At 61.1% G+C, this 45512-nt stretch carries 53 protein-coding genes; 34 read left to right on the top strand and 19 right to left on the bottom strand.

All coding sequences use genetic code 11. The features are described from left to right. From MPJ51_RS06660 to MPJ51_RS06685, 6 genes are all read left to right on the top strand, one after another. The coding region (locus MPJ51_RS06660) for a hypothetical protein (protein ID WP_298383599.1) at nt 1-1107 on the top strand (1107 nt) is incomplete at its 5' end. A 75-nt stretch (nt 1108-1182) separates the two neighbouring features. Next, a complete protein-coding gene (locus tag MPJ51_RS06665; RefSeq protein ID WP_298383602.1) occupies nt 1183-3114 on the top strand; it encodes an ATP-binding protein in 1932 nt (643 codons plus the stop codon). Next, on the top strand, nt 3111-3905 hold the full coding sequence (locus tag MPJ51_RS06670) for a hypothetical protein (protein ID WP_298383608.1): 795 nt from the start codon (nt 3111-3113) through the stop codon (nt 3903-3905). Before MPJ51_RS06665 ends, MPJ51_RS06670 begins: the two co-directional genes overlap by 4 nt. A gap of 124 nt (nt 3906-4029) precedes the next feature. Then, nucleotides 4030-5367 (top strand): DUF6638 family protein, encoded by a 1338-nt coding sequence (locus MPJ51_RS06675; protein WP_298383611.1) that lies wholly within the window; start codon nt 4030-4032, stop codon nt 5365-5367. After that, the gene (locus MPJ51_RS06680; protein WP_298383614.1) at nt 5368-5634 is read left to right on the top strand and encodes a hypothetical protein; all 267 of its coding nucleotides are present in this window, start codon (nt 5368-5370) and stop codon (nt 5632-5634) included. Between the two features lie 11 nt (nt 5635-5645). Next, the gene (locus MPJ51_RS06685) at nt 5646-6293 is read left to right on the top strand and encodes a DUF1523 family protein (RefSeq protein WP_298383618.1); all 648 of its coding nucleotides are present in this window, start codon (nt 5646-5648) and stop codon (nt 6291-6293) included. A gap of 11 nt (nt 6294-6304) precedes the next feature. Here the strand turns inward: MPJ51_RS06685 and MPJ51_RS06690 are convergent, their stop codons facing one another. The 6 genes from MPJ51_RS06690 to MPJ51_RS06715 all read right to left on the bottom strand — a co-directional run bounded on the left by MPJ51_RS06690 (nt 6305) and on the right by MPJ51_RS06715 (nt 13549). Beyond that, on the bottom strand, nt 6305-7399 hold the full coding sequence (locus MPJ51_RS06690) for a flagellar basal body P-ring protein FlgI (RefSeq protein WP_298383621.1): 1095 nt from the start codon (nt 7397-7399) through the stop codon (nt 6305-6307). Continuing rightward, nucleotides 7399-8403, bottom strand: a complete 1005-nt coding sequence (locus MPJ51_RS06695; RefSeq protein WP_298383623.1) for a flagellin — start codon at nt 8401-8403, stop codon at nt 7399-7401. The genes MPJ51_RS06690 and MPJ51_RS06695 overlap by 1 nt, the downstream gene beginning before the upstream one ends. Nucleotides 8404-8405: 2 nt before the next feature. Beyond that, nucleotides 8406-9857, bottom strand: a complete 1452-nt coding sequence (flgK, locus tag MPJ51_RS06700; RefSeq protein WP_298383626.1) for a flagellar hook-associated protein FlgK — start codon at nt 9855-9857, stop codon at nt 8406-8408. A 34-nt stretch (nt 9858-9891) separates the two neighbouring features. After that, nucleotides 9892-11187 (bottom strand): flagellar hook-basal body complex protein, encoded by a 1296-nt coding sequence (locus MPJ51_RS06705; protein WP_298383629.1) that lies wholly within the window; start codon nt 11185-11187, stop codon nt 9892-9894. Nucleotides 11188-11284: 97 nt separating this feature from the next. Continuing rightward, a complete protein-coding gene (locus MPJ51_RS06710) occupies nt 11285-12124 on the bottom strand; it encodes a flagellar motor protein MotB (RefSeq protein ID WP_298383632.1) in 840 nt (279 codons plus the stop codon). Nucleotides 12125-12211: 87 nt separating this feature from the next. Then, nucleotides 12212-13549, bottom strand: a complete 1338-nt coding sequence (locus MPJ51_RS06715; RefSeq protein WP_298383634.1) for a FliI/YscN family ATPase — start codon at nt 13547-13549, stop codon at nt 12212-12214. Between the two features lie 88 nt (nt 13550-13637). On the opposite strand from MPJ51_RS06715, the gene MPJ51_RS06720 reads away from it, so the two are divergent. Genes MPJ51_RS06720 through MPJ51_RS06760 form a run of 9 tightly spaced genes read left to right on the top strand, consistent with a single transcriptional unit; the run spans nt 13638 to nt 18180 of the window. Beyond that, a complete protein-coding gene (locus MPJ51_RS06720; RefSeq protein WP_298383637.1) occupies nt 13638-14027 on the top strand; it encodes a FlgB family protein in 390 nt (129 codons plus the stop codon). Between the two features lie 12 nt (nt 14028-14039). After that, on the top strand, nt 14040-14426 hold the full coding sequence (gene flgC / locus MPJ51_RS06725; RefSeq protein ID WP_298383640.1) for a flagellar basal body rod protein FlgC: 387 nt from the start codon (nt 14040-14042) through the stop codon (nt 14424-14426). A 12-nt stretch (nt 14427-14438) separates the two neighbouring features. After that, nucleotides 14439-14729, top strand: a complete 291-nt coding sequence (gene fliE, locus MPJ51_RS06730; protein ID WP_298383643.1) for a flagellar hook-basal body complex protein FliE — start codon at nt 14439-14441, stop codon at nt 14727-14729. A 4-nt stretch (nt 14730-14733) separates the two neighbouring features. Continuing rightward, entirely contained in the window at nt 14734-15006 is a 273-nt protein-coding gene (locus MPJ51_RS06735; protein WP_298383646.1) for a flagellar biosynthetic protein FliQ, read from the top strand. Next, complete coding sequence (locus MPJ51_RS06740; RefSeq protein ID WP_298383649.1) at nt 15006-15716, top strand: flagellar hook-basal body complex protein; 711 nt, start codon at nt 15006-15008, stop codon at nt 15714-15716. Before MPJ51_RS06735 ends, MPJ51_RS06740 begins: the two co-directional genes overlap by 1 nt. A gap of 21 nt (nt 15717-15737) precedes the next feature. Next, on the top strand, nt 15738-16523 hold the full coding sequence (gene flgG, locus MPJ51_RS06745) for a flagellar basal-body rod protein FlgG (RefSeq protein WP_298383652.1): 786 nt from the start codon (nt 15738-15740) through the stop codon (nt 16521-16523). After that, nucleotides 16523-16936, top strand: coding sequence for a flagellar basal body P-ring formation chaperone FlgA (gene flgA, locus MPJ51_RS06750; protein WP_298383654.1), 414 nt, complete (start codon nt 16523-16525; stop codon nt 16934-16936). Before flgG ends, flgA begins: the two co-directional genes overlap by 1 nt. Then, a complete protein-coding gene (gene flgH, locus MPJ51_RS06755) occupies nt 16936-17667 on the top strand; it encodes a flagellar basal body L-ring protein FlgH (protein ID WP_298383656.1) in 732 nt (243 codons plus the stop codon). Before flgA ends, flgH begins: the two co-directional genes overlap by 1 nt. 9 nt (nt 17668-17676) lie before the next feature. Then, complete coding sequence (locus MPJ51_RS06760) at nt 17677-18180, top strand: flagellar basal body-associated protein FliL (RefSeq protein ID WP_298383659.1); 504 nt, start codon at nt 17677-17679, stop codon at nt 18178-18180. A 33-nt stretch (nt 18181-18213) separates the two neighbouring features. On the opposite strand, the gene MPJ51_RS06765 is transcribed toward MPJ51_RS06760, so the two are convergent. From MPJ51_RS06765 to MPJ51_RS06795, 7 genes are all read right to left on the bottom strand, one after another. Then, nucleotides 18214-18609, bottom strand: a complete 396-nt coding sequence (locus MPJ51_RS06765; protein WP_298383662.1) for a hypothetical protein — start codon at nt 18607-18609, stop codon at nt 18214-18216. Beyond that, complete coding sequence (locus tag MPJ51_RS06770) at nt 18609-19694, bottom strand: flagellar type III secretion system protein FlhB (RefSeq protein ID WP_298383666.1); 1086 nt, start codon at nt 19692-19694, stop codon at nt 18609-18611. Before MPJ51_RS06770 ends, MPJ51_RS06765 begins: the two co-directional genes overlap by 1 nt. Then, nucleotides 19691-20464, bottom strand: a complete 774-nt coding sequence (locus tag MPJ51_RS06775; RefSeq protein ID WP_298383669.1) for a flagellar biosynthetic protein FliR — start codon at nt 20462-20464, stop codon at nt 19691-19693. Before MPJ51_RS06775 ends, MPJ51_RS06770 begins: the two co-directional genes overlap by 4 nt. Continuing rightward, nucleotides 20461-22548, bottom strand: coding sequence for a flagellar biosynthesis protein FlhA (flhA, locus tag MPJ51_RS06780; protein ID WP_298383671.1), 2088 nt, complete (start codon nt 22546-22548; stop codon nt 20461-20463). Before flhA ends, MPJ51_RS06775 begins: the two co-directional genes overlap by 4 nt. Nucleotides 22549-22558: 10 nt before the next feature. Further along, the gene (locus MPJ51_RS06785; RefSeq protein WP_298383674.1) at nt 22559-23233 is read right to left on the bottom strand and encodes a lytic transglycosylase domain-containing protein; all 675 of its coding nucleotides are present in this window, start codon (nt 23231-23233) and stop codon (nt 22559-22561) included. A 73-nt stretch (nt 23234-23306) separates the two neighbouring features. Next, nucleotides 23307-23735, bottom strand: coding sequence for an Lrp/AsnC family transcriptional regulator (locus tag MPJ51_RS06790; protein ID WP_298383677.1), 429 nt, complete (start codon nt 23733-23735; stop codon nt 23307-23309). After that, nucleotides 23722-25059 (bottom strand): MFS transporter, encoded by a 1338-nt coding sequence (locus MPJ51_RS06795; RefSeq protein WP_298383680.1) that lies wholly within the window; start codon nt 25057-25059, stop codon nt 23722-23724. Before MPJ51_RS06795 ends, MPJ51_RS06790 begins: the two co-directional genes overlap by 14 nt. Before the next feature lie 151 nt (nt 25060-25210). Here MPJ51_RS06795 and MPJ51_RS06800 point away from each other — a divergent pair, with 151 nt between their 5' ends. From MPJ51_RS06800 to MPJ51_RS06830, 7 genes are all read left to right on the top strand, one after another. After that, entirely contained in the window at nt 25211-25825 is a 615-nt protein-coding gene (locus tag MPJ51_RS06800) for a ribonuclease D (protein WP_298383683.1), read from the top strand. After that, nucleotides 25822-26790 carry a KpsF/GutQ family sugar-phosphate isomerase gene (locus tag MPJ51_RS06805; protein WP_298383686.1) on the top strand — a complete coding sequence of 323 codons (969 nt, stop codon included), beginning with the start codon at nt 25822-25824 and terminating at the stop codon, nt 26788-26790. The genes MPJ51_RS06800 and MPJ51_RS06805 overlap by 4 nt, the downstream gene beginning before the upstream one ends. Nucleotides 26791-26803: 13 nt before the next feature. Then, nucleotides 26804-27403, top strand: a complete 600-nt coding sequence (gene lptC, locus MPJ51_RS06810; RefSeq protein WP_298383689.1) for an LPS export ABC transporter periplasmic protein LptC — start codon at nt 26804-26806, stop codon at nt 27401-27403. Nucleotides 27404-27406: 3 nt separating this feature from the next. Beyond that, the gene (locus tag MPJ51_RS06815; RefSeq protein ID WP_298383692.1) at nt 27407-27898 is read left to right on the top strand and encodes an LptA/OstA family protein; all 492 of its coding nucleotides are present in this window, start codon (nt 27407-27409) and stop codon (nt 27896-27898) included. Further along, nucleotides 27898-28656 (top strand): LPS export ABC transporter ATP-binding protein, encoded by a 759-nt coding sequence (lptB, locus tag MPJ51_RS06820; RefSeq protein WP_298383695.1) that lies wholly within the window; start codon nt 27898-27900, stop codon nt 28654-28656. The genes MPJ51_RS06815 and lptB overlap by 1 nt, the downstream gene beginning before the upstream one ends. A 252-nt stretch (nt 28657-28908) precedes the next feature. Beyond that, nucleotides 28909-29472, top strand: coding sequence for a ribosome-associated translation inhibitor RaiA (gene raiA, locus MPJ51_RS06825; protein WP_298383700.1), 564 nt, complete (start codon nt 28909-28911; stop codon nt 29470-29472). A 62-nt stretch (nt 29473-29534) separates the two neighbouring features. Further along, nucleotides 29535-29999 carry a PTS sugar transporter subunit IIA gene (locus tag MPJ51_RS06830; protein WP_298383703.1) on the top strand — a complete coding sequence of 155 codons (465 nt, stop codon included), beginning with the start codon at nt 29535-29537 and terminating at the stop codon, nt 29997-29999. A 121-nt stretch (nt 30000-30120) separates the two neighbouring features. On the opposite strand, the gene MPJ51_RS06835 is transcribed toward MPJ51_RS06830, so the two are convergent. After that, nucleotides 30121-30642: a 2'-5' RNA ligase family protein gene (locus MPJ51_RS06835; protein WP_298383706.1), complete on the bottom strand. Its 522-nt coding sequence runs from the start codon at nt 30640-30642 to the stop codon at nt 30121-30123. A gap of 132 nt (nt 30643-30774) precedes the next feature. Further along, nucleotides 30775-31290, bottom strand: coding sequence for a CAP domain-containing protein (locus MPJ51_RS06840; protein WP_298383707.1), 516 nt, complete (start codon nt 31288-31290; stop codon nt 30775-30777). 169 nt (nt 31291-31459) lie between these two features. Between MPJ51_RS06840 and MPJ51_RS06845 the strand changes: the two genes are divergently transcribed. Continuing rightward, entirely contained in the window at nt 31460-32059 is a 600-nt protein-coding gene (locus MPJ51_RS06845; protein ID WP_298383710.1) for a L,D-transpeptidase, read from the top strand. A gap of 138 nt (nt 32060-32197) precedes the next feature. Beyond that, a complete protein-coding gene (locus MPJ51_RS06850) occupies nt 32198-32380 on the top strand; it encodes a hypothetical protein (protein ID WP_117870963.1) in 183 nt (60 codons plus the stop codon). Between the two features lie 80 nt (nt 32381-32460). On the opposite strand, the gene hemH is transcribed toward MPJ51_RS06850, so the two are convergent. Both hemH and MPJ51_RS06860 read right to left on the bottom strand, forming a co-directional pair. Further along, nucleotides 32461-33510 (bottom strand): ferrochelatase, encoded by a 1050-nt coding sequence (hemH, locus tag MPJ51_RS06855; protein ID WP_298383721.1) that lies wholly within the window; start codon nt 33508-33510, stop codon nt 32461-32463. 55 nt (nt 33511-33565) lie between these two features. Beyond that, nucleotides 33566-34396, bottom strand: coding sequence for a methyltransferase domain-containing protein (locus tag MPJ51_RS06860; protein WP_298383761.1), 831 nt, complete (start codon nt 34394-34396; stop codon nt 33566-33568). A 37-nt stretch (nt 34397-34433) separates the two neighbouring features. Between MPJ51_RS06860 and MPJ51_RS06865 the strand changes: the two genes are divergently transcribed. The 4 genes from MPJ51_RS06865 to MPJ51_RS06880 are packed head-to-tail and all read left to right on the top strand — an operon-like array spanning nt 34434 to nt 36721. Then, nucleotides 34434-35141, top strand: coding sequence for a ComF family protein (locus MPJ51_RS06865; protein WP_298383723.1), 708 nt, complete (start codon nt 34434-34436; stop codon nt 35139-35141). 37 nt (nt 35142-35178) lie between these two features. Continuing rightward, nucleotides 35179-35436: a glutaredoxin 3 gene (grxC, locus tag MPJ51_RS06870; protein ID WP_298383726.1), complete on the top strand. Its 258-nt coding sequence runs from the start codon at nt 35179-35181 to the stop codon at nt 35434-35436. Then, nucleotides 35436-36266: a carbon-nitrogen hydrolase family protein gene (locus MPJ51_RS06875; protein ID WP_298383729.1), complete on the top strand. Its 831-nt coding sequence runs from the start codon at nt 35436-35438 to the stop codon at nt 36264-36266. Before grxC ends, MPJ51_RS06875 begins: the two co-directional genes overlap by 1 nt. 14 nt (nt 36267-36280) lie before the next feature. After that, nucleotides 36281-36721: a MarR family transcriptional regulator gene (locus MPJ51_RS06880; RefSeq protein WP_298383732.1), complete on the top strand. Its 441-nt coding sequence runs from the start codon at nt 36281-36283 to the stop codon at nt 36719-36721. Nucleotides 36722-36913: 192 nt separating this feature from the next. Here the strand turns inward: MPJ51_RS06880 and MPJ51_RS06885 are convergent, their stop codons facing one another. Together MPJ51_RS06885 and ubiG are read right to left on the bottom strand one after the other, a co-directional pair. Next, complete coding sequence (locus tag MPJ51_RS06885; protein ID WP_298383734.1) at nt 36914-37510, bottom strand: hypothetical protein; 597 nt, start codon at nt 37508-37510, stop codon at nt 36914-36916. 10 nt (nt 37511-37520) lie between these two features. Then, nucleotides 37521-38267: a bifunctional 2-polyprenyl-6-hydroxyphenol methylase/3-demethylubiquinol 3-O-methyltransferase UbiG gene (gene ubiG / locus MPJ51_RS06890; protein WP_298383737.1), complete on the bottom strand. Its 747-nt coding sequence runs from the start codon at nt 38265-38267 to the stop codon at nt 37521-37523. 48 nt (nt 38268-38315) lie between these two features. Between ubiG and pip the strand changes: the two genes are divergently transcribed. The 6 genes from pip to infB all read left to right on the top strand — a co-directional run. After that, entirely contained in the window at nt 38316-39293 is a 978-nt protein-coding gene (gene pip / locus MPJ51_RS06895; RefSeq protein ID WP_298383740.1) for a prolyl aminopeptidase, read from the top strand. Beyond that, nucleotides 39290-40111, top strand: a complete 822-nt coding sequence (locus tag MPJ51_RS06900) for an ABC transporter substrate-binding protein (RefSeq protein ID WP_298383743.1) — start codon at nt 39290-39292, stop codon at nt 40109-40111. The genes pip and MPJ51_RS06900 overlap by 4 nt, the downstream gene beginning before the upstream one ends. Nucleotides 40112-40282: 171 nt before the next feature. Continuing rightward, a complete protein-coding gene (gene rimP, locus MPJ51_RS06905) occupies nt 40283-40873 on the top strand; it encodes a ribosome maturation factor RimP (RefSeq protein ID WP_298383746.1) in 591 nt (196 codons plus the stop codon). Beyond that, nucleotides 40873-42486 (top strand): transcription termination factor NusA, encoded by a 1614-nt coding sequence (gene nusA, locus MPJ51_RS06910; protein WP_298383749.1) that lies wholly within the window; start codon nt 40873-40875, stop codon nt 42484-42486. Before rimP ends, nusA begins: the two co-directional genes overlap by 1 nt. Before the next feature lie 22 nt (nt 42487-42508). Beyond that, nucleotides 42509-43132 carry an RNA-binding protein gene (locus tag MPJ51_RS06915; protein ID WP_298383752.1) on the top strand — a complete coding sequence of 208 codons (624 nt, stop codon included), beginning with the start codon at nt 42509-42511 and terminating at the stop codon, nt 43130-43132. Nucleotides 43133-43140: 8 nt separating this feature from the next. After that, on the top strand, nt 43141-45512 hold a 2372-nt coding region (infB, locus tag MPJ51_RS06920; RefSeq protein WP_298383756.1), incomplete at its 3' end, for a translation initiation factor IF-2.

The following is a 45512-nucleotide window of genomic DNA, read 5'->3' on the forward strand; positions in this document are numbered from 1 at the left end:
ACCCAAGACCATGTCGGCCTGACCGACACCTTCGCCTCGCGCCGCTATTTCCGCAAATTCGAGGTGATCACCGTCCACCTCCTGCGCGTGGCCGCGACGATGGAGGCGGAGGGCGCGATCTCGAAACAAGAGGTGCGGATCGTGTCGCGCTACCTCTCGGGGCTGCTCTACACCTTCCGCGCGCTTTCCATGAAGTACCTGCTGGTCGGGCGCGACACCGGGCGGTTCTTTGGCAGCCTCGCCATGGACAAGCGCGACAGCGGGTTCCCGGTCGCGGCCGAATTGCTGACCATGGCCAATGACGCGCAGCAGGCGCAGGTGCATCTGGCGAATATGCCCTCGGAAGATGATCTGAAAACCGATATGGTCCGCACCATCATCGGCGACCGGGAGATTCCGACCAAGTTGCAATTCGCACTGTCCCAAAGGCTCTATTACGAGGAATTGCTGAAGGGAGAGCTGTTCTGGGCCCGCAATGATCCCGAATGCCACTGGATCGGGAACGAGGGTGAGCGGCGGAAATTCCTGATTCACTGGGCGGTCTATGACAGCGAGATCAATCTGCCGGTCATCTACCTCATGCAGTTGGAGGACAGCGGCAAAACCGCTTTGCCCAAGGACCAGCGCCGCTGGCCCGAGGTACAGGCGCATCTGATGGCACAGTCGCTTGGCGGGTTGAAACTGGTGACCATTGCCAAGGGCTTTGATCAGGATTTCGACGATCTGCATCCCAAACACCTGCGGCGCATCCATGTGGGGCCGATGTACTCCTCGGCCTATACCGAACAATCCGGTCCCCTGCGGCAGGTGCTGGAGGATGCGCAAGCGCCCGAGGGTCAGGATTGGGCACTGGCCTGGACCACCGAAGAACTGCAAAGCGAGAATGTGATCGAAGAACGCGCCGGGTGGTTCACGACCGTCGAGCGCGAGGTCTTCGCACTGGACCCGTTTGGCGGACAGGGGGCTGAGACCGGGGCAACACGCACCCAGCGGTCGATCATCCTGCCTCAGCGCCCCTTTCAGGTTCTGGCCGAGCGCAATCCGCCGGGCTTTGCCGACGTGCGCAAGTTTGTCGTCAGCAAGGCGGGGCAGGTGTTGAAGTATTGAGACCAGTGGCGGGCTGAAGCCCGCCCTACAGAATTTGAGTAGGCCGGGCTTCAGCCCGGCATTGCGAGGATAAAGATGAGTTTGACGTCAGACCAGATGGAATTGCGCGAGGCGGATATTCGCAAGCATTATCCTGCCGCTACGACCTTGCTGAATGGGTTCGAACATGCGCCGCGCATTGCAAAGGCGGTTGAGGCGACGGGCGAGCGGTCTCCGGGCGTATCGACGGGGCGACGGTTTCGGTCGACGACTCCGGGGCTGGTGACGCGCCGTGTGGCGCGGGCGGATGGGGTGCATCTGGTTGAACGGATCGAGGCCTCGGATGACGGGGATACGCTTGTGTCTCCGCCTCAGGCGACCGTGCAGCAGGCCATTCGGCGGGCCATTGCGATTGCTCTGGCCGTGGCTGAGGCTTACGCCGAGCAAACTCCGCTGGCCGACCTGAAGCGCGCCAATCTGGCGGGGGATTTGCCTGCGGCGCGTAAAGCCGAGTTTTCAGAGTTGCTGACGGCCGAGGCTCTGATCACGTCACATGTGCTTGGCAACGCGCTGGCCTATCTGATGTCTTCACATCTGGGCGAAACCACAGTTGATCTCGGCGAGGTCGAAGAGGTTCTGACCGACAATGGCCAACTCGCCCTGCATGGCGCGTTGTGGGAACTGGACCAGACGCTGGCCAAACACGCCCCCGACGATGCCCATCTGATCGCCGCCACCAGTGCCTATGCCGAGCAACTGATGGATAAGGCCGCCCTGCGCGCCCAATCCGCAGGTCATCTGGCCCCGTTCCAGAGCGCCGCCTGGCATATCGAGGCGGATGATCTGACGATCCGGGGTTTTGAGCCGGCCTCCAAGGCTAAATCCACCACCCTGATCATGACGTTCAAGAAACCGAACGAGGTGGTGGGCAACCATATCGCCAAATATCAGGCGATGAAGCTGGCCAAGATGGTGATGGCCTATGATTTCGACCGCCGCCTGAACCCGTTCGCGGAACTCGGCGGGTTCATCTTTACCTTCATGGGTGACGGCAAACCGGGCACGGGCAAGACGACTCTGATCCAGATGATGGCCGGGCTGATCAACGACTATTGCCAGAACGCGGGCTATCCGTTCCGCTATCAGAACCTGAGCACCGACAATATCGACAGCTATCAGGGCAAATCCGGCCAGAACGCCAAGGCCTTTATCAACACGATCATCGACCCCTCGGTCATCGGTTTCGGCACCATCGACGATATCGACCAACTGGCAGGTAAACGTGGCGACCGGCAGTCCAGCGCGGGTCAACTGGAAATCACCGCCGTGCTGATGGAGAGCTTTGCGGGCGCCAACACCGTCGTGCGCGGCAACTGCACCTTTGGCATGTTCTCGAACTACCCCGAGAATGTGGACGACGCCCTGCGCCAACGTGCGGGCGCGCGGTTTCTGGTGGACGGGCCGCAAACGCGCGAGGACTACATCGACATCCTGCACCTGCTGATGGGCCGCAACCACGACATCCCGCTGGGCGAACACGAAGCCTATGCCGCGCAGGAGATCAAGAAGGCCGTCGCCGCCAGTTTCGAAAGCCACGCCCGCCCGCATGAGGATGCGCTGCTGCAGGTCTATGACCGGGTCTCTGGCGAGATCGGCCAGATGGACACGATCGCCAAGCTGGGCACCTACCTCAAGGCGATCCAACAGGCGGATGAGCGGTTCACGGGTCGCGCGATCAAGAACATCACCGACGCAGTCAAGGTCCGCGCGATGGATTTCGAACTGCCCGACGAATGGATGGAGAACCCCGACCTGTTCCTGTTCCGCGACTACGACACCAAGAAGGCGATGATCGAGGACCTGCGCCAGCCGATCACGGTGGACATGGTGATGCAGGAAATCAACCGCTACGCCGACAGCGAATTCCGTTATGCCGACAAGAGCGATGAGGTTGCCATCGAGAACGCCGTCCGCGAGATGGGCCGGATGGAAGAGGCCAAACGGCGGTATCTGGAGGGGAAGGGGTGAGCGAGCTAAAGGCAATTGAGCACATTACGGAGTATCGCCTTTCTAGGGAGGAGTTTAACCAGATTCCGGAAGATCAACGAGCAGCTCTGTGCGTAACTAGCTACGCAATAAGTGAGATCAACACCCTCGCGCGGCTATATATGCTTTCTTGGCACGATCTCGAGGATAACGACGTAGTAGATCATATGATCTTCGCCCAATCAAATGTTCTACTGCGTTTGTTTTCCGCAAAAATATTTGAGTTCAGCCAATTGATGAACTTGAAAGACAAAGATAACAAAACTGACGACCCCGTAGTTCGCGGACTTTTTGAAGCTGCAAACACGAAATTCGAAAATTTAAAAGCGCGCAAAGGATATAAACTGGCGCTTTTTGTTCGACACGAAGCCTCCAACCACTACCGACTGAAGCCTGCTAGAGAAAACCTCGGCGGCGTTTCTGAGAATGCAAGGCTTTCATTGTATGTCCATAAGCACAACGCCAATACAATTCATCCATTGGGTGAGGAAAGCATGTTTATTGCTAGGCTCAATCGCGCTAACAGGACTGCCTCTTCGAAAGAAGAGAAGATTGAGTTGCACAACGAATGGTTCCAATGGAACCTGGATGCGACCGATTGGGTGAATGAAACTTTCGAACAGTTAGTTCGTAAAGTGGTACTTTCTCGGTTCCCAAAGAAAACCGCGAGACGGACTCCTCATTGGGTAGATCCCCAGCTTGTTGGGGAATTGGAAGAAATAAGGCTTCCGGTATTTTTGAGAGTTAACAATGGGAATAAGGGGACGCGATGATACCGTATGGTTCTGTACACGCGGCGCAGCCGCGACGCGCCCGACCCGCCCCCCAAGGCGGGCGCGTTCCGCACCCACCCTCGGGCCGGGCGCATCGCTACCGTTGTGCGGGAAGGCAAATGTCATGATCCGCCTCATCGAAAAAGGCCTGATGTTTGGCAACCTTGTCCACATCTCCAGCCCGGCTCTGGTCGAGCGGTATAACCGCGCACTGCAGCATCTGGCGGGCAAGACCACGGCTCTGACGGATTTCCATGTCGATATCTCGGGCTATTCGCCGGAGGTGGGGATTGAGCTGGAGGATGAGCTTTACCTCAATCCTAACGGGGTCAACCGGCAGTTCATCTTGCTGACGACCGAGCAGAAACGCGCGCCTCTGCTGAACGTCAAATTCTCGACCTCGCGCGATATCCTGCGCGAATTCATCGAGATGAACGAGGCGCAGCTGTTTGCCCTGACCGCCACCGATGCGGTGGCCGGAGAGCTGGTGAACTCGGTCTTCAAACTCACCACGCCCCGCGACCTGCTGAACCTGCGCAAGATCGAGATCGAAGCCGACACCGCAGGCGGCACCCTGCGCAAGGCCGAGCAACTGGCGGGCATGGTCGAGCGGTTCAAGACCGAAGAGGACGCCTGGTTCGATGATGTGCTGATCGCCAAAATGATCGAGACGGCCAAGGAAACTGGCGATGTCACCCGCAACCCCGTCCGCCTGCGCCACACCGCGTTCGAACAGCGCAACTTCTGGACGGCGCATTTTGGCGGGCTCTACCTGTTCCCGGATGTGGATCATCCGGCGGCGATTTGCATGGGTGAAAAACCCGATGGCCTGCCGATCGAATACGTCTTTGACCCGACGCGGCGGAACCAGATTGCCAAATTCCTCGACATGAACGATCTGGTCGAACCCATCGTCAAGGCGCGCGGCGTGGATGCCGCTGCGATCCTGCAGCAGAAGATGGATTTCTTGGCCATTGATGCCGCCGCGGATGCCGATGTCGACCTGACCGGGCTGGATCGCAGCGATATGCGGCGTCTCGCCCGCAACCACGCGGACCGCCTGCCCGAGGCGTATCATGGGCTGGCGCAACTGTTGCGCTGGGCAACGGATGGGGGGCCGTGGCCACGCATCGCCTCGGATCACCCGGCGTATTTCTATACGCTGCGCGCGGCGGACACGCCGAACCGCGATCTGGTGAACATGCTGCTGGCCGAGCTTGCCCCTCTGGACCCGCGCCAGATGTTCATTTGCCATAAACAGCTGTTCTACTCGACCTACGCGACCTGGCCCGAGGCCAAGAAAGCCTTTGTTGCCGACTTCCTCGCGCGCGAGTATCAGGTGGACAAAGCCGGTGCCCGCGCCGCGCTGTTCGGCCACGAACCGGATATGAGCGGTGAGGATCGTGTCAGCGATGCGCTCATTGCGCGGGTCGGGCCGTGGGGCGCTGTTGGGAGGACCTGAATGATCGTCGCTATCCGCTTCCTTATTCCATTGCTGATCATTCTGACGGTGGTCTATGTCGGCCTGTCGCTCTATTCCCGTCTGATGCGGCGGCGCAAGCTGATTGCGCATTGGGAGAAGAAGGGGATGACCGGTGACCGGGACGCCTTTATTGCGCGGGGGTTGAAGAAATACGACAGTTCTTTTCGCAAGAAACTGTTGCTGGGGGTCTATGTTGTTCCGCTTGGGGCCATCGCCCTGCTGATCTATATTACCAATTTCAAATGAGGGCCGAATAAATGGTCTATATCAAATGGGCGTTCATCCTTTTGTTCTGGGGCTCTGTCGCCGCAGTGCTGAATTATACCCTGCCGCATCAGGACGTGGTGCGGGTCGTCAAAACCGAAGTGCGCCGGGTCGATTTCGGTGAGAACTCGATTTTTTGGGCGCAGCAGGACACCGGTCAGGAAACGGCCCAGACGGTCAATCGTGATGTGCGGTTCGTCGAAACCTTCCGCCCCAACGGAAAGCCGCGTGTTTTTCGTAACGAGGATACCGGCTGGGGCTGGCCGCCTTATTTTAAACTCGACAGTTCCAACCTGCAGGCAGAGCTGACCAATCTGGTCTCGACCTCCAAGGATCCGCAATGGGTCGTACTGCGCTATTATGGTTGGCGGAATGAGTTCATGACGATCTATCCGAACGCAGTCTCAGTGCGCCCGGTGGACAGCCCCGATGTGCGTTTGATCCCATGGTTCAATATCATTTTCCTGACGGTGTTCTTCGCCATCCTCTGGGCACTTTGGGTGCGTTGGCGCCGATTCCGGCAGCGGCGGATCGACCCGATGTTGGAGAACGTGGAAGACGGGCTGTATGCGGCGGGTGATGCAATTGAAGAAAAGCGCAACGGAGTCCGCCGCTGGCTGGACAGCTGGAAATCGAAATAGGGTCAACCCGGTCACCTGACCACAAACTCCGCATGCAGGGCCCCCGCCGCCTTGATCGTCTTCAGGATGTCGATCATGTCGCGCGGGGACACCCCGAGCGCATTCAGCCCGGCAACCACTTCGGACAGGGTGGCAGCCTCGGGGATTTCGGCCAGACCGGTGCCTTCTTCCTCTTCAATGCCGGCGAAAGTGCGCGGGACCACGACGGTTTCGCCACGGGCAAAGGGGTTGGGTTGCACGGCAATCGGTGCTTCCTCGACCGTCAGGGTCAGATTGCCCTGCGATACAGCGACGCGCGAGATGCGGACATCCTGCCCCATCACGATGGTGCCTGACCGCTGATCGACCACGACCCGGGCCTTGCTTTCAGGTTCGACCAGAATGTTTTCGATCCGCCCGATGGCATGCGCTGTCGAAACGGCCCGCGTGGCGGCTATGTTCAACTCCACCGTACCGGAATCACGCATGATCGCGACGGCACGGTTGAATTCGGTGTTGATCGCGGCCTCGATCCGCCCGGCGGTGGTAAAGTCCGGCTCGCGCAGAGCCAGACGCAACTGGGTCAGTGCCGAGAGTTCAAAGTCCAGTTCACGCTCCACCCGCGCGCCTGACGGCACAACGCCCGAGGTCGGAACACCGCGCGTGACCGTTGCGGCCTCGCCCTCGGCCACGGCACCGCCTGCCAGAACGGTGCCTTGTGCCACGGCGTAGATTTGACCGTCCGCCGCGTTCAGCGGTGTCATGATCAGGGTGCCGCCCAGCAGGCTTTTACTATCGCCAATGGCGGACACCGTGATGTCAATCTGGCTGCCGACTCGTGAAAACGGCGGCAAGGTGGCGGTCACCAATACGGCGGCGACGTTTTTGGGGCGAAAATCCTCACCATTCACGTTGACGCCGAGACGTTCGAGAATGTTGGACATGATCTCTTCGGTGAAGGGAGAGTTTCGCAGCCCGTCCCCGGTGCCGTTCAACCCGACGACCAGACCGTATCCAACCAGATCGTTGCCGCGCACGCCGTCGAAATCCACCAGATCTTTCAACCGGATCGCCCCGGCATTGGCCAGACCGGGCAACAACATCAGCAGGAAAACAAGAACACGCATCACAGGAAGTTCACCAGTGACAGGTTCGCGTTGCGTACGGTTACGGAATAGAGGGCTTCCAGTTGAAACTGCACCGTCTCCAACCGGGCTGCGGTATCGTAAGGGTCCGCTTCGATCAGGGCGCCACGCGCGTATTCGGCGCTGGTCTGCGCGGCCGCGTTGCGGGTGGCGGCCTGTTCGACGCGGGCCTCGGCTGTACCCACCTCGGCCTGCAATTTGATGGTTTGGTTCTGGGTATTCGCCAGATTGACACCCAGGTCCCGAAACAGCGCGGTTCTGTCCTGCGGGGCCAGATTAAGCGCGCTGTCCGATACCAGCGCCGCCACGGCCACATCGCGCAGCGCGGCCTTGAACGCAGGATCGGTGGCCGTGATCGGCAGATCGATCTTCTCGTTCTCGGATATCTGCATCGGGGACAGGGATGTTGCAGATCCCTGATAGATGACAGCCTCGAACCCGGCGGGATCGTTGAACCAATCCTCGGCAGCCTGCCGGATATCCGCGACCGTGGTCAGGCCGGTCAATTCGGTTTGCAGCGCGTTCAGCAATGTATCGGTCGAGGGCAGCGGGGACACATCCGTGGCGGTGCCCGAATACAGGCTGCGCCCGCCAACCCGGGTATTGAGGGCCGAGACCATCGTGTCCAGCTCGTTCCGGGCCAGAACCGAGGCCTGTTCGTGGGTTACGGTCTGGTTCGAAGTGCCGTGAGACAGAAGCGACGAAGACAGCTCGCCCACCGACTCGCTGAATGTGGTCAGGCTGAGCTGCATCGCATCGGTGAACAGGCGTGCCTCGGAAGTGGCGATGTTATAGGCGTCCAGCTGCGCCAGACTGTGATCCAGGTCGAGCAGGTGGGAATAGTCGCCGCCCAGACGGCCCGAGATATCCTGCACCTGCCCGCTGGACAGCTCATAGGACAGGGTTTCGATCTGGGAATTGATCTCGGCGCTGCGTGTCCGCAGGGTCATTCCGCGCGCCAGATCGCCTATCGAAGTCAGTGTCATGATCAAATCCTCAGCAATGTATCCATCAGCTCGTTGACGACCGTTATGATCTGCGCGTTGGCCGAATAGGCCTGTTCGATCAAAATCAGGCGCTGAAGCTCGGCGTCGCTGTCGACGCCCTGCTCGGCCACGATCTGCTCCATCTCCTGCTGGGCGCTGGCGGCGAAGGACTGGCGCTGTTCGGCCCTATGCGCATCGGTGCCCGCCTTTGATAAAAGTGCCTCGGCGATTTCGGCGGCGCGCAGGGTGCCGGTGCCGAAACTGGCCCCGCTCACAGGGCGGGTATCATCCAGAATCGCCCCGAAAGCCTGCAGTTGAGATGCATCACCCGGATCACCCGGAGTGGCCGCACCCAGCCCGGCGCGCAGTTTCCAGCTATCGCCGCCTGCGTTGGGATCGACGCTTGTGTTCAGTTCGATTCGTGAGGCCAGGCCGGTTACGGCGGTCACGTCGAACCGGGCACCGCCATCAGTGAAAACACCCGGGTCGGTCGCGGTGACGGTCGGGTCCAGCCCCGGTGATTCAAACCGTTCAATCAGGTCACGGGCAACGGCATCCAGATCGGCCTGCGCCTCGACCGCCAGTTCATCGCGAACCTGAAATTGTGCAACCAGCGCGCCACCCCGGATCTGGGCATAGTCGCCCGTGATCCGGACCGGCTGCCCATTCGCCTCAAGCCCTGACAAGAGGCCATTGCCGACGGTCATGTGCGGCATGGTTTCGCCGGTGGTCGAAAAGGAAAACTCGACCGCGCTGCCCTCAAGCAGGATAAGGCCCCCGTCGGAATATAGTGACACGCGGTCATTCTCCCGGGCCACCGCATTGACCGGTACGATCTCATTCACCTGATTGATCAGGGCCTGCTGCTGATCCAACAATGCCCCTACATCGCCGCCGGAATTGCGCACCGCGGGTATCCTGGCATTCAGCTTTTCGAGGTCCTGAAGGGTTTGATTCAGCGTATCAACTTGTTTGCCGATGGTGCGGTCCGCGTCGGATCGCATCTGCCGCACCCCGTCCGAGGCAGCATTGAGCGCTTCGGTCAAATCTCTGGCGCTGCGGGCGACGTCATCCAGACGTTGGGCGGAATCAGGCAGGCTGGCGGCCGTGATCAGACTGCTTTCCAGGGTCGACAGACGGGCGGCAATCGATGTGTCATCCGTGGCGGTGCCGACCAGATTTTCGAACCCGGCATGAAATTCCGAGATTACGGTGGTGTTGACCATATCCGCATCCGTCGTGCGCAGGTCGGCCAGCAGCACCGGGTCCTGATGGCGGGTGATGCCCGCCACATTGACGCCGTTGCCGGAAATGGTGCTGGTCGTCAGCTCCAGCGACCGGCGGGCGTAATCCGGGGTCAGCGCGTTGGCGATGTTTCCCGACACAACCGCAGCGCCGCGACTGGCCGCGTTCAGCCCGGTCATGGCATTGTTCAACGCTGTCGAAATACTCATGAATCAGTTCCTTTTCGGCCCGTCAAACCCGGGATCAGCGTTTGATATTGGTGGTTTCCTGCAGCATCTCATCGACGGTCTGGATCACCTTGGCGCTAGAGGAATAGGCGCGCTGGGTCTGGATCATCGATGTCAGCTCGGTCGCGACATCCGTGGTCGATTCCTCGCGCGCGAATGAGATCAGGTCGCCCGTTGGCCCTTCACCCGCGTTCCACAGGAAGAAGGTCCCGCTGTCGCGCGACGGGGCGTAGGTCTGGCTGTCCATTGCCGTCAGGCCATTGGGGTTGGGCACATCGGCCAGCGGCACCTGATACATCAAGCGGCTGATGCCGGTGTCATAGAACGCGTAAACAAAGCCTTTTTCATCGACCTGAACGCTGGTCATCGTGCCCACGGCCGAGCCATCGCGCGTGATTGATACGGGGGCGAACGTGTCCGAAAGCTGCGTGATCCCGTCGGAATCGCCGATCAGGCCGATATCAACCTCCAGCGGGCCGCCCGCCACGTTCACCACGAAACTGCCGGTTGCCGGGTCGTAGGCGCCACCGGAAACAGCGGTGACGCTGGCCAACGTCCCGCCCGCTGTCCGGCTGTCGGTGAAGGTCAGGGTGTATTCCCCGATCACCGCCCCGCCCGAGGCCGAATCGCGCAATGTCATGGTCCATTCATTGCTGGACCCGGTTGCCGGAACGGTCGGCACCAGCTCGATATCGACGCTTTCCGATTTGCCCAGATTGTCGAAATATTCGACCGAAAGGGGCTGCGTATCACCGGGCGCACCGGCATCGGTTGCGGTTGCGGGCAGGTTCATCCGCAGATTCATTTCGGTGGTTGGTGCGCCTGACAGTTTGTTGACGCTCAGCTGGACCGGTTCGAGCGCTGCGGGCGTGTCACGGGGCACGCTGGGGATGGTGCCGTTGGCATCGGCGGGCCAGCCCAGCAGAACCAATCCCGATTGAGTGACCAGATACCCTTCTTCATTGGTGCGGAACGACCCTGTGGTGGTCAACAGCATCTCGTTCGAGCCGGTTCCAATCTGGGAAACCGGCTGCACCGGCAGCAAGCCGCGCCCATTCACTGCCAGGTCGGTGGAATTGTCGGTGGTCACCAGCGACCCGCGCTGATCGATCATGCGCTGGCTGGTGGTTCTGACCCCACCGGCGGAATAGCTGCCGCCTTGCCCCGCGGTGACCAGCGAATGAAAGTCGGTTTCGACCCGTTTGTAGCCAAAGGTCGATGAATTGGCGATATTGTCTGAAATCGTGGCCAGCTTATTTGCATTGGCCTTCAACGACGCCACACCGGCATTCAGCGAAGAGGAAATGGTCATCAGCACGCCCTTCTGTTGCGTAAATCGTTCCGGCAACAGCTAACGTGCGGGGCCTTAACAGCGCGCTAACAGGTAAAATGCGTTCTATAGTTTCCGGTCAGGGGGTCCTCAGAAAGATGATCTCGATCCGGTTGTTGCGCACGGCCATCGGGTTTTCTGCCATCAATTCACGATCCGCATGCCCGGCGATTCGGTCAAAGCGGCCCCCCGCCATCCCCTTGTTTTGCAGCAGTTGACGCACCACCTGCGCACGCGAGGTGGACAGGTCCCATGTGGGGTTGCTGGCCAGAACCAACGGTTCCGACCGCACATGCCCTTCGACCGCGACCGCATTGGTCACAAGGTCGGCAGACCGGGTTACCAGCAAGGCCAGCGCGCGCATCATTTCGGTCGGTTTATCCGTTTGCGAATCGAACAGCGGCTGATCCTCGGTATCGAACATCTCGATCACCAGCCCTTCGTCGGTGACGCGGGTGATGATGTGTTTTAGCAGCTTTTCCGAAACCACGCTTTCGCCGGTGCGGCCCAGCAGGTGAGCCTCAAGCGTTGAGAACTCCTCGGATGAATGATCCCCGCCGCCCTTGGCGGCGACACCGGTGGACCCGCGCGCCTCTTTCGCCTTGGTCGGGTGGCGGTTCGTAGCGCCCGCGCCATCCATCACCAGCGTTTCCTCCGAGAACATGTTGTTGCCGCCAAAGGCGCCATCACCCCCGCCCGAGACCGGATTGACCGGAATCGTCGGCGAGAAGTAATCCGCAAGCCCCTTGCGTTGTTGTTCCGTTGTTGCATTCAGCAGCCACATCAACATGAAGAAGGCCATCATGGCCGTGACAAAGTCCGCATATGCGACTTTCCACGCGCCACCGTGATGGCCATCGCCACCCGATACACGCTTCTTCTTGATGATGATTGGCGCCGCATTGGATTGCGCACCCATCTCCACCACCTTCTTATCACCCGTCTATCGGGGTAACAGGGCAGGTCTTAAGGGGGGCTTAACACTTAAAACTGTCTTGGTTTTCACTCATCGCGGCAACCCGGCGCCCGCCCGGCGCAGGATCAGCGACAGGCGGTTGAAGCTGTTTTCGATCCCGTCTGGCTCGGCTTTGCCGAAAAACGCGTCCAGATCCTCATGCACGCGCACGGCCTGATCCAGCAGCGGATCGGCACCTTCGGCATAAAGCCCGGCCTTGATCATCACTTCGGACTGCTCATAACTGCCGATCAGCTTGCGGGTGTCCGCGATCATCCGATTCTGATCCTCGGTCGCCGCCCCCGGCAAGCTGCGCGAGACCGAGCGGCTGAGGTCAATCGCCGGAAATCGCCCGCGTTCGGCGATATCGCGGCTCAGTACAATATGGCCGTCCAGCACGCCGCGCAGAATATCAGCGATCGGTTCATCCATGTCCGAGCCCGCGACCAGAACGCTGAACACCGCCGTGATATCCCCCTGATCCGCCGTCCCCGGACCGGCGCGTTCGCAGAGATTCGCGATCAGCGGTGTCACCGACGGGGGATAGCCGCGCAGCGAGGGTGCCTCGCCCATCGCGACGGCGATCTCGCGATGCGCCTCGGCAAAGCGGGTCACCGAATCGGCCAGAAACAGGACGTTCAGGCCCTGATCGCGCAGATGCTCGGCCACGGTCATCGCCGACCAGGCACACCGCCTGCGCGCCAGCGCCGACTGGTCCGAGGTCGCAGCCACCACGACCGATCGTTTCATCCCCTCGGCCCCCAGCGCGGTTTCGACGAATTCATTGACCTCGCGCCCGCGTTCACCCACCAGCGCGACAACCACCGCATCAGCCTGCATGGCCTTGGCGAGCGTCGCCAGCAAAGTAGATTTGCCGACACCCGAGCCCGCGAACAACCCGACCCGCTGGCCGCGCACGATGGGCAGCATGGTGTTGAGCACGGACAGGCCCGTCTCCATCCGTTCCCCCAGCGGTTTGCGGGCCACGGCAGGGGGCGGCGCGCGCATCAGATCACACTCCTGCGTGCCGCCCAGCAGGGGTTTTCCGTCCAGCGGTTGGCCAAAAGGATCAACCACGCGGCCCAGCCAATGCATTCCCGGCGCGAAGGCCGCCACGGGCTCCAGAACCACCGGGTCGCCCAGTGAAACCCCATCGGGCGCCGTACCGGGCAGCATCTGCACCCGGTCTGATTCGACATGCAGCACTTCACCGGTGATTTCGGGACCCTTGCGGCGGCGCAGCACCAGATGATCCCCGATTCGCGCCTGATCTGACAGGCCGTCGATTTCAATCAGCCCATGCGCCACGCCCGCCACGCGGCCCATATGGCGCACGGCGGACATCCTGTCGAATTCGCATTTCAGACGCATGGGGTCGAGATCGGACATCATGGATTCTCCAACTGGTGTGTCGAAAACGCTTTCTAAAGGAATCGGGGTTAAGCCTTGATTGAAATTGATCGAGGGAGAAGCCCCGATGTTCTCTGACCTGAACGTCTTTAAGACAGCGCACGCTATGGCAACCCATGCCGGACAACGGCAGGCGGTGATTGCGCGCAACATGGCCAATGCGGATACACCGGGTTATCAGCCCCGCGATATCGCGACCTTTCAGACAGCCTTTGAAAAAACCGGTGGCGGGGCCGAGATGACCGCCACCCGGGCAGGCCACCTGCATGGCCGCTCGGACGCGATGCAGCCCTGGGCTGAGCATGAGGCCGAACCCTCCGGCGACCCGAACGGCAACGGCGTCTCGCTTGAGGAAGAGATGCTGAAAGCGGTTGAGGTCAAGCGCCAGCATGACCGTGCGTTGGCGATCTATCGATCTTCGCTCGGTATCCTCCGCACCAGTCTGGGCAAGGCATAAGAGGGGATCAGGATGAGCGATTTTTCCCATTCCCTGTCGGCCTCGGCCAGTGCCCTGCGGGCACAGGCGGCGCGGCTGCGTCATGTGTCCGAGAATATCTCGAACGCGGATACGCCCGGCTATCGGCGCAAGACCGTGCCGTTTGAAACGGTCGAGCAGGATGGCCGCATGACGGTGCAGGCCGGGCGGGTCAAGCTGGACCGGCGCGATCTGACCCGCATCTACGACCCTGGCCACCCGATGGCCGATGAGAGCGGTCACTATCGCGGCTCGAATGTCGATCTGATGATCGAGATCGCCGACGCGCGCGAGGCGCAGCGCAGCTATGAGGCCAACCTCAAAATGTTCGACCAGACCCGGCAGATGTCGTCGGGCCTGATGGATTTGCTTAGAAAATAAAGGACAGCCAGAATGGATATCCGATCACTGACCGCGGCGCAGAACTATGCAGGCGCCCGCCCCGCAACACAGGCCGACCCGGATCACGAAGGGATGGCACAGGGGTTGCGCGCCACCTTTCAGGACTTCGCCGCCACGTTGAAACACAGCGAACAGGTGGCCCAATCCTCGATGGTCGGGCAGGCCGATCCGCATGCGCTGGTGCAGGCGCTGGCTCAGACGGAACTAGCGGTCGAAACCGCCGTCATCGTCCGCAACAAGGTGGTCGAAGCCTATCAGGAAATCCTGCGGATGCCGGTCTGACACGATGCTGAGCGAAGGTCTGTTCTATGACATCGTGCGTCAGGCGCTATGGGTCGCGGTCATCACCTCGGTCCCGATTCTGGCGGTGGCACTGATCTCGGGCCTGGCCGTGGGCCTGTTTCAGGCGCTGACCTCGGTGCAGGAAATGACGCTGACCTTCGTCCCGAAACTGATCGCCATCGTCATCGTGTTCTGGATCTCGATGGGGTTCATGACCCAGACGCTGGTGACCTTCTTCACTACAACCCTCGTCCCCTTGATTGCCGGAGGCCGCTGATGGACACCAACTATGTCACCCTGTCCCGCCAATCGGGCCTGATGAATGAAATGCGGCTGGTGGCGAACAATATCGCCAATGCCAACACCACCGGCTACCGGGCGCAGGGCCTGGTGTTTTCCGAGTTCGTCCGCGACATGCCCGGCAGCCCCTCTCTGTCCATGAGCCGAGCCGAGGTGCGCAACACCGCGCTGCATCAGGGCGTCCTGACCGAGACCGGAGGGTCGTTCGATTTCGCCATCGAGGGCGACGGGTTTTTCATGGTTGAAACCCCCGGCGGCAACCGTTTGACCCGCGCGGGCAGCTTCTCGCCCAATGCCGATGGCGATCTGGTCGCCCCCGATGGCGCGCGGGTGCTGGACAGCAACGGTGCCCCGGTCTTTATCCCGCCCGATGCCGCCACAATCGACGTGGGTAGCGATGGCACGCTGAGTGTGAACGGGCAGCCCTTGGGTCAGATCGGCGTCTATCAGGTGGCCGAGCCCCGCGATCTGGTGCGCGAGGGCAATACCCGTTTCCGCCCCGCAGGCGATGTAAACCCGGTCGATGAGCCTGTTGTTCTGCACCGGTTCCTCGAAGGCTCCAACGTCAACGCCATCGAACAGGTCACACGGATGATCGAAATCCAGCGCGCCTATGAGCTGGGCCAAAGCTTTCTGGAAACCGAAGACGAGCGGGTTCGCAGCGCGCTCAAGGCCATGATGCGCTGATTTGCAAAAGGAGATTTCGCCATGCGCGCTTTGAAGATTGCCGCCACGGGTATGACTGCCCAGCAGATGCGGGTCGAGACGATCTCGAACAACCTCGCCAACATGAGCACCACGGGCTACAACGCCCGCCGGGCCGAGTTTGCCGATCTGCACTATCAGCAGATGGCCCGCGCCGGCACGGTGAACACGGCGGACGGGACGGTTCTGCCGACCGGTGTCCAACTGGGCCTGGGCGTCCGTCCGGCGGCGGTGACGGTGCAACTGGCGCAAGGGGCCTTGGCCGCGACGGGCAGCGATCTAGATGTTGCCATCGAAGGGCGCGGTTATCTTGAGGTAACCCTGCCCAATGGCCAGTCCGGATTTACCCGCGACGGCAGTCTGAAGCGTTCGGCCGAGGGGTTGATTGTTACCTCGGACGGCTTTGCCGTCGCGCCCGAAGTCACCATCCCCGACGATGCCCGGTCGATTTCGATCAACGCGGCGGGTGAGGTCTATGCCTATTTCGATGACGCCCCCGAAGGCCAGCTGTTGGGGCAGTTCACCCTGTCCAGCTTCTCGAACGCCAAGGGGCTGGAGGCGATTGGCAGCAACCTGTTCAAGGAAACCGAAGCCTCGGGCCCCCCTGTGATCGGCACCCCGGGCGAGGACGGGCTGGGCACCCTTCGGCAGGGTTATCTTGAGGACAGCTCGGTCGACGCCGTGCGTGAGGTTACCGAGTTGATCGAGGCGCAGCGGGGCTATGAAATGAACGCCAAGGTCATCTCTGCCGTCGATCAGATGATGGGCGCAACGACGCAGGTGCGCTGATGCGGGGTCTGGTTTTTCTTCTGGCTCTGGCTCCGTTGGGCGCGTTGGCCGATATCGTGGTGCCCACCCGCACCATCCGCGCCAAAGAGGTGATCGTGGCCGCCGATCTGGAAACCAAGACGGTGAATATCGCGGGGGCGGTCACCGACCCTGCTGATCTGATCGGGCAAGAGGCGCGCGTGGCGCTTTACCCCGGTCGTCCCATCCGCCCGGGCGATTTCGGCCCGCCCGCCATCGTCAACCGCAACGATCTGGTGACGCTGATCTTTCACCAGGCGTCTCTGTCGATCTCGACCGAAGGGCGCGCCCTCGGGCGGGGCGCTGCGGGAGAACGTATTCGCGTGATGAACCTGTCGTCGCGCACCACAGTCACGGGTCTTATCCGGCCCGACGGTCAAATCGAGGTTCAGTGATGCCTAAACTCTCCGGTTCTTTGATAATCTGTGCGCTTGCCGTATCCGCCTGCGCGCGGTTGGATCATCTGGGCAAGCCCCCCAGCCTGACGCCAAACACGGAATCCCCAGAACATGTTGCCATGCTCTGGCCCGGGCTGCCGCTGCACACGCAGCCGCAACGGACGGTCGATCAGTCCTCATTATGGAGCGGGGGGCAACACTCGCTGCTGGGTGACCAGCGGGCGATCAAAAAGGGCGATATCCTGACCGTGGTGATCGAACTGGACGAAAAGGCCGAGATTTCCAATGACACCGACCGCTCGCGCACCGGGTCCGAAAGTCTGGCCGTGCCCAGCCTGTTCGGCCTGCCGCAACGGGCGGCAGAGCAACTGCCTGGAGGGGCAACCCTGGATGATGCGGTTTCAATCGATTCCGCGTCATCAAGCCGGGGCAAAGGTTCGGTCAAACGCAAAGAGAAACTGACCCTTCGCGTCGCCGCGACGGTTATCGATGTGTTGCCGAACGGTGTCCTGTCGATTTCCGGCACGCAGGAATTGCGGGTGAATTTCGAACTGCGCGAGTTGCTGGTCTCGGGCTATGTGCGCCCCCAGGATATCTCACGCCAGAATGAAATCACCTATGACAAGATCGCATCAGCACGCGTGTCTTATGGCGGTCGTGGGCAGATTACGGATGTGCAGCAGCCGCGGGTCGGCCAGCAGGTCCTTGATGCATTGCTGCCGTTCTGAGGTGTCGCCGTGATCAAGAAGCTTCTACCGATTATCTTTCTGATCGTGGGTTTCGCTGCGGGTGCCGGCGGCGGAATCATGTTGATGTCGCCGGACAAGGACATGCCCAAGGATGAGGCGGCCAAGGAAAAGCCGAAGAAAGAGAAATCCGCCAAATCCAAGAAAAAAAGCAAGGATGACAAGGCCAGCGCCTATGAATATCTCAAGCTGACCAAGCAATTCGTAGTGCCGGTGGTCGCGGATGATGAAATCTCTGCGCTGGTCACCATGTCGCTCAGCATTGAGACAAAACCGGGTATCGAGGAAGCTTTCTACGCAATCGAGCCGAAACTGCGCGATGGCTTCCTGCAGGTGTTGTTCGACCACGCCAATACCGGCGGTTTTGACGGCGCCTTCACGCAATCGAGCAATCTGAAAACCCTGCGCAAGTCGCTGCTGGAAGTGGCACGCAAGGATCTGGGTGAGGATGTCTCACGCGTTCTGATCATGAGTGTTGCCCGACAGGACACCTGACCCGAACCGCCCCGGCGATCACGCCGGGACGGATTATCCGGTGATTTGGCGCATCCACGCCTTTTGCTGTTTCTGCCGCTTCTGTTCCCGCGCCTGCCGGGACAGGTTCTCGACAGCCTGCTTGCGGCCAAACGCCTTGCGCAGGCCCTCCATCGCGGCCAGCTTCTGCGCCCGTACTTGCGCCAGTTCCATGTTCAACTGCCGCCGCGTTGCTGACTCCCAACCGTGCCACAACATATCGCCGCCGGTCACGTGATAGCCCTCGGTCTGGATGCTGTCTGCCTTTACCTGCGCCAGTTGTGCATCCAGCCGCACAAGCTGCGCCTGTAGCTGGGCCTCTTTCTGCAGCAGGGGGCGAAGCTCTTGATATTCTTTCTGAAAGTCGGCCTCTGTCGCCTCCGCCAGGTCTGATATCCGCGCGCGCGCCATCAGATCTGCCCCTTGGCCCGTTTGCGCATCGCCTCGGCAAAGCGGATGGCGGCGGCGACGGGGCGGTAATGTTCTTCGGCGATCTCTTGCCCGATCTCTACGGTTGCGTGCAGCGCGCGCGCGGTGGGCGGGTCGGAATGGATGGGCACGCCAGCCTCACCTGCCTTGGAGCGGATGGCGGCGGCGACCTCGTCCACACCCTTGGCCACACAGACCGGCGCCGTGCCGGTCGCGCGTGACCATTTCAGGGCAACGGCATAATGGGTTGGGTTGACGATGACCACATCGGCCTCGGGCACGTCGGCCATCATCTGATTGGTCGCGATTTCCTGCGCGCGCTGGCGGCGTTGCTGTTTGACATGCGGGTCGCCCTCGGCATCCTTGGTCTCATCCTGGATTTCCTTGCGCGACATGCGGTTCTTGCGCAGATGCTCGGTATGTTGCCAGATATAGTCGATCACGCCGATCGCCAGAGCGATGGCGATCACGATAAATAGAAAGCGAAACAGCAGGTTCATCATCAACAGGATGGAGGAACGCGCGGGGGCTGCGCTGGCTGACAGGATCTCGGCCAGGTTGGCGTGCAGGAACAGCGTCAGGCAGGTGCCGTAGATCAGCAGCTTCACAAAGCTTTTGGAGAACTCGAACAGGCCGCCTCGGCCGAACTTGTTTTTGGCATTGGACAGGAGAGAGATGCGCGACGCCTTTGGTTTCAGCTTGCTGGGGGCAAAGATCAGCGCACGCTGGGCGATCAGGTTCAGCAGCACAGCGGCGGCGGGGACGGCAAACAGCAGCGAGACCGGGAGCAGGGTTGATTTCAGCAAACCGCCGACGGGGCCAAAAGCGGGGCCAGTGGTCAGTAGCTGGGCCATTTCTTCAGGCTGATCCAGCAGGATGACAAAGGCCGAGCCCAGACGTTCGACCGAAAACTGCCCGGCGGCTAGAAGCGCGATCAGCAGTCCGGCATAGGCGGCAACCACGGACAGATCGTTGGACTTGGCGACCTCACCCTTTTCGCGGGCTTTTTGCAGTTTCTGCGGGGTGGCCTCAAAGGACTTGTCGGCGTCATCGTCCTGTCCGCTCATCTCGTGCCCCCAAGCGGGTTCTGGAGGTGGGCAAACAGCGCGTCTACCCAGACCGAGAGGATAAGAGGCGTGCCCGCGAATAGAAGAAACAGACCGGCAAAGGTAATCGCCGGGGCACCGACAAAGGCGACCATAAGCTGCGGCATGGCCCGGTTGATGACGCCCAGCGCCAGATTGTAGATCAGCGAGGCGATGACGAAGGGCGTAGCCAGCGCAAAGGCCAGTCCGAAGCTGCGGGCGATCTGCTGGACGCCCCAATGCGACAGGTCCGGTGCGGCGGGCACGGTGCCCATGGGAAACATCATATAGCTGTGGATCAGAAATTGCGCCACGCGGATATGCAGCCCCATCAGCACCGCCAGCGCCAGCCCGGCCAGCATCAGCAGGTAACCCATCGCCGGGGCCGGATCGACGCTGACACCACCCAGAATTTGCGACAGCGATGTGGCCTGCGCGGCGATCGATCCCGCGGTTTGCAGCGCCAGCACAAACAGCCGCAGACCCATGCCCAGCGCCAGCCCGACCACAACTTCGGAGCCCACCAACCCGGCCAGGGCAACCGGGTTCGCGACAAGGACCGGCGCGGGCGCTGCCGGGGTTACGATCAGGGTGAAGGCCGCAGAGATGGCCAGTTTCACCCGCGTCGGGATGATTTGTTCACCAAAGGCAGGCAAAAGCGACACAAAAGCCGAGACCCGCAGAAACACAGCGAACACATGCCAAATCTCATCGCCCAGCTGCGCCAGCAATTCCGACGGCAGGGCGATCACGCGGGCACCGTGCCGACCAGCGATGGCCGCGCCTCAAGCCCGATTTCTTCGAACGAGAGGACCGGATTGGCGACCCCGCGCGCATGCATGATGGTGCGCAGCAACCGCCGTCGCCGGGTCGAGGTCACCACCGCCGGAAACAACCCGTGATCGGCGGATTGCGCGACGCTGTTGACGACGCCGTCGGCGAGCTTGTTGAACAGGTTCGGCGGCAGCGCCACATCAAGCCCGGCATTGGGCGCGTCGATCTGATAGGTGGCAAAGGTATCCTCCCATTCCGGGGCCAGCTGGATCAGGGGGATCGAGCCATCCTCGCGCTTCATCTCTGCCACCAGTTGGAAACCCAGCCGCTGCCGCACCAGCTCGCAAATGCCCTCGGGCTGGGTGGTGGTCAGGCGCGCCTCGGCCACGCTTTCCAGGATCAGGGCCATGTTGCGGATCGAGACCCTCTCATCCAGCAACAGCCGCAACACCGCGTGCAGCGTGTCGATGGGCACTTTGTCGGGGATCAGTTCGTCCAGCAGCTTGCGGTTGGCCTCGGCCCGGGTTGCATCGCTGAGGCGGGTCATCTCGGACAGCAGGCGACGCAGGGATTTCAGCGTCAGCAGGCGCGAGAAATTCTGTTTTATGATCTCCAGCAGATGGGTGGCCAGAATCTCGGGCGGGGTGACGATGGTGGCACCGTTCAGGGCGGCGGCCTCCTGATCTTTGGGCAGAATCCAGCGAGCGGGGGCGCCGTAGACCGGCTCGGTCACGTCGGTCCCGTCCGGCAGCAGGTCCTGACCGTCCTGCACCAGCGCCAGAACCAGATCCGAGTTCAGAACGCCACGCGCCTGTTCAACCCCTTGCACCTTGATCACGTAGGTGCCGGTGGGCAGTTCGGCGCGGTCGGTCAGGCGAATCTCGGGCAGGATCAGGCCAAAACTGGACGCGACATAGGTGCGCATATTGGCGATCCGCGCGTCCAGCCCAGTGCCCTGATCCAGCACCATGCTGACCAGATCGGGGGCGAATTCCAGATGCACGTCGTCCAGATCAAGAATATCCCCGATCGCTTGTGAGACTGGCGCTTCCGCCTCGGCCTCTGGCTGCTGGTCGGCCAGGTCCTGCGCTTTTTGGGTGCGGTGTACGTTGTAGGCGGCATAGCCCAAGACACCTGCCCCGAGGATGAAGGGCAAAAACGGCAGACCGGGGACCAGTGCGAACAGCACCATCAGCACGGCGACGGTGCCCAGTGCTGCGGGATGCCGCCCGAGTTGGGAGAATATGGCGCTGTCGGTGGCCCCTTGCGTGCCCCCGCGCGCCAGCAACAGCGCCGAGGCAATCGAGATGATTACCGCTGGAATTTGCGACACCAGCCCGTCGCCGACGGTCAGAATCGCATAAGTTTCAAAGGCCGATGTGACCGGCATGCCATGCACGATCACGCCCATGATCAGACCCATCACAAGGTTCAGCAGGGTGATCAGCAGCCCGGCAATCGCATCGCCTTTGACGAATTTCGACGCCCCGTCGAGTGAACCGAAGAACGTCGTCTCCTGCTGTTCGCGCTCGCGCCGTTCCTTGGCTTGCTGGTGGTCGATGGCCCCGGCGGACATGTCGCTGTCGATGGCCAGTTGTTTGCCCGGCATCCCGTCCAGCGCGAACCGCGCGCCGACCTCGGCCATGCGGGCGGCGCCTTTGGTGATGACCATGAAGTTCACGATCAGCAGCACGCCGAACACCACGAGACCCAGAAAGATACTGCCGCCCATGACGAATTGCGCGAACCCTTCGATCACGTCCCCTGCGGCATTGGTGCCGGTGTGGCCCTGCCCGATGATCAGCTTGGTCGAGGACACGTTCAGCGACAGCCGCAGCATCAGCGAGGCCAGCAGGATCGTCGGGAAGGCCGAGAAATCCAGTGGCCGCTCGATGAACAAAGTCAGCGTGAAGATCAGGATGGCCAGCGCGAAGGATGCTGCCAACCCCACGTCCAGCACCCAGGCGGGCATGGGCAGGATCATCATCACGATGACCGTCATCAGCGCGATGGCCAGCAGGACGGTGGGTGAAAACAGGGTGCGGATGTCGATCCGGGGCAAGGGCCAGCTCCTAATTGAAGGCGATGAAGGCGGTGGCGCCGTCGGTTGCGGGCATCAGCGAGCCAAGCGCGCCTTGTTGCGATTCGGCTTGCCACAAGGGGACCAGAGGGGTTGCCGCAGCGGTGAACGGATCGCGCGAGGCTTGCGCCGTTTGTGGCAGGGGCGCGTCGCCAAGCTGTGCCAGAACTGTCTGAAAGCGCCCGGAATAGGCCTTGGCCAGATTGGGCGTGCGCGAATGATAGGCCCCGGCGGCTGCGGGCCATGATCCCAGCTCGGCGTAAAGCTGTTTCAGGAACCGTGCGGCGTAGCCTGCGTTTTCATCCGGGTCGAACATGGCGTCGATCGAACGGAATGCCTTTCCATGCCAGCGGTAATTGATCTGGAAACAGCCCACGTCAAAGCTGCGCGTGCCAGCGTGGAAGATGTTGAAGATATGGGCTTTGGCCTCAGCCTCGGACGCGAACCAATAGCCTTGGCCCTCGACATTGACGGCCCAGGGCCAGGGGGCCAGCCGCCCATCGCGCACCCGGCCCGTTTCGACCCTCGTGATGGCCCGCAGCACCTTAAGCGGCACGCCTTCGGTTTCAGCGGCGCGGCGGGCGGCCTGATCGCAGATGTCCGCAGTTATGGCAGCCGCGGGCAGCGGCAGCACAAGCAGCACGAGTAATAGTCTCAGGTTGGGCATTCTGCCGGTCCGGGATTCTGATCCATCCGGGGCAAGCTAGCCAATCATCGGTTTACAGAGGGTTATCGCCGTCTCAGTTTCGGTCGATCCGGCGGCCAAAAACCACGCTGGTGTTGGTGCGCGACACGCCGGGGATGCGGGCGAGTTCATCTACCAGAATATCCAGATCCTCGATCCGGGGGGCCTCGGCCGACAGCAGCAGGTCGAAATCGCCATTGATCGAGAGGCAGAGTTTCACCTCGGGGAACGCATCAAGCCGTTTGATGATGCGGGCGGTTTCCTTTTGCTGCACTTCCAGCAGGACGATGACCTGAACCCGGGGCGTGTCATCGGTTTCGCCAAGCACGACGGAATAGCCGACAATCACCCCGCGTTCCTCCATCCGGCTGATGCGTTCATGCACGGTGGTCCGCGCAACCCCCAGCGTCGCGGCGATATGGGTGGTCGAAGCGCGGGCGTTATGTTGCAGGGCGGCGATGATGCGGCGGTCAAGCGGGTCCATTTTGGCTCCGGTTTTGCGGGAAATGCGGGTGCAGGTCGTCGATGATGATCGGGTGGGCGTGCGGGGCGTCCCCGGCTAGATGAGGGTGATCCTGTGGCAAATCGGGGTGGTCATGCGCGACGGACCCCTGATCCCGACGTGGCCAGATCAGCAGGGCCGCAACCAGCCCCAGCACCGAAAAGGCAGCCATCCAGCCCAGTGCCACCGCGCTGCCGAACATGGTCATCAACCCGCCCGCCAGCGGATACAGCACCAACCAGCAGCCGTGGGACAGGGTGAACTGGGCGGCAAACACTGCCGGGCGGTCCTCGGGGTGGGCCGAGCGGGTCAGTAGGCGGCCCGAGGGCGTCAGCGTCGCCGAATAGCCGAACCCGGTGCAGGTCCAGAAGACGGTCAGCAGAGCCAGCGAAAGCGGCATCATCGCGGCCAGAACCGCAGCAGCGGCCATGGCGAGGGTGCCGAGGGTGGCACCGAAGATCATGACCTTGCGATCCTCGAACCGGTCCAGCAGCCGGGGCAGCGCAAAGGCGGCCAGCATCGAACCGCCCCCGAACCCGGCCAAAGCGATGGCAACAGCGCTGTCGGACAGGCCCAGATCGCTGCGGATGATGACGACGGTGTTGACGATCACCATGGAACTCAGCGCTGCCGCACTCCAGCTAAGCGCCAGCAGCCCGCGCAGCCGGGGGGTTTTCAGGTAGATGCGAATGCCGCGGGTGGTCCGGTCGTAAATCCCGCGCCGCTTGCCCGGTTTGGGCGAGGGCAGCGCGACCGAGACCACCAGCATTGCCGAGGCAACAAACCCCAGGCTGGTGCCCCAGAACAGGCTGTCGAAACTGACGATCAGCAACAGGGCCGCCGCCAGCATCGGACTGAGCAGGCTTTCCATATCCATCGCCAGCCGGGACAGGGACAGGGCCTTAGTATAGTCCCTCTCATCCGTCAGTACATCGGGGATGGTGGCCTGAAAGGCGGGGGTGAACCCGGCCGAGGCGGATTGCAGCAGAAAGATCAGCACATAGACCTGCCAGACCTCGGTCACGAAGGGCAGGCAGAGCGCCACCGCCGCACGCACCAGATCCAGCGCCACAAGCATGCGGCGGCGGTCCAGACGCTCGGCAAACGCAGCGGCAAGCGGGGCGATGGTGACATAGGCCACCATCTTGATGGTCAGCGCCGTGCCCAGCACCAGCCCGGCCCCGTCCCCGGCCAGATCATAGGCCAGCAGCGCCAGCGCCAGTGTGGCCAGCCCGGTGCCGGTCAGTGCCACGATCTGCGCGGCAAACAGGTGGCGATAGGTGCGGTTGCGCAAGACGCTGAGCATCAGGAGGGGTTCCTTGTCACAGTTGCGCCAATTGTTCGCGCGCGGGGCCGTTCGTCAAGATGCCGCCCCTGCGGCGGTTTTCCACGGACAGCGTTGAGTTTGGTGGCCAAACCTCCTATCTCGGGGGCGACAGTGCACAAAGGACAATTCCGTGGCGAACCACCTGTACAAGAACGACCTGCCGGATGGGCTGGATCTGGGCCCTGTTGTGGCCATTGACTGTGAAACCATGGGGCTGAATCCGCATCGGGATCGCCTGTGTGTTATCCAGATGTCGGGTGGCGACGGGCACAGCCATATCGTGCAGGTGGAGAAAGGCCAGACAGCGGCCCCCAACCTGTGCGCGATGCTGGAAAACCCGGAGGTGCTGAAACTGTTCCACTTTGGCCGGTTCGATATCGCCGCGATGTATCACACCTTTGGCGCGCTGGCCGCGCCGGTCTATTGCACCAAGATCGCCAGCCGCCTGATCCGCACCTATACCGACCGGCATGGGCTGAAGAACCTGTGTCAGGAGCTGCTGGGCGTCGATATCTCGAAACAGCAGCAGATGAGTGATTGGGGCGCAGAAACCCTGACCGAGGCGCAGCTGGACTATGCCGCCTCGGACGTTTTGTATCTGCATCAGCTGCGCGACGGTCTGAACGCGCGGCTGGCCCGCGAAGGCCGCGCCGAGATGGCGCAGGCCTGTTTTGACTTTCTGCCGATGCGCGCGAAGCTTGACCTCGCCGGTTGGCCCGAAACGGATATTTTTGCGCACTCATGACCGATACCGAAGCATTCCTGAGAACCGCAAGACAGGTGGTCACCGACGAGGCCCGCGCGCTGGACGTACTGGCCGACAGCCTGGACGAGAACTTTGCCGAAGCCGTGCAGATGATCCTGCAAGCCACGGGCCGGATCATCATCAGCGGCATCGGCAAATCGGGCCATATCGGCCACAAGATCGCCGCAACGCTGGCCAGCACCGGCACGCCCGCCTATTTCGTGCACCCGGCCGAGGCCAGCCATGGTGATCTGGGTATGGTGTCCAAGGGCGATGTGGTTCTGGCGATCTCGAACTCGGGCGAGGCGCCGGAACTTGCCAACCTGCTGGCCTTCACCCGCCGCTTTGGCATTCCGCTGATTGGCCTGTCCAGCAAACCGGAAAGCACTCTGATGAAGCAGGCCGATGTACATCTGCTGATCCCGTCGATGGGTGAGGCATGCGGGTTTGGCATGGTGCCCTCAACCTCGACCACGCTGACGCTGGCGATGGGGGATGCGCTGGCGATTGCGCTGATGAAATACCGCGATTTCCAGCCCGAGGATTTTCGCGCCTTCCACCCCGGCGGCAAACTGGGTGCGCGGCTGTCCACCGTGGGTGACCTGATGCATACGGGTGCGGCGCTGCCTCTGGTTGCGGCGGACACGGCGATGAGCGACGCGCTGATCGAGATCAGCCAGAAAGGCTTTGGCGTAGCAGGTGTCACCGACGCACAAGGACACCTGATCGGTATCATCACCGATGGCGACCTGCGGCGGCACATGGACGGGCTGCTGGGCAAGAGCACGCAAGAGGTCATGACCGAAAGCCCCACCACCATCCAATCCGGCGCATTGGCGGAAGAGGCGGTGTCGATCATGAACGACCGCAAAATCACCTCACTTTTCGTGGTGGATGAGGCCGCACCGGGTCAGGCAAAGGGCCTGTTGCACATCCACGACTGCCTGCGCGTCGGGCTGGGTTAAGGGAGGGATCGCTGTGGATCGCCATTCCAGATGGGTACAGTTCCTGAAGGTACTGTTGCCGTTGGCGGCGATCACATTGCTGTCCACCATGTTCCTGCTGTCGCGCAGCGTCGAGACCAATGTCTCGGTCCCGTTCTCGCGCGAGGCGATTGATGAAAGACTGGCCGATCAGGCGGTGACACGCCCCAGATACAACGGGGTGACCAGCAAGGGTGAAGAGATTCAGGTCGAAGCCCGGCGCGCGACTCAGGGCGACGAGGGGGATGCCCCGACCGGGTCCGAGATTTCCGGGCGCCTTGGTCTGTCGGGTGGCGGGGTCATCACGCTGGAATCCAACGCAGGCTCGATCCGCCCCGACAAGGGCACCGTCACCTTTGTGGGCGATGTCGTCATCACCTCGGCCGATGGCATGCGGGTGACGACCGATTTGCTCAACACCTCGCTGGACGAAATCCGCGGCGACACGCCCGGTCAGGTCGATGGAACCAGCCCGATTGGCGCATTTACTGCCGGTCGGATGCGTTTTGGCACTGTAAAAAACGACGGCCCGGTCCATATTCTTTTTACAGACGGCGTGAAGCTGATATACGAGCCAATGAAAGCTGAAAGATAACCCGTGTTTGACTTACGTATAGCCTCTGTTTGTATCGCCCTGACCCTCGGCGCATTCCCGGCATCCGCGCAAGAGGCGCAAGTTGCCTTTGGGTCTGTCAAAGCCGACCCGACCCTGCCGGTCGAGGTCACCTCTGAGACCCTGAATGTCAATCAGGAGGACGGATCGGCCGAGTTTGTGGGCAATGTCATCGTCGTGCAGGGCGAAATGCGTCTGAGTGCGGAGCGGGTTCTGGTGGTCTACAACGCCGACCGCTCGGCCATTCAGCGGCTTGAGGCGACCGAGGATGTGGTTCTGGTCAGCCCCCCCGACGCAGCCGAAGGCGACCGGGCGGAATATACCATCGACACCGGCGTGATCCGCATGAATGGCAATGTGCTGCTGACCCAGGGGCCCAGCATCATCAGCGGCGATCAGATGATCGCCAATCTGACCACCGGCACCGCGACCATGTCGGGCCGTGTCAAGACCATCCTGCAGCAGGGTGGCAATTGATGAATCAACCCACCCTGTCCGTGGCCGAGGGGTCCTCGGGGCTGAAGATCGAGAAGCTGCGCAAATCCTACCGCAAGAAAACCGTGATCCGCGATGTCTCGATGACATTGGACCGGTCCGAGGTGGTGGCGCTGCTGGGGCCGAACGGGTCGGGCAAGACGACGACCTTCTATTCGGTCGCCGGGCTGGTCTTCCCCGAGGCCGGAACCGTCACGATTGACGGGCAGAATGTCACCACCCTGCCGATGTACCGCCGCGCGCGGCTTGGCATCGGCTATCTGCCGCAGGAAATGTCGATCTTTCGCGGCATGAGCGTCGAGGACAACATCGCCTCCGTTTTGGACATAACAGTCAAGCACGCGCACAAGCGCAAGGAACGGCTGGAAGAGTTGCTGTCGGATTTCTCGATCGAACACCTGCGCCGCGCGCCTGCGCTGGCCCTGTCGGGTGGCGAACGCCGCCGGGTCGAGATTGCGCGCTGTCTGGCCGCCGATCCGAAATATCTGCTGCTGGATGAACCCTTTGCCGGTGTTGACCCGATCAGCGTCGGCGATATCCGCCATCTGGTGGCCGATCTGAAGAAACGGGGAATCGGTGTGCTGATCACCGACCATAACGTCCGGGAAACGCTGGAAATTGTGGATCGCGCCTATATTCTGCATGACGGACAGGTTCTGATGTCCGGCACCCCGGACGAAGTGGTCGAAAACGAAAATGTGCGCCGCGTCTATTTGGGCGAAAACTTCCGTATTTCATGAGCTTGCGCGGAATTGCGCCGGATGCATGGCGGAAATCGCATTTCCACACATCTGTTTTGATTGACTCTTCCGCCGCGTCTTGGCTCAATTGGCACATGGCATTTCTTCGGTTCCAGTCTGGATCTCGATGTCCCTTCTTCGAAGGGCCGGTTCAAAGACAACCGTGGAACATGTCGTTACCCCCCACCCGATAAAAACAAGTCCGTCGCGTTCTGCGGCGTCAGAATGGGTGTGAATTGTGAAGGAGATCACATGCGTTACCAAATCAGCGGAAAACAGATCGACATCGGCGCGGCCCTGCAGACCCACGTGCAGACCGAGCTGGGCGAGGTCGTGGGCAAATACGCCCAGCGCCCGACGGACGCCAACGTCGTCTTTTCCCGTTCGGCGCATGAATATGTATGCGAAACCACTGTACATTTGTCCACGGGCCTGACCGCTCAGGCCAAGGCCCACGCAACCGAAATCTATGCGGCATTCGAAGGCTGCTGCGACAAGATGGAAACACAGCTGCGCCGTTATAAGCGCAGGCTGAAGGATCACCACAAGGATCGGTCCGAGCCGGTTGAACTCTTTGGCGCGTCCTCTTATATCCTCGCCTCTGACGAATCGGATTCGGCTGATGAGCCCGAATCGCTGCAGCCTATGATTGTGGCTGAGATGGAAACGAAGATCCCATCGCTCAGCGTCGGTGAGGCCGTAATGCAGATGGAACTGGCTGGCGCCCCGGTGCTGGTGTTCCGGAATGAAAACAAGGACGGGTTGAATGTCGTATATCGTCGGGAAGACGGCAATATCGGCTGGATCGATCCGTAACAGGCAAGGATGAACGGCACAGGCCCCTGCGTTTTGCAGGGGCTCAGCCCAGGAGCGTGAACATGGAGCTTTCGAGCATACTCAAGCCCGAAGCAGTGCGTGTATTGTCAGCGGCGTCCAGCAAGAAACGGTTGTTTCAGGAAATCGGTGACATTGGCGCGGCGACGCTTGGGCTGGATGCACAGGCCATCGTCGACAGCCTGCTGGAGCGCGAAAGCCTCGGCCCGACCGGCGTCGGCCATGGCGTCGCCCTGCCGCACGCGCGCCTGCCCGAGTTGGACGCGGTGGCGGGTGTCTTTGTGTTGCTGGAAAAACCGCTGGATTTCGGCTCGGTCGACCGGCAGCCCGTCGATCTGGCGTTCTCGCTGTTTGCGCCGGAAGAGGCCGGTGTCGATCACCTGAAAGCATTGGCGCTGGTGTCCCGCACTCTGCGCGAACCGACCGTCTGCGCCAAGCTGCGCGCCAATCCTGATCCGGTCAAGCTTTATGCTATTCTGACCGAAGCCCAGTCCATGCAGGCGGCTTGAGCGTTCTGCGCGCGAAAAGCCTCCGGATTTGGGGCCTCTTCACAGCAAGTATCAAAAATCAACCAAAGTTGCCTGCTTCGAGTTAAATGCATTCGCGGCTATATTGGCTTTGAGTCCACACCTATTGACGAAACGGGACCGTCTTGAGCGTCGATAGCTCGCCATTAGAAAATCGCATTATCTCTAAAGCACGCAGTTTTCCGCAAATCGGAAGCTCACCAGCATCCGAAACATCTAGTCGCTCAATTTCCGCGCGCTCGTCATAAGTCGCTATTGTCATATGCGGTCTGAACGGATGTGTTGAGTTTAGTTCCGTACGATGTTCCCCGTTGTAGAGTTGATCGTGCAAAGCAGTCACTGTGCAACTTCCATCGCCGCAAAGAAGGAAGATTTTGTATTTTTGTTCAAAGGGATCAAACTCGATTGCGTGGTCGTCGAACGCGATAGGGAACTCGTGAGTTTGGTTCGAAACCGCCTCGACCAACTCAGTGATGGTCTGTAAGTGTTCGTCCTTCACTCCAAACACCAAGGTAATGTGTGGTGGAACAAGTTTAGCTCTTTGAGGCTCATGTTTTGCCCGAAAGCTTCGAATTCGGCCAGCGCAAGATGGTTCGAACTCCGGGTAAGCTAAAACATAAATCATTGTGGGATAGTGGCGCGTAGATTTCAAAATCTCAACGGCAGCAAAATCCGCGCAGCGAACTTTGCCATTTGCAACACTCCTAGTGCAGGGCTGAAAAAGGTCGGAAGCCTTTTGTTTCGAAAATCGGAACGATTACCCGCCCGTTCCCATCTCCAGCGTCCACCAGATCTTGCCGCCACCTTCCTGATGCCAGGCAAACCCCATCTGGGTCGCTTTCGGGTCCAGAATGACCGAACGCGGACCGGGTTCCTGCATCCAGGCGGCCAGGGTTTCGGTTTCGGTCTCATAGGTCTCGGAAATCGCCTCACCCAGGAAGGTGCCGTAGTAGCCTACGCGACTGGCCCGATCCAAGGGAGAGGAGCCGTCCGAGCCAAAGTGCCAGGGCCGGTTCTGCCGCGCCATATCCTTGGAATGCGTGGCAGCAGCAGCGTTCAGCTGTGCGTTCAACTGCACCGGCTGCAGACCCTGCGCCTGACGCAGTGCGTTGACCGAATCGAGCATGCGGAACTGCAATTTCTCGGGGTTGCCGCGAATCTTGTAGACCGTCGGCAGGGGGCGCCCATCGGCGCCAAGGCTCTGAGTGCGCGAATCGGTACAAGCGGCCAGAGTGGCAAAACAAAGCAGGAGAATGGAAAAAATACGCGTCATGATGGGCCTGATATCTGTGTCGCCAACGGGAATAGCCCGCCAGAGCGTCCGGGGCAAACGCACATTGGCGTCACCGCGCATGATTCTGCCGGTTTGATTTGCGACTGAAGCATTCTGGCCATAAAATGACCCGGATTTTACATGTTTCCATCACGAAGGTCCGTTCGACATGGTCAAAAAGCGCATTCTTTCCCACACGCGCCGTGGGTTTCTGGCCGGAGCTGCCGCCGGTTTGGCCTCACCTGCCATCGCACAATACATCCCCGGAGACCCCCTGCGCCCTGCGCCCGAGCCGGAACCGCAGGTGCGTCGCAATATCTCGGGGTTCCGGGCGCTGGACTGGCAGCCCTACTTTTCGAACACCAAAAACGGCGCAATTCTGGTCGATACGGTCTCGCGCGCGCTGCATTACTGGTCGGATGACCAATCGGTGTACAAACTCTACCCCTCATCCGTGCCGCTGACCGAGGAATTGACCCGGCGCGGGCGCACCAGCGTGATCCGCAAGGTCGAAGGGCCCAGCTGGGCGCCGACGCCTTCGATGAAGAAGCGGAACCCGGAATGGCCGGACTATATCCCGCCGGGCCCGGATAACCCGTTGGGAACGCACGCTTTATACCTCAGCTGGAAGTACTACCGCATCCACGGCACCCATGATACGCGCAAAATCGGGCGGCGATCTTCGAACGGCTGTATTGGTCTGTTCAACGAAGATATTGCCGAGCTGTTCGGGATGGCCAAAGTTGGCACGCAAGTGTTGCTAATTTGACGACATTTTCGCGCACGAACCCGCTTGCGGCGCAAGTTACAATTGCATTCCCCGGGCATAGCTGATTAGAAAAACTCACGAGGTAAGTCTTAGATGTGCGGTTCGCGTATTGGAATCGCGCAAATTCTGGAGGTTAATATGAAGAAACTCGTTCTCGCTGCTGCACTGACTGCTGCTGCTTCGACCGCATATGCTGGCAACCTGGAAGAGCCGGTTGTTGAAGCACCTGTTGTTGTCGAAGAAACCCAGGGTTCGTCGCAGGGCATCCTGCTGCCGCTGATCCTGCTGGTTGTTGTTGCCGCAGCTGTTGCAGCAAGCTAAGTCGACGAGACTCAATCAATTTTAAAAAGGCGGTGGAGCTTTCCACCGCCTTTTTTTGTTTTGCTGCGAGTGGCGCTGGTTCAGTCCAGCCAGCCGCGCAGGTTGTCCTGAATCACTTTGCCCAGCGCCGCGATATGCGCGTCCTCGTCATTCAGGCAGGGGATGTAGGTAAAGCTCTCACCACCGGCTTCTTCGAAGCTTTCCTTGATCTCTTCGTTGATCTCTTCCAGCGTTTCGATGCAATCGGCGGAAAAGGCCGGGGCGATCACGGCGATGTTCTTCTTGCCCTGCCGTGCCAGTTCGGCCACGTGATCGACCGTATAGGGCTTCAGCCATTCCTCGGGCCCGAACCGAGACTGGAAGGTGGACACCAGCTGATCATCGGACCAACCCAGCCGTTCCTTCAGCAACCGCGAGGTCTTGACGCATTGGCAGTGATAGGGATCGCCCTGCTGCAAATAGCGTTCCGGCATGCCGTGGTAGGAACACACAAGGATATCCGGTTTGGTTTCCATCCCGGCATAGGCGCGCTCGACCGATTGGGCCAGCGCGTCGATATAGGCCGGTTCGTCGAAATAGGCAGGCACCGTGCGGCTGGCCGGTTGCCAGGTTTCGTCCATCAATGCGCGGAAGAACTGGTCATTGGCGGTGGCGGAGGTCGCCCCGGCATATTGCGGGTAAAGCGGGAAGAACAGGATGCGGTCGCAGCCCTCGGCCACCATCTGCCGCACCTTGGATTTGGTCGAGGGGTTGCCGTAGCGCATGCAGAAATCCACCAGAACCTGATCCCCATACCGCACCTGCATGGCATCGCGCAGCTTTGCAGTCTGATCCTTGGTAATCGTCATCAGCGGGCTTTCACCCTTGTCGTGATTCCAGATCGACTTATACGCCGCGCCCGAGCTGAAGGGGCGTTTGGTCAGGATGATCCCCTGCAGCAACGGCTGCCATTTCCACGCCGGGTAGTCGATCACACGCTTGTCCGACAGGAACTCGTTCAGATACCGCCGCATGGGCCAATAGGAATAATCATCCGGCGTCCCCAGATTGGCCAGCAGAATGCCGACGCGGCCCATCTTGACCTTGGGGTGATCGGCTGGCGCATGCGCAGGGCGGGTGGCGTCGGACATGTGGGCTTCCTGATTTTTACAGTTGTCGCCCCAGATAACGGGATTCGGCGGGGCGTCAATCGGGCAGTTTGCCCTCATCCGTGTTCAGCGCCTCGGCCAGACGCATCTGGGCCGACCCGGGGCGCAGCGGTTTGGGCTGGCTGGCATCGGGGGACCATCCGGTCAGGCAGATCAGCTCAAACGTGGCCGCCAGACGGCCTGAGGGGGTGGTGAAGTGGTCCGCATAGACCTGCTGCGCTTTTGCGAAGATTGAACGCCGTGTGGGCTGTTTCAGGCGCTCGGACAGGGCGTTGGCCTCTCCCATATCCCGCAGATCGTGCATCAGGTGCCAGATGTCCCGGTATTCGGCGGTCAGCGGCACCGCATCGGCCACCGGCAGGGCCAGCCCGGCGCGTTGCAGCAAGCCACCCAGATCGCGTAGCTCGGCCATTGGGGCGATACGGGGACTGAGACCGCCTGAAACCTCAATCTCGGCCTGTCCTAGTGCTGCGCGCAATTCGTGCAGGGTTTCGCCACCCAGACAGACGACCAACAGCAGCCCATCAGGTTTCAGTGCGCGGTGGCATTGGATCAATTGCCCCACCGGATCATTGGCGCAATGTAAGGCCATGGCGTGGATCACCAGATCATGTGCGCCCGGTGTCAGGGCCAATGTGTCCTCATCGCAGACAATCCGTGCCTCCGGCATCCTCTCGGCCCAGACCTGTGGAAAGGGCGTCACGATCGCCGGTGCCGTAAAGGTTTTATTAACCATGGAGAGCCGATCCTGCACCTCGTCCACCGCGGTGCGGTGCAGGAACAGGGCCTCATCCCGCGCCCGCGCGCGGCGGTGCAGGATAGTGGACCGGTCAAACAAAGAGGGTGCATTGGACGCAGGCAGTTTCATAAGCCGCAAGTATCGCATCCGGCGCGGGATTCAAACCATGCTCGAACTGGTTTACCCGCCGCGCTGCATGGGCTGCGGAGAGCTGACCGAATCCGATTTCGGCCTGTGCGGTCCCTGCTGGCGCGACACACCGTTCATCGGGGGCACGGTCTGCGACAGCTGCGGTGCGCCGGTGGTCGGCGAACGGGACGGGTTCCGCATCGACTGTGACGATTGCCTGAAAACGCCCCGCCCATGGCACGAGGGGCGCGCGGCGCTGCTGTATCAGGGGCGGGCGCGAGCGCTGGTTCTGGCATTGAAACACGGCGACCGTCCGGAACTGGCGCGTCCCGCTGCGCGCTGGATGGCGCAGGCCGGACGGGAAATCCTGCGCCCCGGCCTGTTGGTCGCGCCGGTTCCGCTGCATTGGTCGCGCCTGATCAAACGGCGCTACAATCAATCGGCCCTGCTGGCGCAGCATCTGGGGCGCGAGGCCGGGCTGGATTGCATCCCCGATCTGCTGCAACGAAGGGTCCGTACACCGGTTCTGGATGGCAAAACCGCCCAGGAACGCGAGGATATCTTGACCCACGCGATCTCGACCCATCCGAAGCGGGCAGAGCAGATCAGAGGGCGGGATATCCTGCTGGTGGATGACGTCATGACCTCGGGCGCGACTTTGGCGGCCTGTACGCGTGTATGTCAGGCCGCAGGCGCAAATCATATTTTCGTGTTGGCTCTGGCACGCGTTGCCAAGGATGCCTAATTCGCCCAAGATTGCGCGAAACCCGAAGGGACGGAATATGAAGCCGGTTGAAATCTACACCTCGCCGCTATGCGGCTTTTGCCACGCGGCCAAACGCCTGCTGAAACAGAAAGGCGTCAAGTTTACCGAGGTCAACGTGCTGACCCACCCCAAACGCAAGCCCGAGATGATCCAGCGCGCCGGCGGCAAACGCACCGTGCCGCAGATCTTCATCGGCACCACCCATGTGGGCGGCTGCGACGACCTGTATGAACTCGAACGTCAGGGCAAGCTGGACCGTCTGCTGGCCGCGTGATGAAAACCGCGCTGCTGCAGATCACCTCGTCGGACGATCCGGCCGAAAATCTGGACATTGTGCGCGCCATGATGGCCGAGGCGGCGGATCAGGGCGCACAGTTCATCCTGACGCCCGAGGTGACCAATTGCGTGTCCACCAGCACGACACGGCAGCGCGAAGTCCTGCAACACGAAGAAGACGACCTGACGCTGGCGGGCTTGCGTCAGCAGGCTGCGGCGCTGGGCGTCTGGTTGCTGATCGGCTCACTGGCGATCAAGACCCATGACGCCGACGGGCGGTTTGCCAACCGATCCGTCCTGATCGACCCGCAAGGTCAGATCGTTGCGCGGTACGACAAGATTCACATGTTCGACGTGCAGGTCACCGAATCCGAGACCTTCCGCGAATCGAAGAACTACCGCCCCGGCGAAAAGGCCGTCATCGCGGAGACCGATTTCGGCACGATTGGCCTGAGCATCTGCTATGACATCCGCTTCCCGCATCTCTATGCAGCGCTCGCGCAGGCAGGCGCGCGTATCCTGACCGTTCCGGCGGCGTTTTCGCCGGTCACGGGGGCGGCGCATTGGCAATCGCTGCTGCGCGCCCGAGCGATCGAGACCGGCTGCTGGGTGCTGGCCCCGGCCCAGACCGGCGAGCATCCCAAGACCCGTGGCAAGACCCGCTATACCTACGGTCACAGCATGGTTGTCGCCCCGTGGGGAGAGGTGCTGATCGACGCAGGCACCGATCCGGGCATTCACATTTTTGATTTGGATGATAGTTCTGTGACAGAGGCGCGCCGCCGCGTGCCCTCACTGACGCACGTGCGGCCCTTCGACGGGCCCTGATCCAGAACCGGACCATGACTGACGACACCAATGCCCTTGCGGTCACGCTGTTCAGCGAGATCCTGACCGCAGATCAGCTATTGCGCAACCGGTTGAGCCGGGTGCTGCCTAAGGGCATGGAAATCTCGCATTTTTCGGTGCTGAATCATCTGGCCTTCGTCGCGGATGAGCGCAGCCCGGCGCAACTGGCCAGCACCTTTCACGTGACCCGAGGGGCGATGACCAACACTTTGGCCAAGCTGGAATGGGCCGGATACATCCACATCCGCCCCGACTGGGACGACGCCCGCCGCAAGATGGTGGCGATCAGCCCTGCCGGTCGCCGCGCGCGGGATCAGGCGATTTCGGCGATTGCCCCACTGATCAACCGCGTGGTCGGAGAGCTGGGGCTGGAGCGGGTGCGGAGTACGTTGCCGGTGCTGCGGGATTTGCGGTTGCAGTTGGAGGGGGAGTAGGGGCATCGAACCGTTGCCCTAAGTCAGATCGAAGACTGGCGCGGTCGAACATAGGCAGACGTGGTGCCCAGAAACCTAAGTAGTTTTCAGACGTTTTGCGATCTAGAGGGTCGCTGCACGCCTTATTTTCTTGGATTTGGAAGCATGCCTATTTTCGTAGCGTGAAATACTTTTAGGCACCTGTTTGTATATTCATCTCAATCCTAAGATCATTGAATCAAGGAGCTGCCGTAAATCACGGGGATGCAAAGCTGGAATATCAGCCAACCAAATTCCGGCCGAAGCCGCCGCCGCGAAAAGAAGGCAGGATTCTATTCCTTCTTTGCCCTCATATTGGCCACCATGAACAAGCCATACCAAATAATCTCCTTTTTCTTCTTCATTCGTGGCGAATATTCTTCCTACATTGCATCCTTCGTCAGAGAGTTCGTGTGTAGCAAATAGTTCTGTCGCTTTCTCGGGCAGTTCAAAACCAATTGGATTCACAAACTTGCCTTCCGAAACAATCTCGGGGTCAACAAAGACAAAAAAGAAATCCGCACTTACCAGATCATACTTATTTAAGTTCGAAGACAGGTATCGATCCGCAATTTCCTGAACCGACTCAGAAACTTTTGGATCGCTTACATAGCCATACAGCGGAACGCCTTCATGCTCGTACACGAACCTTCCCAGTGCGTTCTCTGCTTCTTGTGCTGCGACATGCAAGCTATTGAACAGGGTAGCAGCGGATATTGCGGCACCGCAAAATACCGCGCGCCACGGCGCGCAACTTAAAAATTGATTCAAAAAACCTACCTCACTTCGACTTCACACTCGCCGTCACATAGTTCACGCTCAGATCCCGGTCCGAGATCGACCAGCTCCACAACAACGGATTGAATACGAACCCCTTGCGATCCACCGGCTCTAGCCTGGACTGGCGCAGCAGGTCGAACAGTTCATCAGGGGTGATGAACTTGTTCCACTCATGCGTGCCGCGTGGTAGCCAGCGCATGACGACCTCGGCCCCGAAGATGGCCATGGCATAGGATTTCGGGTTGCGGTTGATGGTCGAGCATATCAGCAATCCGCCCGGTTTCAGTAACTGCTGCGACGCGGTCAGGAAGCCCGCCGGATCGGCAACGTGTTCGACCACTTCCATGTTCAGCACCACGTCGAACTGTTCGCCTGCGGCGGCCATCGCCTCGGCCGTGGTGTGGCGATAGTCGATCTGCAGCCCGGATTGCTCGGCGTGGATGCGGGCGACCGGCAGGTTGCCCTCGGCGGCGTCGGCGCCCACGACCTCGGCCCCCAGACGCGCCATCGGTTCGCTCAGCAGCCCGCCGCCGCAGCCGATATCCAGCAGGCGCAACCCTTCAAAGGGATGTGAGGTCTTGAGATCGCGGTCGAACTCACCCGCGATCTGCTGTGTGATATAATCCAGACGGCACGGATTCAGCATGTGCAGAGGTTTGAATTTCCCGTGCGGGTCCCACCATTCGGCGGCCATCGCCTCGAATTTTGCGATCTCTGACGGGTCGACCGTGTTCGGATGCGCTTGCATTCCTGTCTCCGTGTGCTCTTTTACGCTTAAGGACTATATAGGCCCATAATGGACAAGTACCCGGACCAAAAGCGCGCAGTTCAATATCTGTACCCGCCGATCGAACCTTTCGATCAGCGGATGGTCGATATGGGCGATGGGCATCGTATCTATGTGGAGCAATGCGGCAATCCCGATGGGGTTCCGGTGGTCATCCTGCATGGCGGCCCCGGTGGCGGTTGCAGCCCGGCGATGCGGCGGTATTTCGATCCGAAGGTGTATCGGGTGATTCTGTTCGATCAACGCGGCTGCGGACGGTCGCGGCCCACGGCCTCGGTTCAGGATAACACGACCTGGCATCTGGTGGCCGATATCGAACGGCTGCGCACACTGTTCGGGATCGACGAATGGATCGCCTTTGGTGGCAGTTGGGGCGCGACGCTGGCGCTGATCTATGCGCAGGCGCATCCGGACCGGGTCAGCCGTCTGGTGCTGCGCGGCGTGTTTCTGGCCACGCAGGCCGAGCTGGATTGGTTCTATGGCGGCGGCGCGGGCAAGTTCTGGCCCGAGCAATGGGCGAAATTCACCGCTCTGCTGCCCGAGGGGGAACAGTCCGACGCCATCGCCGCCTATAACAAGCGTCTGTTCTCGGGCGACCGCGCGACCGAAATCCTCTATGCCCGCGCCTGGTCGCATTGGGAGAACGCGCTGGCCTCGATCCACACCAACGGTGCGGTGGGCGAAAGCCCGGGCGAATATGCCCGCACCTTTGCCCGGTTGGAGAATCACTATTTCATCAATGGCGGGTTTCTGGAGAAGGATGGGCAGATTCTGGACCAGATGGACCGGATTGCCCATATCCCCGGCCATATTGTGCAGGGGCGTTATGACATGATCTGCCCGCCGCAGGCCGCGTGGAACCTGTCCGAACGCTGGCCGAATGCCGAGTTGAAGATGGTCCGCCATGCAGGCCATGCCCTGTCCGAGCCCGGCATCAGCGCCGAACTGGTCCGCATCATGGACCGCGTGGCGGAGGGTTTGGCATGACCCGGATTGACCGCCGTGCTCTGTTCGCCTCGGGTGCTGCCGCCGCTTTGCTGGCCGCGACGGGAGCGTCCTTGGCCGATACGCCGAAACAGGGCGGCACGCTGCGGCTGGCCGTGCCGCGTGATGACAGTCTGGAACAGGTGGCGCGCGGTGCCGTGTTCGACACTCTGACCGAGATTGCTCCCGACGGCACCTTGCGCGGAGAGCTGGCCTCTGGCTGGCAGACCGATGCGCAGGCCCGCGTCTGGAGTTTCGACCTGCGCCCTGACGTGCAGTTCCACGATGGCGCGGCGCTCGATGTGCAAGACGTGACCGCTGTTCTCGCCCAGCTCGGCCGGGCCGAAGCACTGGGCCCGACCCAACTGCGCCTTGAACTGGCCGAGGCCAATCCCGGCCTGCCGTTCCTGCTGGCCGACAGCCGATTTGTTATTACCCGCGACGGGCAAGATGTGACCCCGCTGAACGCCGCCAACGGCACCGGCAGCTATCGGGTCGAACGGGCCGAGGATGACCGGCATTTCTTGGGCCGCCGTGTCTCGGGCCACTACAAGGGTGCTCAGGCTGGGTGGTTGGATGCGATCGAGATCATCGTGATCCCCGACGCAAAAGTACGGGCCGAGGCCCTGCGGGATGGTTTTGTCGACGTCGCCGCGCTGCCCTCTGCCGAAGATGCCCGCGCGCTGCGCGGTCTGCGCTTTCACCCGTCCGAGGCCGACATGGCGCTGGCGATCTCAGCCAATGTTGGCATGCCCCGCCAGATCAGCCAGCGCGCGCGTCTGGATGACGGGCGCATTGCGGAACGGTGGTGGATGGTCTGATCCCACGCGAAAAACGGCGCTGATCCGCCGCAGGGGTTGCAGACTCGGAAAACCCTGCGTATATGCAGTTGCAACAGCGGCGCGTTGGACTTCTGGTCCAAGGCTCCACCGGAAAAGATCGACGGGCCGCGCGCCCGTTTTTTTGTGCCCGATTGAAGGGTAGAGTATCTGATGACAAACGACCTGATAGCCAAAGCGGCCATCGACCGGCGACTGGCCGAGATCATCACCCCAGTGATCGAGGATCTGGGGTATGAGCTGGTCCGTATCCGCCTGATGAGCGGTAAGACCACAACGATGCAGATCATGGCCGACAAGCCCGATGGCGGCATCGAAGTCGATGACTGCGCCGAAATCTCGAACGCGGTCAGCGCCACGCTGGATGTCGAGGATCCGATTTTGGACGCCTATACGCTTGAGGTCTCCAGCCCCGGCATCGACCGCCCCCTGACCCGTCTCAAGGACTTTGAGATGTTCGAAGGGTATGAGGCCAAGATCGAGACCGCCGAACTGATCGACGGCCGCCGCCGCTTCAAGGGTGAGCTGGCCGGGATCGAAGGGGATGAGGTTCTGATCAATATCCCCGAAGGGGAGGAAACGATCACCATCGGTCTGCAATTCGACTGGCTGAGCGATGCCAAGCTGGTCCTGACCGATGATCTGATCAAGGAAATGCTGCGCCAGCGCAAGGACGCCGGTGCCCTGAACGAAAACGCTTTCGACGAGATTGAGACCGAAGGGTCCGAAGAGGAGACGAACTGATGGCAATCACCTCAGCCAACCAGCTGGAGCTGCTGCAGACCGCCGAGGCCGTGGCCCGCGAAAAGATGATCGACCCCGGTCTGGTTGTCGAAGCGATGGAGGAATCGCTCGCCCGTGCCGCCAAGAGCCGTTACGGCGCCGAGATGGACATCCGCGTCAGCATCGACCGCAAAACCGGCAAGGCGACCTTTACCCGCGTTCGTACCGTCGTCGAGGATGAGGAGCTTGAGAACTATCAGGCCGAGATGACCGTCGAACAAGCGCGCCAGTACATGGAAGCGCCCGAGGTTGGCGACGTCTTCGTTGAAGAGGTTCCGCCGGTTGAAATGGGCCGTATCGCGGCTCAGTCCGCCAAGCAGGTCATTCTGCAGAAGGTTCGCGAAGCCGAGCGTGATCGTCAATACGAAGAGTTCAAGGATCGCGCAGGCACCATCATCAACGGTGCCGTCAAGCGCGAAGAGTTTGGCAATGTCATCGTCGATCTGGGCGGTGCCGAAGCCGTTCTGCGCCGCAACGACAAGATCGGCCGCGAAAGCTATCGCCCCAACGACCGCGTGCGCGCCTATATCAAGGAAGTGCGCCGCGAGGTGCGTGGCCACCAGATCTTCCTGTCGCGCACCGCGCCGGAATTCATGGCCGAGCTGTTCAAGATGGAAGTGCCGGAAATCTATGACGGCATCATCGAGGTCAAGGCCGTGGCCCGTGACCCCGGTTCGCGCGCCAAGATTGCCGTGATCTCGTATGACGGCTCGATTGATCCCGTCGGTGCCTGCGTTGGTATGCGCGGCAGCCGCGTGCAGGCTGTTGTGAACGAGTTGCAGGGCGAAAAGATCGACATCATCCCGTGGAACGAAGATCAGCCGACCTTCCTGGTGAACGCGCTGCAGCCTGCCGAGGTCTCCAAGGTGGTTCTGGACGAAGAAGCGGGCAAGATCGAAGTTGTGGTGCCCGAGGAGCAACTGTCCCTCGCCATCGGTCGCCGTGGTCAGAACGTGCGTCTGGCCAGCCAGCTGACCAATCTGGACATCGACATCATGACCGAAGCCGAAGAATCGGCGCGCCGTCAGAAAGAGTTCGAAGCCCGCACCCAGCTATTCATGGAAAGCCTGGATCTGGACGAGTTCTTTGCGCAACTGCTGGTGTCCGAAGGCTTCACCAACCTCGAAGAAGTCGCCTATGTCGAGATCGAGGAACTGCTGGTCATCGACGGCGTCGACGAAGGCACCGCCAACGAATTGCAGGCCCGCGCCCGCGAGTTCCTGGAAGCGCAGGCCAAGGCCGCTCTGGACGCGGCCCGCGCGTTGGGTGCCGAAGACAGCCTTATTGAATTCGAAGGCCTGACACCCCAGATGGTAGAGGCGCTGGCCAAGGATGACGTGAAGACCTTGGAAGACTTCGCCACCTGCGCCGACTGGGAACTGGCCGGTGGCTGGACCACGGTCGATGGTGAGCGCATCAAGGATGACGGTGTTCTGGAACCTTTCGGCGTCACGCTGGAAGAGGCGCAGGATTTGGTGATGACGGCGCGAATCATGCTGGGCTGGGTTGATCCGGCTGAGTTGGAGCAGCTCGAAGAAGACACCGAAGTAGCAGAAGAGGAGGCCGAGGCCTGATCGCAGGCCTCGGGTGGCGCACATGGGTCGCGGTGGCGTCCATAAGGATCGGTCCGAAGGGCCTGAGCGGAAATGCATCGCCACGGGCGAGGTTCAGCCTAAATATGGCTTGATCCGCTTTGTGACGGGGCCGGACGGTCAGGTCTATCCGGATGTCGCGGCGAAACTGCCGGGGCGCGGGGTTTATGTGGCGGCGGATCGCGCTGCTTTGGACAAGGCCGTGGGCAAAAAGCTGTTCGCACGCGGGTTCAAGGCGCAGGTGACCGCGCCCAAGGACCTGGTGGATGAGGTCGAGCGTCAGGTCTCGCGCCGGGTGGTCGAGCTGCTGAGCCTTGCGCGCAAGTCCGGCGACGCGGTCGCGGGCTATGAAAAGGTCAAGACGTGGCTGGATCGGGATGAGGCGCAAGTGCTGCTTCAGGCCATCGACGGGTCCGGGCGCGGCAAGTCGAAACTGAGCACGCCGCACTTTGGCAAATACATCGGCTGGCTGACAGCGGACGAGTTGGGACAGGCATTTGGGCGCCAAACCGTGATTCATGCGGCGCTCGCCTCTGGCGGACTCGCCAAACGTGTTGTAGAGGAGGCGCAGCGCCTGCGTGGCTTGCGCGAAACGGATGACGGCGGCAGGGGCCGCACGGAAGGGTAAGAAGCTTTATGAGCGATAATGACGGCAAAAAGACATTGGGTCTTCGTGGCGGGGCACGCCCCGGAAATGTGAAACAGAGTTTCAGCCACGGACGCACCAAGAATGTCGTGGTGGAAACCAAACGCAAACGCGTGGTGGTCCCCAAGCCGGGTGCGGCCAAGCCCAGCGGCGGCGCTGCACCATCGGGTGATCCTTCGCGTCGTCCTGCCGGGATTTCTGACGCCGAAATGGCCCGCCGCATGAAGGCATTGCAGGCCGCCAAGGCACGCGAGGCCGAAGAGGCCGCCCAGCGTGAGGCCGCGGAAAAGGCACGCGAGGAAGAGCGCGCCCGCCGCCGTGCCGAGCAGGAGGCCAAGGAACGCGAACAGCGCGAGGCCGAAGAAAAGGCACGTGCAAAGGCCGAAGAGGAAGAGCGCAAGCGCAAGGAGGCCGAAGAGGCCGCCAAACGCGCCGCTGCCGCCCCTGCCCCCGAAGAGCCCAAAGCGGCCCGTGGTCCGGCCAGCAAGCCTGCGCCTGCGGCCACTCCGCGCAAGCAGGATCGCGAACGCGAACAGCGTGGTCGTGGCAAAGGTCGTGACGACAACCGCCGTTCCGGCAAGCTGACACTGGGTCAGGCCACCGGTGGCGAAGGCAACCGCCAACGTTCGATGGCCGCGATGAAGCGCAAGCAGGAGCGGGCGCGCCAGAAAGCCATGGGCGGCTCGGTCGAGCGTGAAAAGGTGATCCGCGACGTACAACTGCCCGAGGCGATCATGGTCTCGGAACTGGCCAACCGTATGGCCGAGCGTGTGGCCGACGTTGTCAAATCGCTGATGCAGATGGGCATGATGGTTACGCAGAACCAGACCATCGACGCCGACACCGCCGAGCTGATCATCGAGGAATTCGGCCACAAGGTCACCCGCGTATCTGATTCGGATGTAGAAGACGTCATCAAAGAGGTCGAAGACAGCGAAGACGATCTGCAAGCGCGTCCGCCGGTCATCACCATCATGGGTCACGTCGACCACGGTAAAACCTCGCTGCTGGACGCGATCCGCGACGCGCGCGTTGTGGCGGGCGAGGCCGGGGGCATCACCCAGCATATCGGTGCCTATCAGGTGAAAACCGATGGCGGCACCACGCTGACCTTCCTGGATACGCCGGGCCACGCGGCCTTTACCTCGATGCGTTCGCGCGGGGCTCAGGTCACGGATATCGTGGTTCTGGTTGTGGCCGCCGACGATGCGGTGATGCCGCAGACGATCGAGGCGATCAACCACGCCAAGGCCGCCGGTGTCCCGATGATCGTGGCGATCAACAAGGTCGACAAGCCCGAAGCCAACCCGGACAAGGTGCGCACCGACCTGCTGCAGCATGAGGTGATCGTTGAGAAGATGTCCGGTGAGGTTCAGGACGTCGAAGTGTCCGCCATGACCGGTCAGGGTCTGGACGAACTGCTGGAAGCCATCGCGCTGCAGGCCGAGATTCTGGAACTGAAAGCCAACCCCGACCGCGCCGCCCAAGGTGCCGTGATCGAGGCGCAGCTGGATGTGGGCCGCGGCCCCGTCGCTACCGTTCTGGTTCAGACCGGCACGCTGCGTCAGGGCGATATCTTCGTTGTGGGTGAGCAATACGGTAAGGTCCGTGCGCTGATCAACGACAAGGGTGACCGCGTCAAGGAAGCTGGCCCCTCGGTCCCGGTCGAGGTTCTGGGCCTCAACGGCACGCCCGAAGCGGGTGACGTTCTGAACGTCACCGAAACCGAAGCGCAGGCCCGTGAGATCGCCGCCTATCGTGAGCAAGCCGCCAAGGACAAACGCGCCGCCGCCGGTGCCGCGACCACCCTTGAGCAGCTGATGCAGAAGGCCAAGGAAGACGAGAACGTGGCCGAGCTGCCGATCCTCGTCAAAGCCGACGTGCAGGGTTCTGCCGAGGCCATCGTTCAGGCGATGGAGAAAATCGGCAACGATGAGGTCCGCGTGCGCGTTCTGCACTCGGGCGTGGGTGCGATCACCGAGACGGATGTCGGCCTCGCCGAAGCCTCCGGCGCGCCGGTCATGGGCTTCAACGTCCGTGCCAACGCATCGGCTCGGAACACGGCAAACCAGAAGGGCGTCGAGATCCGGTACTATTCGGTGATCTATGACCTCGTGGATGACGTGAAAGCCGCCGCATCCGGCCTGCTGAGCGCCGAGATCCGCGAAAAGTTCATCGGCTACGCCGAGATCCGCGAAGTTTTCAAGGTCACCGGTGTTGGCAAGGTTGCCGGCTGTCTGGTCACCGAAGGCGTTGCCCGCCGTTCTGCAGGCGTCCGCCTGCTGCGCGACAACGTGGTGATCCACGAAGGCACGCTGAAAACGCTCAAGCGCTTCAAGGACGAAGTGGCCGAGGTTCAGTC

The sequence above is a fragment of the Ruegeria sp. genome (assembly GCF_028066395.1).
Lineage (GTDB): Bacteria > Pseudomonadota > Alphaproteobacteria > Rhodobacterales > Rhodobacteraceae > Ruegeria.

Excerpts from the sequence above, each read along its gene's own strand:
- MPJ51_RS06840 (WP_298383707.1), bottom strand. The coding sequence starts at position 31,290 with ATGACGCGTATTTTTTCCATTCTCCTGCTTTGTTTTGCCACTCTGGCC.
- MPJ51_RS06705 (WP_298383629.1), bottom strand. The coding sequence starts at position 11,187 with ATGACCATTTCCTCTTCGCTGAATGCCGGTGTGGCGTCGTTGAAGGCC.
- MPJ51_RS06765 (WP_298383662.1), bottom strand. The coding sequence starts at position 18,609 with ATGGCGCGCGCGCGGATATCAGACCTGGCGGAGGCGACAGAGGCCGAC.
- grxC (WP_298383726.1), top strand. The coding sequence starts at position 35,179 with ATGAAGCCGGTTGAAATCTACACCTCGCCGCTATGCGGCTTTTGCCAC.
- flgA (WP_298383654.1), top strand. The coding sequence starts at position 16,523 with ATGCGGGGTCTGGTTTTTCTTCTGGCTCTGGCTCCGTTGGGCGCGTTG.
- MPJ51_RS06690 (WP_298383621.1), bottom strand. The coding sequence starts at position 7,399 with ATGCGTGTTCTTGTTTTCCTGCTGATGTTGTTGCCCGGTCTGGCCAAT.
- MPJ51_RS06680 (WP_298383614.1), top strand. The coding sequence starts at position 5,368 with ATGATCGTCGCTATCCGCTTCCTTATTCCATTGCTGATCATTCTGACG.
- raiA (WP_298383700.1), top strand. The coding sequence starts at position 28,909 with ATGCGTTACCAAATCAGCGGAAAACAGATCGACATCGGCGCGGCCCTG.
- rimP (WP_298383746.1), top strand. The coding sequence starts at position 40,283 with ATGACAAACGACCTGATAGCCAAAGCGGCCATCGACCGGCGACTGGCC.
- MPJ51_RS06735 (WP_298383646.1), top strand. The coding sequence starts at position 14,734 with ATGCTGAGCGAAGGTCTGTTCTATGACATCGTGCGTCAGGCGCTATGG.
- MPJ51_RS06915 (WP_298383752.1), top strand. The coding sequence starts at position 42,509 with ATGGGTCGCGGTGGCGTCCATAAGGATCGGTCCGAAGGGCCTGAGCGG.
- flgH (WP_298383656.1), top strand. The coding sequence starts at position 16,936 with ATGCCTAAACTCTCCGGTTCTTTGATAATCTGTGCGCTTGCCGTATCC.
- lptB (WP_298383695.1), top strand. The coding sequence starts at position 27,898 with ATGAATCAACCCACCCTGTCCGTGGCCGAGGGGTCCTCGGGGCTGAAG.
- MPJ51_RS06845 (WP_298383710.1), top strand. The coding sequence starts at position 31,460 with ATGGTCAAAAAGCGCATTCTTTCCCACACGCGCCGTGGGTTTCTGGCC.
- MPJ51_RS06830 (WP_298383703.1), top strand. The coding sequence starts at position 29,535 with ATGGAGCTTTCGAGCATACTCAAGCCCGAAGCAGTGCGTGTATTGTCA.
- ubiG (WP_298383737.1), bottom strand. The coding sequence starts at position 38,267 with ATGCAAGCGCATCCGAACACGGTCGACCCGTCAGAGATCGCAAAATTC.
- MPJ51_RS06850 (WP_117870963.1), top strand. The coding sequence starts at position 32,198 with ATGAAGAAACTCGTTCTCGCTGCTGCACTGACTGCTGCTGCTTCGACC.
- flgG (WP_298383652.1), top strand. The coding sequence starts at position 15,738 with ATGCGCGCTTTGAAGATTGCCGCCACGGGTATGACTGCCCAGCAGATG.
- MPJ51_RS06880 (WP_298383732.1), top strand. The coding sequence starts at position 36,281 with ATGACTGACGACACCAATGCCCTTGCGGTCACGCTGTTCAGCGAGATC.
- MPJ51_RS06740 (WP_298383649.1), top strand. The coding sequence starts at position 15,006 with ATGGACACCAACTATGTCACCCTGTCCCGCCAATCGGGCCTGATGAAT.
- MPJ51_RS06720 (WP_298383637.1), top strand. The coding sequence starts at position 13,638 with ATGTTCTCTGACCTGAACGTCTTTAAGACAGCGCACGCTATGGCAACC.
- MPJ51_RS06675 (WP_298383611.1), top strand. The coding sequence starts at position 4,030 with ATGATCCGCCTCATCGAAAAAGGCCTGATGTTTGGCAACCTTGTCCAC.
- fliE (WP_298383643.1), top strand. The coding sequence starts at position 14,439 with ATGGATATCCGATCACTGACCGCGGCGCAGAACTATGCAGGCGCCCGC.
- MPJ51_RS06875 (WP_298383729.1), top strand. The coding sequence starts at position 35,436 with ATGAAAACCGCGCTGCTGCAGATCACCTCGTCGGACGATCCGGCCGAA.
- MPJ51_RS06795 (WP_298383680.1), bottom strand. The coding sequence starts at position 25,059 with ATGCTCAGCGTCTTGCGCAACCGCACCTATCGCCACCTGTTTGCCGCG.
- MPJ51_RS06865 (WP_298383723.1), top strand. The coding sequence starts at position 34,434 with ATGCTCGAACTGGTTTACCCGCCGCGCTGCATGGGCTGCGGAGAGCTG.
- MPJ51_RS06665 (WP_298383602.1), top strand. The coding sequence starts at position 1,183 with ATGAGTTTGACGTCAGACCAGATGGAATTGCGCGAGGCGGATATTCGC.
- MPJ51_RS06860 (WP_298383761.1), bottom strand. The coding sequence starts at position 34,396 with ATGAAACTGCCTGCGTCCAATGCACCCTCTTTGTTTGACCGGTCCACT.
- pip (WP_298383740.1), top strand. The coding sequence starts at position 38,316 with ATGGACAAGTACCCGGACCAAAAGCGCGCAGTTCAATATCTGTACCCG.
- MPJ51_RS06805 (WP_298383686.1), top strand. The coding sequence starts at position 25,822 with ATGACCGATACCGAAGCATTCCTGAGAACCGCAAGACAGGTGGTCACC.
- flgK (WP_298383626.1), bottom strand. The coding sequence starts at position 9,857 with ATGAGTATTTCGACAGCGTTGAACAATGCCATGACCGGGCTGAACGCG.
- hemH (WP_298383721.1), bottom strand. The coding sequence starts at position 33,510 with ATGTCCGACGCCACCCGCCCTGCGCATGCGCCAGCCGATCACCCCAAG.
- MPJ51_RS06695 (WP_298383623.1), bottom strand. The coding sequence starts at position 8,403 with ATGACACTGACTTCGATAGGCGATCTGGCGCGCGGAATGACCCTGCGG.
- MPJ51_RS06785 (WP_298383674.1), bottom strand. The coding sequence starts at position 23,233 with ATGCCCAACCTGAGACTATTACTCGTGCTGCTTGTGCTGCCGCTGCCC.
- flgC (WP_298383640.1), top strand. The coding sequence starts at position 14,040 with ATGAGCGATTTTTCCCATTCCCTGTCGGCCTCGGCCAGTGCCCTGCGG.
- MPJ51_RS06770 (WP_298383666.1), bottom strand. The coding sequence starts at position 19,694 with ATGAGCGGACAGGACGATGACGCCGACAAGTCCTTTGAGGCCACCCCG.
- MPJ51_RS06900 (WP_298383743.1), top strand. The coding sequence starts at position 39,290 with ATGACCCGGATTGACCGCCGTGCTCTGTTCGCCTCGGGTGCTGCCGCC.
- MPJ51_RS06715 (WP_298383634.1), bottom strand. The coding sequence starts at position 13,549 with ATGTCCGATCTCGACCCCATGCGTCTGAAATGCGAATTCGACAGGATG.
- MPJ51_RS06685 (WP_298383618.1), top strand. The coding sequence starts at position 5,646 with ATGGTCTATATCAAATGGGCGTTCATCCTTTTGTTCTGGGGCTCTGTC.
- MPJ51_RS06710 (WP_298383632.1), bottom strand. The coding sequence starts at position 12,124 with ATGGGTGCGCAATCCAATGCGGCGCCAATCATCATCAAGAAGAAGCGT.
- nusA (WP_298383749.1), top strand. The coding sequence starts at position 40,873 with ATGGCAATCACCTCAGCCAACCAGCTGGAGCTGCTGCAGACCGCCGAG.
- MPJ51_RS06790 (WP_298383677.1), bottom strand. The coding sequence starts at position 23,735 with ATGGACCCGCTTGACCGCCGCATCATCGCCGCCCTGCAACATAACGCC.
- MPJ51_RS06835 (WP_298383706.1), bottom strand. The coding sequence starts at position 30,642 with ATGATTTATGTTTTAGCTTACCCGGAGTTCGAACCATCTTGCGCTGGC.